Below are 54,666 nucleotides of genomic sequence, written 5' to 3'. Positions count from 1 at the left end.
GCGCGCGCTCGCGGTTGCTGCCCGCGACCATGCGGTATTCGTACAGCCGGCATTCGAGCGCGCCGTTGAACAGCGGCGTGCGCCGGCTCGCCTTGAGCCCGATCAGCTTGGGCAGCGCGGTGTCGGCGGTGAACAGGTAGCAGCGCCAGCCGCCCCAGCGCTGCTTGAGCGCATCGCCCAGCTTCGGGTAGAAGGCCGCCAGTTCCTCGGCCTCGCCGATGCGCACCCCGTAGGGCGGATTGGCCACCATCACCCCTTCCGCCGCCGGCGGCGTACGCTCGAGCACGTCGGCACGGTCGAGGCGCACGCAGTCGGCAAGGCCCGCGGCGTCCAGGTTCAGGCGGCTGCGCCGCACCCATTCGCCGACGATGTCGGAGCCGAAGATCTGCAGCACGCGCGCCGGCTTGCGCCGCTGCTCGGCCGCCCGCCGCAGCGCCGCCCAGCTCGCACGGTCGTGGATGCGCAGGCGCTCGAAGGCGAAGCCGCGCCCCAGCCCGGGCGCGATGTCGAGCGCCATCTGCGCGGCCTCGATCAGGAAGGTGCCGCTGCCGCACATCGGATCGACCAGGGCCTCGCCCGGCTGCCAGCCGGTCAGGCGCAGGATGCCGGCGGCCAGGTTCTCCTTCAGCGGCGCCTCCACCGCGGCCGGCTTGTAGCCGCGCTTGTACAGCGGCTCGCCGGAGGTGTCGATGTACAGCGTCGCGATGTCGGCGGTCAGGAACAGGTGGATGCGCACCGCCGGGTTGGCGGTATCCACGCTTGGGCGCCGCCCGGCGACGGTGCGGAAGTGGTCGCACACCGCATCCTTGACCCGCAGCGTGATGAATTCCAGGCTCTTCAGCGGCGACTTCTGCGCGGTGACGTAGATGCGGATGGTGTCGTCGGCGGTGAACCACTTCGCCCAGGTCACGCTGTAGGCCAGCTTGTAGATGTCGACCTCGGCCCGATAGCGTCCCTGCGCCACCCGCCACATCACCCGGGTGGCGAGCCGGCTCTCCAGGTTCGCGCGCTGGCACGCCGCCCAGTCGCCCTGCCACCCCACCCCGCCGTGCACCGCCTGCGCAGCGCGCGCACCGAGCGCGGTGAGTTCGTCGGCAAGCAGGCTTTCCAGTCCGCGCGGACAGGGAGAAAAGAAGGTTTCGGCCATCGCGGGCTCCGGACAGGGGACAAGGCGGCATTGTAGCGCCCGCCGGCGGGCCGGCCGCAGTGCGGACATCGCCTGGGGGACGCACCTGCCTCATCGGGAAAAACACGGCCCTGCAGCGCGCATCGCACTGCAGGGCCAAATGCACCCGGACCGAAGGGAGAGGAGTGGATCCGGGCGGGGGAAGCAGGCGGCAGCGGCCTCAGGGACGCCCGGACTTGCCCGCCTTGATGTCGTGGTACCACTGCTCGTGGTGCTCGCGCGCCCAGGTCTCGTCGACGTAGCCGGTCTTCATCGCCTCGTAGGCGCCTTCGGCGCCGAGCGTGCCCATGTAGATGTGGCCGAAGGCCAGCGCCAGCATCAGGAGCGCGCCGATGGCATGGACGATGTTCGCGGTCTGCATGTCGGTGCGCGTCCACTCGCCCAGGTTCGGGAAGTCCATGATCAGGCCGGAGATCGCCACCGTGAGGCCGAGGAAGGTGACGCCGAACCAGAACCAGGTCTTCTCGCCGAAATTGAAGCGCCCGGAGGGCACGTGACTGCCGTCGAGCAGGCCGCCGGCGCGGCGGATCCACTCCGCGTCGATCGGCCGCCAGACGTTGTCGCGCAGGAAGGCGAAGAACATCAGCACCACGAAGATCCCGAACAGCGGACCGACGTAGTTGTGCACCAGCTTGCCGGCGTTGAGCAGCAGGCCCAGGCCATCGTGGCCGATCAGCGGCAGCAGCACGTGCTTGCCGAACAGGATCGCCAGCCCGGTGACCGCGAGCAGCAGGAAGCTGATCGCCGTACCCCAGTGCACGAAGCGCTCGAAGCCCGAGAAGCGCAGCATCTTGCGCCCGGTCTTGGCGCCGTGCAGCTTCATCGTGCCCCTGACCAGCCAGAACAGCAGGATGGCCGAAGGCACCAGGATCAGCAGCCAGCCGCCGTAGAGCGTGACCGGGCCGTTGCGCAGCTGGCGCCAGGTGTTGCCTTCGCTCTGGATCAGCACGCCGGCCTCGGGGCTGCGCGAAAGGGTGAAGTGTTCCTCACCCGAGCGCACTGCCCGCCACACCGGTGCGTTGTTGAGCGGACGCTCGACCTGGCGCTGGGCCTGGTCCGCCGCGCTGCTGCCGGGCGGCGGCTCGGCCGCCTGCAGCGGCAGCGCCGCCGCCCACAGCATGAGCGCGAGCAGCAGCACGGCCAGCCAGCCGCCGTGCCGCACCCGCATCGCTTGTGTCGTCATGGCGCTCTCCTCACTGGATGCGGTTGTACTCGTTCTGGCCGCGGGAACGCTCCTTGAGCGCCTTCTCCCAGGCCGCGCGGTCGCCCTTGAACCCGTCGCCTTCCCAGGGGCGGGTGTCGGTCTTGCCGCGGTACTGGCCCTGCTCGTATACCGTGACCTGCGGCACCTCGCTGCACGCCGACAGGCCGAGCACCGCCGCGCCCGCCAGGACCGCGAGCGCGCGTGGGTTCAGGATCCTCGTGCTCATGACTGGCCCTCCCGCTTGCGTTCCTGCTTGCGTTCCTGCTTGTGCTCGCCGCCACCGTAGGCGGCATCCCAGCCCCACACCTCGGCGCCGCCGCCGCGACGCAGCACGCGCTCGCGGAAGATGTTCGCGACCACGTCGGCATCGCCGGCGATCAGCGCCTTGGTCGAGCACATCTCGGCGCACAGCGGCAGCTTGCCGTCGGCGAGGCGGTTGGAGCCGTACTTCTCGTACTCGGCGGCCGAACCGGTCTCCTCGGGGCCGCCGGCGCAGAAAGTGCACTTGTCCATCTTGCCGCGCGCGCCGAAGGCCGCCGGGCCGTTGGGGAACTGCGGCGCGCCGAACGGACAGGCGTAGAAGCAGTAACCGCAGCCGATGCACTTGTCCTTGTCATGGAGCACCACACCGTCTTCGGTCTTGTAGAAGCAGTCGGTCGGGCACACCGCCATGCACGGCGCGTCCGAGCAGTGCATGCAGGCGACCGAGATCGAGCGCTCGCCCGGCACGCCGTCGTTCATCGTCACCACCCGGCGGCGGTTCACGCCCCAGGGCACCTCGTGCTCGTTCTTGCACGCGGTGACGCAGCCGTTGCACTCGATGCAGCGCTCGGCGTCACACAGGAATTTCATGCGTCCCATCGTCTATTCTCCTCGCCCTCAGGCCTTGCTCACGCGGCACAGGGTGGTCTTGGTTTCCTGCATCATGGTCACCGAGTCGTAGCCGTAGGTGGTGGCGGTGTTGACCGCCTCGCCGCGCACGACCGGCGCCGCGCCCTCGGGGTAGTACTTCAGCATGTCCTCGCCCTGCCACCAGCCGGAGAAGTGGAAGGGCAGGAACACCGTGCCCGGCGCCACGCGCTGGGTGACCTGGGCGCGCACCTTGAGGCGGGCCTTGGTGGGCGACTCGACCCAGATGTACTCGCCGTTGCGGAAGCCGGCGTCGTTGGCGTCCTTGGGGTTCACCTCGGCGAACATCTCCTGCTGCAGTTCGGCCAGCCAGGGGTTGGAGCGGGTTTCCTCGCCACCGCCCTCGTACTCGACCAGGCGGCCGGAGGTCATCACCAGCGGGTAGTCCTTGGAGATGTCCTTCACCTTCTCCTGCATCGACTTGTACAGGGTGGGCAGGCGCCAGAACTTCATCTTGTCGTCGTGGGTCGGGTACTTGGCGACCAGGTCCGGACGCGGCGAGTAGATCGGCTCGCGGTGCTGCGGGACGGGGTCGGGGAAGTTCCACACCACCGCGCGCGCCTTGGCGTTGCCGAAGGGGTGGCAGCCGTGGTTGACCATGGCGACGCGAATGATCCCGCCCGAGGGGTCGGTCTTCCAGTTCTTGCCCTCGGCCGCGGCCTTCTCGGCCTCGGTGAGCTCGTCCCACCAGCCCAGCTTCTTCAGCAGCACGTGGTCGAACTCGGGGTAGCCCATCTGCAGGTCGGCGCCCTTGGAGGCCGAGCCTTCGCCGGCGAGCAGCGACACGCCGTCCTTCTCGACGCCGAAGTTGGCGCGGAAGTTGCCGCCGCCGTCCATGACGTGCTTGGAAGTGTCGTAGAGGTTGGGCGTGCCCGGGTGCTTCATCTCGGGCGTGCCATAGCACGGCCACGGCAGGCCGAAGTATTCGCCGTCGCAGGGACCACCCACCGCCTTCAGCGTCTTCACGTCGAAGGTGTGCATGTTCTTCATGTGCAGCTTGAGGCGCTCGGGCGACTGCCCGGTGTAGCCGATGGTCCACGTGCCGCGGTTGATCTCGCGCAGCGTGTCCTCGATGCTCGGTTCGTCCCAGCCCTGGGCATCCTTCTCCACCTTGATGTTCTTCACGAACTGCTCGGCCCAGCCGAACTTCTTGGCGAAGGCGTACATGATGGTGTGGTCGGGCTTGGACTCGAACAGCGGCTCGATGACCTTCTCGCGCCACTGCAGCGAGCGGTTCGAGGCGGTCGCGGAGCCGACGGTCTCGAACTGGGTGCAGGCCGGCAACAGGTAGACGCCGTCCTTGCGGACCATGGCCGCCATCGCCGCGGTCGCCGACGGATAGGGATCGATCACCACCAGCGTGTCGAGCTTCTTCATCGCCTCGACCATCTCGGCGCCGCGGGTCTGCGAGTTGGGGGCATGGCCCCAGTACACCACCGCGCGCAGGTTGCCGGCGGGCTGGTCGATGAGGTCCTTGTTCTCCAGCACGCCGTCGATCCAGCGCGACACGGTGATGCCGGACTTCTCCATCAGCTCCTGCGAGGCGTAGCGGCCCTTCACCCACTCGTAGTCCACGCCCCACACATTGCACCAGTGCTTCCACGAGCCGGTCGCCAGGCCGTAGTAGCCGGGAAGCGAGTCGGGGTTGGGACCGATGTCGGTCGCGCCCTGCACGTTGTCGTGGCCGCGGAAGATGTTGGCGCCACCGCCCGCCTTGCCGATGTTGCCGAGCGCGAGTTGAAGGATGCAGGAGGCGCGCACCATGGCGTTGCCGATCGAGTGCTGGGTCTGGCCCATGCACCAGACGATGGTGCTCGGGCGGTTCTCGGCCATGGTGCGCGCGGCCAGCAGCATCTGGTCCTCGGGCACGCCGCAGGCCTCCTCGACCTTGTCCGGCGTCCACTTGGCGAGCACCTCCTCGCGGATCTTGTCCATGCCGAAGACGCGGTCGTCGATGTACTGCTTGTCTTCCCAGCCGTTCTGGAAGATGTGGTACAGCAGGCCGAACAGGAAGGGCACGTCGGTGCCCGAACGGATGCGGATGTACTGGTTGGCCTTGGCCGCGGTGCGGGTGAAGCGCGGATCGACGACGATCATCTTCGCGCCGTTTTCCTTGGCGTGCAGGATGTGCAGCAACGACACCGGGTGCGCCTCGGCCGCATTCGAGCCGATGAACAGCATCGCCTTGGCGTTCTGCATGTCGTTGTAGGAGTTCGTCATCGCGCCGTAACCCCAGGTGTTCGCCACGCCCGCCACGGTGGTGGAGTGGCAGATGCGCGCCTGGTGGTCGCAGTTGTTGGTGCCCCAGAATGAGACGAACTTGCGCAGCAGGTAGGCCTGCTCGTTGTTGTGCTTGGAGGAGCCGATCCAGTACACCGCGTCGGCGCCGGACTCCTCGCGGATCTTCAGCAGGCGGTCGCCGACCTCGTTCAGCGCCTCTTCCCACGAGATCTTCTGGTACTTGCCGTCGACCAGCTTCATCGGGTACTTCAGGCGGTATTCGCCGTGGCCGTGCTCGCGCAGGGCCGCGCCCTTGGCGCAGTGCGAACCGAGGTTGATCGGCGAGTCGAACACCGGCTCCTGGTGCACCCACACGCCGTTGCGCACGATCGCGTCGCTGGCACAACCCACCGAACAGTGGGTGCAGACGGTGCGGCGCACCTCGGCCTTGCCCTCGGCGCGCGAGGCGCCTGCGGGCGCGGCGGCATCGGCGGCGCCGATGAAGTTGTAGGGCAGCTGGGTGGCGAGCACGCCGGCGCCCACGCCCAGGCCGGAGCGCTTGAGGAAGGCGCGGCGGTCCATGGTCTGGCCGAGCTGGCGGGCGGCGGCGCCGCGCAGGCGACGCGCGCCGGTGGCGGCGGTCGCGGATTTCCTGGTCAACATCCTCGCGTCCTCCTCAGATCCGCGTCGTGCGGTAGTAATTGCGCATGTGCGCGCTGACGCCCTGGTCGGCGGCCTCGCGGCGCGCGTCCTCGACCACCTTGGCGGTCACCGGCGTGGCTTGCGCCGCGGTCGCGGCCAGTGCGGCAGCGCCGGCGGCACTGCCGGCACCGATCGCGGCCAGGAAGTTGCGGCGCGACAGCTTGGTGTTTTCGTCCTTCATCCTCGCTCTCCCCTCATTCGCAGCGCAGGCACCCGCCCGCTCCGCATCGTTTCGATCACGTCGGCGCTCAGCGCGCCTCCGCCTCCAGCATGTCGAACGCCTGGCGCTCGATGTCCATGAAGGCCGCCAGCAGGCCGCCGACCCTCGCGTAGAAGTCCGCCCCCGGTGCCGCCGCCAGCGCGCCGGCGAACTGCGCGTACCAGGGCGCAAGATGACGGCCGAAGAACTGCCGCTGGCGCGCCAGCCCGGCCTCGTCAGGCCCGGTCAGCACCAGATGGCGCATGACCTCGGCGAGCGCGGCGATGTGGTCCTCGGTCTCGGTGACGCCCGGGCGGCGACCCAGGCCGAGCTCGGCGAGATCGTCGCGCAGGTCGGCGAGCGGCTCTTCCTGCAGGAAACCGGTCAGGTACCAGGAGCCGTTGCACATCACCTCGGGCTTGCCCACCGACACGAACAGCGCATCGAACTCGTCGACCACCGCCTGCAGCGGCATCGCCCGCGTCGCGACGCCGAGCGCCGCCCAGGCGCGCGGCAGGTCGCCCTGATCGCCGCCGAGGGTCTGCCCGGCCTGCGCGAGCGCCGCCAGCAGCGCGGCATCGGGCGCGGCGTGGAACAGGCGCGCGATCAGCGCGTAGTGCTCGGCGCGCGCGCGGTCCTCGTCCGACCAGGTCGGCTGCGGCTGGATGGAGATTGCTTCGCTCATTCGCTCAGGTCCCAGGCATTCACGGCGGATCCGGCCTTCATCATGTCGATCACCCGGCAGTCGGCGCACATGCGCAGGCGCGCACGCTCGGCCTCGCCGGCGAACATCGAGTGGCCGGACAGGCGGGCGATCATGGATTCGATCAGCGGCGCGGCCCCCATGGCCGTGCCACAGGACACGCAATGGAAGATGTCGGCCTCGCGCAGCGTGCGTGCGCGGCGGGCACCTTCCTTGCCGTACTCGCCGGGCAGCAGGCGCGGCTCGAGCGTGATCGCGGACTCCGGACAGGAGGCCTCGCACAGCCCGCACTGCAGGCAGTTCTTCTCGACGAACTCGAGACGGTAGGCGTCGCTGGCGGCACGCAGAGCGCCGGCCGGACAGGCGCCGGTACAGGACATGCAGAGGGTGCAGGCATCGGAGGCGATCACCTGGCCGAAGGGCGCGCCGGGTTTGAGCGCGATCGCCGCCGGCAGCCCGGCGGGCGTGGCGGCCGCGGGCGCGTGGGCGACCAGGTGGCGCAGCGCGAAGTCCAGCGTCTCGCGCTTCTTCGCCAGCAGCTGGAAGCGCGCCGGCTCGGCGACGCCGGTCGCCGGCACCCAGTCGTGGAGCGCGGTTTCGAGCGTCCGCCAGTCCTCGGCATCGGCCTCGATCACGCGCAGGTGCTCGCCGACGTAGCCGAGTGCCCCGAGGATGGTCTGGCCGTGGCCGGCCTGGGCCTTCAACGGCGCGGCGTCATGGCTGCCGGCGGCGAGCACCGCCACCTGGCATGCGCCGAGCGCGAGGCTGCCAAGCATCAGGTCCAGCCCGACCGCATCCGCGCTCCACACCTCGACCGGGATCACCCGCGCCGGCAGGCCACGGCCGCGGCGCGCCAGGCGGGCGATGGTCGCGGTGCCGGCCTCGGCGGAATGGAACAGCACGCAGGCGTCGGTGCCGCCGGCGCGGGCATACTCGGCGAGCAGGGTCTTCACGCGCTGGCCGAGCTCCGGGACGCGCGGAAACTGGAAGGACAGCGCGCCCGAGGGGCACACCGTGCTGCAGGTGCCGCAGCCCTTGCACAGGTAGGGGTCGACCGCGATCACATCGCCGCTGGAGCGGATCGCTTCGGTGGAACAGGCCTCGATGCAGTTCGTGCACCCGCTCTTCTTCGCCCGGCTGTGCGCGCACAGCCCGGCCTCGAAGGCGACGTAGCGCGGCTTCTCGAACTCGCCGACGAACTCGCCCAGCGCCTGCACCGCGAGCGCCTGCTCGAAGGGATCGCGTCCCGGCGCGGCGTAGCCGTCGGGCAGTTCGACGCGGTGCAGCAGCGGCTCGGCCGAGAGGTCCAGCACGAGGTCGAAGCGCTCGCGGCGCGCAGCGTCGGCGCGCGCGAAATCGATCGCGCCGATCTCGCCACAGGCGGCGACGCAGGCGCGGTGGCTGCGACAGGCGTCGACGTCGACCTGCAGGTCCCAGCCGATCGCGCCCTCGGGACAGGCCTTGACGCAGGCGTTGCAGCGCACGCACGACTCGAGGTCGATCGGGTTCTCCTGCGTCCATTCGAGGTCGAAGGCGCCGAGGTGGCCGGAAAGCCTCACCGGCCGGCCCGACCACACCGGATACGCATTGACCGCCGGCAGCTCGACATCCGGCGTGCGGGCGGTGATCAGCACCGCCGGCTCGAAGCTGCCGGCCAGGCGCTCCGCCCAGCCCAGCGCCGCGCCCGCCTCGCCGACGATCAGCAGGCTGCGCCCGGCGCTCATCTGCACCGCGGGCACCGGCTCGGGGTCGGCCAGCGTGGTCGCGGCGGCGATCAGCGCGGCGAGCTTGGGCGTCGCGACGGCCGACTCCGCCGACCAGCCGGCGTTCTCGCGCAGGTTGAAGAAGCGGATGCGTTCGCCGGCGCCCTGCGCCTCGGCGAGCTCGCCGAACAGTGCGCTTTCCTGCGTACAGGCGACATGCACGGTCTGCCCGCGGGCGAGCGCGGCTTCGAGTGCCGGCAGCTCGGCCCCGCACAGGGCGTGATGGCAGATCGCCGGCGCCAGGCGCTCGGCGTCGAGCGCGAAGCTGCGATTGCAGTCGCAGAGATGAACCCGGGAACTCGGCTTGAGGCTGTCGGACATGTTTCCTTCCATCGATCAACTTAAGCAAAGCAGTTCATAGGCCAGCACTTAAAGAAGCAGACGCCGCCCAAGCCCGCCAAAAACCGCCGAACATGAAAGAACATCGGACGGACGGGACAATTTGTCCCTCAGGGCGCTTTTTGTCGCGACCGGATCGGCGCGCATCCGGCGGAAGCGGTGGCAACGGACAGCACATCGTCTCCGCCCTGCATCGCACCGCCCGTACGGCGACGGTCGTCCTTCCCTTGCACGCACGCCCCGCTCGCTCCGGCAGCAGGTTCGGAGGCGTCGTCGGTCGCAGCTGCACCCGGCCCGTGCCATGGTTCGCGGCCCGCCGCGGTCGGCCCCGGGCCGTGTTCATCCGCAAGCTCCGCGCCACGCCCGGCGCCAGGCTCCTTAGCCGGCTCGTCCGCCGGCCGGGCGTCTGCACCTACGCCCCCCGGCGCATCGGGCATGGCCCCCTCGTCCCCTGCCGGTCGCGCGCCCGCGGCCTGTCCGGCGGACGAACCCGCCACCTCCGCATCGACCTCCGGCTCGTTCGCCATCAGCCACTCGCGCGCGTGCTGGAGCTTGGCCATGGCCTCGGGCGGGATCGGGTCGGGCAGCGAATAGTCGTCGATATAGACGTCGAGCCCGTCCATGCGGTTGAAATGGGGGTCGGCGAACAGCTTGTGCAGGGCCTTGCGCCGCAACGCCTCGCTCACCTCCTCCTTCAGGAAGGCGGTGAAGTCGGAATCGAGCGTCAGGGCCTCGACCGGCGGCAATTGCGCCTCGGCGGCGGGCGTCCCGGCATCGCGCTCCGCCGGGGCCGGCTCCGCCGCGGCGGAAACCGAGGCGGCGGCGACGCCGTGCCCGACCACGGTCGTCGGCAGCGGACCCGACGCGGGCGCATCGGCCAGCAGCGTCTTGCCGGCGCCAGCCAGCTTGCGCCGCGACCAGCGCCCCAGAAAACCACCGCTCATGTGCGCCTCCGGTCCAGGCCGAGGGGATCGTTGCGCCTGACCTTCTTCTTCGGCTCGGGCTTGTAGTGCGTATTGACGAAGTCGCCCACCCAGTCGGCGATCTCGCGCGGCATCGCGACGCCATCGACCTGCTCGCCCGAATCCAGCCAGCGCGCCGCCTCGCCGTAGCTCACCGACACCGCCGCCGGCCGCGGCAGCTCCTCGTCCATGCGCCACATCACGAACACCTTGGGGATGGGTGCGGTGACGTTGGCGAAGTAGTTCTCGGCCTCGTCGCGGAACAGTTCGAGCACGAAGCCGCCCATGCGCCACTGACTGCGCTCGGCCTCGTCCACGATGCGGCGCGGCGCGGGATCGGGGTCGTCGAAGGCCGGCACCACCCCGACCGCCTCCCAGGCGGCGTCGACCCAGGGATTGTTCAGGCGGCGGCGCTCCATGATCACCGCGATCGGAAATTCTTTCATCGTGCTGTCCCGGGAAAGGCATGCCTATGTCGTCTACAGCATACGTGCGCCACCCATCCGCGCGCGAGACCGTGAAAACCCCCAGGGGCCCTCGTGCGCGGTCCCGCAGCCACGAACGCCCCCCGGGCGCGAGGCCGCAAGTCCGTGCGCAACAGGACTTGCGGCTACAATCGAGCGCTCACGCATCCCCAGCCCCGCCGCGATGATCCCTCCCCGCCGTCCCCTGCTCAGCCAGGCCAGCCGCCCGCTCACGGTCGAGATCCCCGCCCTCGATGAGAATGGCGACACCGTGCCGACCTCGATCGCCGGCGAGCACCCGCTCACGCTCTACGTCGACAAGCGCGAGATCGTCACCCTGATGACGCTGGGCGCGGCGCCCGAGGCGCTGACCATCGGCTGGCTGCGCAACCAGCGCCTGGTCAGAAGCCTGGACGAGATCGCGTCGGTGCAGGTCGACTGGGAGGTCGACGCGGTCTCGGTCACCACCCGCGACGGCCTGCGCGACGCCGACGAGAAGCTCGGCAGCCGCACCGTCACCACCGGCTGCGGCCAGGGCACGGTGTTCGGCGGGCTGATGGACGAGATCGACCAGATCCGCCTGCCGCACGATCGCCTGCTCAGGCAATCCACGCTGTACGCGCTGATGGGCGCGGTGCGCCAGCACGAATCGATCTACAAGCAGGCGGGCGCGGTGCACGGCTGCGCGCTCGCGCAGGCCACGCCCGGGGGCTGCGCGATCCTGATGTTCTTCGAGGACGTCGGCCGCCACAACGCGGTGGACGCGATCGCCGGCCAGATGTGGCTGGACGGGCTGGACGGCGCCGACAAGATCTTCTACACCACCGGCCGCCTGACCTCGGAGATGGTGATCAAGACCGCGCAGATGGGCATCCCCTTCCTGGTGTCGCGCTCCGGGCTGACCCACATGGGCTGGCAGATCGCCCACAAGATCGGGCTGACCATGGTCGGACGGGCACAGGGCAAGCACTACCTGCTGTTCTCCGGCGCCGACCGCTTCGTGCGCGACTGAACCCCAGGATCCGGCACAAGACATGAACGCACACACCTCATCCCGCCCCGCCGCGCAACGCATCACCGGCGTGCTGCTCGCCGGCGGCCAGGGCAGCCGCATGGGCGGCGTCGACAAGGGCCTGGTCGAACTCGCCGGCCGGCCGATGGCGGCGCACGCGCTGGCGCGCCTCGCCCCCCAGGTCGACGAGCTGATCATCAACGCCAACCAGAACCTCGAGGCCTGGCAGGCCTTCGGCTACCCGGTGTTCGGCGACGACATCGGCGGCTTCGCCGGCCCGCTCGCCGGACTGCATGCGGCGCTGGTGCGCGCGCAGCATCCGCTGGTGGTCACCGCGCCCTGCGACTCCCCCTTCCTGCCCGCCGACCTGGTCGAACGCCTGGCCGCGGCGCTGCACGCCGCCGACGCCCAGCTTGCGGTGGCGAAGACCTTCGACCAGCCGCATCCGGTGTTCTGCCTGTGCCGGCGCGACGTCGCCGGGCACCTCGGCGCCTTCCTCGCCGGCGGTGGCCGCAAGATCGACCGCTGGTACGGCACGCTGAAGGTGGTCGAGGTCGGCTTCGACGACGAGGAGGCCGCCTTCCGCAACATCAACACCCGCGACGAACTGGCCGCGGCGGCGAAGGACCTGCCACGACCGAATCATGGCTGAGACGCCCGCCGCCTGCCTGACCGCGCGCGAGGCCGCCGCCTTCCTGCACCTGAACGAGAAGAAGCTCTACGAGCTCGCCAACAGCCGCGAGCTTCCGGCCGCGCGCGTCGGCGGCAAGTGGCTGTTCCCGCGCGCCCTGCTCGAGGAATGGCTGCTGGAGCAGGCCCACGGCGGCGCCCTCACCGACCGCCTGCTGATCACCGGCAGCGACGATCCGCTGCTGGCGGCGACCACCGCGGCGCTCGCCGAACAGCTCGGGGGCGACGGCCTGGTCGCCTACAGCCCCACCGGCACGATGACCGGCCTGGAGCTGCTCGCCCGCCGGCGCGCGAACGTGTGTGCGCTGCACTGGGGCGGGGTCGAGCACAGCGCCCAGCAGCACGCCCTGCTGCTGCGCCGCTTCGCCGCCAGCCGGCAATGGGCGCTGGTGCGCCTGTCGCTGCGCGAACAGGGCGTCATCCTGCGCCGCGGCCTGGAGGTGGATGGCATCGAGACGCTCGCGGCCTTCGACTACCGCTGGGCGATGCGCCAGGCGGGCGCGGGCTCGCGTCACTTCCTCGAATCCGCACTCGCCAGCCGCGGCTTTGCGGCGGCCGACTGCAGCGTGGTGGCCGAGGCCCGCAGCGAACGCGAGGCCGCCGCCCTGGTCGCGCGCGAGGATGCCGACTGCGCACCGGGCACGCGCGCAGCCGCCGCGGAGTTCGGCCTCGGCTTCCTGTCACTGGGCTGGGAGGCCTTCGATCTCGCCCTGCCGCGCGAGATCCTGTTCCGCCGCCTGTTCCAGGCCCTGCTCACCACCCACGGCGATGCGCGCTCGCAGACGCTGGCACGCCGCCTGGGCGGCTACGACCTGTCGCCGCAGGGCCGCATCCTCGGCATGGACTGAGCAGGCGTCAGCGGCCGATCGAGACAGCCCCTCAGTGCAGCTTGACGTGGGGTTCGGTGCGGCGCGTGATCATGCGCGCCAGGGTGTCGAGCGTCACCTTCACCCAGCCGTGCAGGGCGAGTTCGTGCATCTTGTACAGCGAGGCGTACATCATGCGTGCGAACCAGCCCTCGATGAACAGGTCGCCCTTGGTGAGCCCGCCCATCATGTTCCCCACCGTGCTGAACTCGCCGAGCGAGACCAGCGAACCGAAGTCGCGGTAGCGGTAGTCCTGCACCGGCTTGCCGGCGATGCGGCGCTGGATCTGCCTGAACAGGTGCGAGGCCTGCTGGTGGGCGGCCTGCGCGCGCGGCGGTACGAAGCCGTTCTTCTCCGGCCACGGGCAGGCGGCGCAGTCGCCCAGCGCGAAGATGTCGTCGTCGGCCGTGGCCTGCAGCGTCTGCCGCACCATGAGCTGGTTGATGCGGTTGGTCTCCAGGCCGTCCAGCTCGGCGAGGAAGTCCGCGCCCTTCACCCCCGCCGCCCACACCACCAGCTCCGCCGGCAGCACGCGGCCGTCGGCCAGGCGCACGCCGTCGGCGAGCACTTCCGCGACCTTGGCGTCGGTGTGCACCTCCACGCCCAGCTTGCGCAGCAGGCGCTCGGTCGAGTTCGACAGGCGCTCCGGCAGCGCCGGCAGCACGCGCGGCGCGGCCTCGATCAGGGCGAGCCTGATGTCCTTGTCGGGATCGAGACGGTCCAGGCCGTAGGCCACCACCTCGCGGGTCGTGTGGTGCAGCTCGGCGGCGAGCTCGACCCCGGTGGCGCCGGCGCCGATGATCGCCACGTGCAGCTGCTCGGGGCGCAGCGGGGTGCGTTGGGCGTGGGCGCGCACGCAGGCGTTGACCATGCGCACGTGGAAGCGGCGCGCGTCGGCCACCGTCTCCAGCTTCAGCGCGTGCTCGCGCACGCCGGGGGTGCCGAAGTCGTTGCTCTGGCTGCCCACCGCGATCACCAGCGTGTCGTAGGGGAAGGAGCGCGCCGGTGTGACCTCCCTGCCGTCCTCATCGACGAAAGGCGCGACATGGACCTCGCGCGCGCGGCGGTCGAGTCCGGTCATGCGCCCGATGCGGAAGCGGAAGCCATGCCAGTGCGCCTGCGCCAGGTAGGGCACCTCGTGATCGCCGATGTCCATGCTGCCGGCGGCGATCTCGTGCAGCTTGGGCTTCCAGATGTGGGTGCGCTTGCTGTCGATGAGCGTGACTTCGGCCTTGCCGCGGCGACCGAACTTGCGCCCCAGGCGGGTGGCCAGCTCCAGGCCGCCGGCGCCGCCACCGACGATGACGATCCGGTGCGGTCCTGCATCCATGCGCGTATTCATCGACCCCTCTCTATTCGAGATTGTTTAAAAATATCGAGAATACTAGCAAACACAGTGAAACAACCCCGGCTCGGGTCGCATGAATGCAACACTGCCCCCGCGCAGCCGTCCGACTCAGTGCCCGAGATAGGCGACGATGAAGTCCGCGACCTGTGCCGGGTCGTTGATGTCGAGCCGCGGCAGGGACGTGGCGAGCGTGGTATCGGTGGCGATGGCGATGATGTGCGGGTCGTCCGGGTGCAGCAGCGGCGCGGTCACCACCGCGCGATGGACCTCGATCTTGGGGATCGGCGCGCGCTTGAAGCCCTCGACCAGCACGATGTCGCAGGGCGCCAGATGGGCGAGCAGCTCGTCCAGCGTAGCCTCGGGCGCGCCGCGCAGTTCGCGGGTCAGCGACCAGCGCTGGGCGGAGCTGACCAGCACCTCGCCGCATCCCGCCTGGCGGTGGCGCCAGGAGTCCTTGCCGGCGTGGTCGATGTCGAAGCTGTGGTGCGCATGCTTGACCAGCGACACCGCCAGGCCGCGCGCGCTCAGCACGCCGATCACCTGCTCCACCAGCGTCGTCTTCCCACTGCCGGACCAGCCGGCGAAACCCATCACTTTCATGTCGCGTTCGCTTCCCGTGATTCGTCGCCGCATCCGTTCGCGGCCCTGTCGTTGCGATAGTCCGGCTCGGCCAGCAGGCTGACCGCGAAGGCGGCGCCGCGGCCCGGCGCACTGTCGACCTCGATGCGTCCGCCGTAGCGTCCGACCAGGGTGTGGCTGATCGACAGCCCGAGCCCGGTGCCCTGCCGTTTCTTGGTGGTGAAGAAAGGGTCGAAGAGGCGCGCCATGTCCTCGGCGCGGATGCCTGTGCCGGTGTCGCGCACGGTGATGCGCACGCCGCGCGCATCCTGTTGCGGATCGCGATCGGCGGTCTCCAGCGTCAGCGTGCCGCCGGCGGGCATGGCCTGCACCGCATTGACGATCAGGTTGATCAGCACCTGCTGCAGTTCCGGCAGGTTGATATGCACCCGGCCGCGCGCCTCCAGCTTCTGCACCACCTTCACCCCGGCGCGCGTCAGGTGCTGGCGGGTCAGCACCAGGCAGTCGGCGAGCGCGGCATTCACGTCCACGTCCTCGACGTAGCCGACGAACTCGCCCGGGCGGGCGAACTGCAGCAGCTTTGTGACGATCAGGCGGATGCGCCCGACCTGCTCGTGGATCAGGCGGATCTCGTTTGCCACCGGCTGCGCCGCCGGGCCGAGCTCCTCGCGCAGCAGGTCGAGGTTGCCCTGGATCACCGCGGTCGGGTTGCTGATCTCGTGCGCCACGCCGGCGGTGAGCTCGCCGATCGCGGCCAGCTTCTCGCTCATCACCAGGCGGCGCTGGGCGGCGTGCAGTTCCTCGTTGGCGGCGGCGAGATCGGCGGTGCGCTCGGCGACCTTGCGGTCGAGCGAGGCGTTGAGCGCCTGCAGCTCGGCGCGGCGCGCCGCCTGGTCGTCGAGCAGGCGGTCGAAGGCGGTGGCGAGCCGGCCGAGCTCGTCGCGGCTGGCGACGTCGCCGACCCGCGCGCGCTCGTCACCGGCGTCTATGCCGCCGATGGTGGCGTGCATGCGCTCGATCGGGCGGAAGATGCCGCGCGCCCAGTGCAGGGTCAGCAGCGCGCCGGCCACGCTGACCAGCAGCGACACCGCGGCCACGATCAGCAGCGCCATCTGCTTGGCGGCGCGGAAGGGCGCCTCGAGGAAGCCGACGTAGAGCATGCCGACGCGCTCGCCGCGGCTGTCGACCACCGGTTCGTAGGCCGACACGTACCAGTCATTGACGACGAAGGCGCGCTCGAGCCAGGTGCGGCCGTGGCTGAGGACGTGCTCCCGCACCTCGGCCGAGGCACGCGTGCCGAGCGCGCGCGCGCCCTCGAACAGGCGCACATTGGTGGCGATGCGCACGTCGTCGATGAACAGGGTCGCGGTGCCCTCGCTGCCCGCGGGCAGGCTGCCGCTGCGGTAGACGATGTCGTTGAGGGTATCGACGAAGCCGAGGTTGCCGTTGAGCAGCACGCCGCCCTCGAGCACGCCGACCAGTTCGCCGCGCGCATCGAGCACCGGGGCGGCGGCCTGCACGACCAGGCCGCGGTTTTCCTCGGGGCGCGGATCCGGCGCGGCGCGCTCGGTGCGCACCAGCGCCAGGCGGGCGCGCTCGCGCAGGGTGGGGGAGATCGCCTCCAGGTCGGCGGCATCGAAGCGCTCGATCGCGCTCCCCGCGTCGGCCTGCAGCGCGCGCGCCACCACCGGCCAGGCGGCGCGGTCGGCGCCCGCCGTCATGCCGGTCGAGGCGCGCAGCACGCGGCCTTCGGTATCGAGCAGGTTCAGGAAATCCAGCCCCAGCATCTGCCGGCGCGCGGCCAGCAGTGCGTCCAGATCCTCCGGCGCAGCGCGCGCCTGGGCCAGCGCCTGCGAGCCGGCGAGCCCGTCGATGCCATGGCCGACCCCCTCGATCACGCGCTCGAAATAGCCGTGCGCGGTCGCCAGGTCGCTGCCGACCCGCGACACCATCAGGCGGTGGTAATAGGCCTCGCCCCAGTACCACAGCAGGCCCATGATGATCGGGAAGCCGAGCATCAGCGGCGCCAGCACCAGGCCGAGCAGCTTCGCCCGCACCGAACGGCGCAGGCGCTCGGCGAACGCGTGCGGCAGGCGCATCAGCACCTGCGGGTCTCCCGCCGCGGCCGGCGGCCGCGGTCGCGCGTCGCCATGCCGCTCAGGCCCTGCGATCGACGCGGCCGACGTCGTCCGCTTCCGCGGCGGCCCATTCGGCGAACTTGCGTTCCAGGGTCTTGCGCGACACGCCCAGCCGGCGCGCGGCCTCGGTCTTGTTGCCGGCGCAGTCCCCGACCACGCGCTCGATGTGGCGGCGCTCGACCTCGGCCAGGCTCAGCGCCAGCTCGCCGGGGAGCGGCACAACCTCGGCCGCGGGCGCGCCCGGCGGCGTGTTCGAGAAGCAGCCGAGGATCATCGAGCGCTCGACGTAGTTGCGCAGTTCGCGCACGTTGCCCGGCCAGGCATAGGCCTGCAGCCGGCTGACGACCTCGTGCGACAGCGGCAGCGGCGCGACCCCGAGCTGCACCGCGAGCTGCTGCATGAAGTGGCGCATCAGGTCGGGGATGTCCTCGCTGCGGCTGCGCAGCGGCGGCAGGCTCAGGTCGACCACCGCCAGCCGGTAGTAGAGGTCCTCGCGGAAGCGCCCCGCCTTGACCTCGGCGGCGAGGTTGCGGTTGGAGGCGGCGATGATGCGCACATCCACCGGCACCTCGCGCTCGGAGCCCACCGGGCGCAGCTTGCGCTCCTCGAGCACGCGCAGCAGCCGCGTCTGCAGCGCCAGCGGCAGTTCGCTGATCTCGTCGAGAAACAGCGTGCCGCCATGGGCGTAGTAGAACAGGCCGTTGCGGCTCTCGGTCGCGCCGGTGAAGGCACCCTTGACGTGGCCGAAGAGCTCGCTCTCGATCAGCTCGGCGGCGATCGCCGCGCAGTTGAGCGGCACGAAGGGGCGCTGCGCGCGCGGGCTGGTCTGGTGCAGGGCGCGCGCGACCACCTCCTTGCCGGTGCCGGATTCGCCGAGCAGCAGCACCGTGCTCGGCATCTGCCCGATGCGACGCACCATCGCGCGCAGCTGCTCCATCGCCGGCGAATGCCCGACCAGGCCGATCGGGTCTGCGGCCAGCCCGGCGAGCTCGCGGCGCAGGACGAAGTTCTCGCGTGCCAGGCGGGCACGCTCGAAGCAGCGCTTGATCGAATTGAGGATCTGGTCGACGCGGAAGGGCTTGAGGATGAAGTCGGACGCGCCACCGCGCAGCGCGTCGATCGCGGTCTCCATGTCGGCGAAGGCGGTGACCAGGATCACGTCGCCCATGTAGCCATGCTCGCGCAGTTCGTGCAGCCACTCGATGCCCGACTTGCCGGGCAGCGCGATGTCGAGGATCAGCAGGTCGAAATGCAGCCGTGCCATCAGCGCCGCGGCGTGCTCGGCATCGGCCGCGGACTGCACCATGCCGCAGCGGCGGGCGAGCGTGCGCTCGAGGAAGTTGCGCATGCCCTCCTCGTCATCGACCACCAGCACCGAATGCGCCTGCCAGTTGTACTCGGCCAGATCCACCGTCATGACTCCGCCCTGCGCACCCGCCTGGCCGGCCACCTTGCGTCCGCCGACGCCGTTGGCGGCGGCGTCCGCCGTCTCGTGCAGCATCCTGTCCCCTCCCCTCACCGCCTCGTTCATCCTTCCTGTCCGCCCGTGCTCAGAACGGCTTCAGCACGACCAGGAACACCACGACGAAGAGCACCAGGACCGGGATCTCGTTGAAATAGCGATACCAGACGTGGCTGCGCGTGTTGCGCCCGGCGGCGAACTCGCGCATCAGGCGGCCGCAATAAAGGTGGTAGCCGATCAGGCCGACCACCAGCAGCGTCTTCACATGCAGCCAGCCCCCGGCGAAGCCGTAGCCGAACCACAGCCACAGGCCGAGCGCGACGGCGAGGATGCCGAGCGGCGTCATGAAGCGGTAAAGCTTCATTTCCATCATCGCCAGGCGCTCGCGGGTGGCGGCATCCTCGACCATGGCGTGGTTCACGAACAGGCGCGGCAGGTAGAACAGGCCGGCGAACCAGCTCACGACGAACACGATGTGCAGGGACTTCAGGTACAGCATGCGGAATCTCGCTCCGGTTTGGACATGAACAGTGGGATGGGGTGTGCGCCGGATTCAGCGCGCGGTGGCGGCACGCAGGCCGTCCGCGACCGTCGGATAGCGCAGGCGCAGGCGCAGTTCCCGCTTCAGCCGCCGATTGTCGAGGCGGCGCGACTCGCCCATGAAGGACAGCGTCAGCGGCGACAGCCGGGTGGCGATCTCGGCGCGACTCAGGCGCGGCGGCCGCGGCAGCGCGAAGGCGTCGGCCACCGCGTCGAAGTAGTCGCCCATCTTCATGCCCGAGTCGTCGCTGGCGTTGTAGGCGCGCGCGGCCGGGGCGCGGAACAGCGCCAGGCAGGCGATGCGGGCGAGGTCGTCGGCATGGATGTGGTTGGTATGCACGTCATCGTCCGCGCACAGCACCGGGTCGCCGCGCTGCAGGCGGTCGAGCGGCAGGCGGTCGGCGGCGTATATGCCGGGGGCACGGAGCAGCGCCACCCGCACCCCGCTGCGCCGGCAGAAGGCGCGCAGGCGGCGCTCGGCATCGACCCGGCGCCGGCCGCGCGCGGTCTGCGCATTGCACGGCCGGGTCTCGTCCACGCGCGCACTGCCGCAGTCGCCGTAAACCCCTGTCGTGCTTATGTATATCACGCCGTGTGGTAGACTTTTGCCGCTTCCCAGGGCGGCCAGCAGGCGCCTCGTCCGCGGGTCGCCCTCTCCGCTCGCCGGCGGCGGCGCGAAATGCAGCACCGCATCGGCCACGCCGGCCAGCCGCCGCAGGCTGCGGCGGTCGTCGAGATCGCCCACCAGCGGCACCGCGCCGGCGGCGCGCAAGGCGGCAGCGGACTCGGCGTGGCGCGCCAGGGCATAGACGCGGAAGCGCCGGGTGAGCCAGGGCAGGGCACGCAGGGCGACGTCGCCGCTACCGACGATCAGGATTCGTTTCATAAATTCATTATCTCACGCACCATGACGCATCGGATTTCACTTCGCCCCGGCGACCACCACTTCGAAGCCGCCGACGACCAGACCGTCCTCGAGGCCGCGCTCGCCGCCGGCCTGATGCTGCCGCACAGCTGCCGCGACGGCGCCTGCGGCGCGTGCAAGGGCAAGGTGCTGGAAGGCGTGGTGGACCAGGGACCTCATTCCGCGGGCGCACTGAGCGATGCCGAGCGCGCCGAGGGCTACGCGCTGTTCTGCTGCGCCAAGCCGCTGAGCGACCTGGTGGTGCAGGCGCGCAACGTCACCCGCGCCGGCGACATCCCGGTCAAGAAGCTGCCCGCGCGCGTGCAGAAGCTGCAGCGTCTGGCCGACGACGTCATGCTCATCGACCTCAAGCTGCCGGCGAGCGAGAACTTCCAGTTTCGCGCCGGCCAGTATGTCGACATCCTGCTCGCCGACGGTCAGCGGCGCAGCTTCTCGATCGCCAACGCCCCGCACGATGGTGGCCACCTCGAGCTGCACGTGCGCCGCATCGACGGCGGCCGCTTCACCGGCCACGTGTTCGAGACCATGAAGGAAAAGGAGATCCTGCGCTTCGAAGGCCCGCACGGCGCCTTCTGGCTGCGCGAGGACTCGGCGCGGCCGATCGTGATGGTCGCCGGCGGCACCGGCTTCGCGCCGATCAAGGGCATCGTCGAGCACGCCATCCAGATCGGCCTGACCCGGCCGATCACCCTGTACTGGGGCGCGCGCACCCGCGCCGGGCTGTACATGGACGCGCTCGCCCGCTCCTGGGAAACGGCCCTGCCCGGCTTCCGCTACGTGCCGGTGCTGTCCGACGAGGTCTGGGAGGGCCGCCAGGGCCTGGTGCATCAGGCGGTGCTGGACGACTTCGCCGATCTTTCCGGCCACGAGGTCTATGCCTGCGGCGCGCCGGTGATGGTCGACGTCGCGCGCAGCAGCTTCTGCGCCAGCCGTGGCCTGTCCGAGGACGCCTTCTTCGCCGACGCCTTCACCTTCGCCCAGCCGACGAGCTGAGCCCAGCGCACGATGACCCAGACCACCCTGCTGACGCGCGAGCCGGTCGTCAACAAGAACGACGCGATCACCGCCAACCGCCTGATCGCCCACGGCCCCGACGTCGGCGCGGTGGCGGAGGCGCTCGCCAGCCAGGCCGACGTGTGGCCCACGCGGACCCCGGTCTTCGTCAGCCTCGGCCGCCTGGTGCCGACGCCCGAGCTGCTGGCGTGGTCGATCCCGGCCAACACCGCGATCGAGATCCCGGCACAGACCCTCGTCCATCGCCGTACCCAGGCGCTGATCGCGCAGCTGCGCGCTGCCGGTGTCGGCATGTGCCTGACCTGGTTCCAGCCCGGCATGCCGCTGCCGGCCGGCCACGACTGGCGCTTCGTGCTCATCGACGCGCGCCACAGCGGGGCGCCCAGCACATCGCCCGGCCTCAGCCTGGCCTGGGGCCTGTCCGATGCGGCCGCGTTCCGCAGCGCGGTCGACGCGGGCTTCGACGGCGCCTCGGGCTGGTTCTTCCTGAACGGCAAGCCGTCGGCGAGGACGCTCTCGCCCGGCCATGCGCACATCGCCCGCCTGCTCAAGCTGGTACGCAGCAACGGCGACATCCGCGACATCGAGGCCGTGCTCAAGCAGGACGTGGCCCTGTGCTACAAGCTGCTGCGCTACGTCAACTCCGGCAGTTTCGGCCTGATGTGCGAGATCCACTCCTTCCGCCATGCGGTCAGCATCCTCGGCTACGACGCCCTCAACAAGTGGCTGTCGCTGCTGCTGGTCGAGGCCGGCCGGGAGCCGGGCGCGCCGGCGCTGACGCAGACGGCGATCGTGCGCGGCCGCTTCATGGAAGAGATCGGCGCGAGCTACTTCGCGCCCAGCGAACGCGACAACCTGTTCATCACCGGCGCCTTCTCGCTGCTGCACACCCTGCTCGGCACCTCGATGCAGGCCCTGCTCGACGAGATGCACCTGCCGGCCAACGTCAGCGAGGCGCTGCTTTACGGCCAGGGCGAATTCGCGCCCTTCCTGCGCCTCGCGCAGTGCTGCGAACAGTTCGACGCCAAGGCCCTGAGCGCGGCAGCCACCGCGCTGCATCTGCCGTTCGAGCAGGTGAACCGGGCCCAGCTCGTCGCCCTCGGCTTCGCCGACAGCCTCCACGCCTGAAGCCGGCCGGAGGCGCGACAGCGCGCGTTGCGGACCTCCGAGGTTTTGCACGGCATATGCCACACCGGTCACGGTCCGGCGCGAAAGGCGCGACTAGAATGGCCCGGCCTTCATTCCTCGTGTGCCGCCCGCATGCCGACGCCCACCTTCAGTGCCTTCGAACTCCAGCCCCTGCCGGACGGCGCCTCCGCCATCCTGCATGTGCTGGCCGCGCAGGGACCGGACTGGTCGGCAATCGCACGCATCGCCGCGCGCGACCCCGCACTCAGCCTCGGCTTGCTGGTGGCCGACCCGCTCGCGCCCGGCGAACTCGAGAAGGGGCTCGACAGCGCCTTTCAACGCCGCCTCGAACGCATCGGCCCCGACCTGCTGCGCGCCTGGCTGCTCGCCATCGGCCATGTCGGCGAAGCGCGCGACGAGCCGGCGGACAAGGCCCTGCTGCGCGCCGAATGTGCCCTCCGCCTCGCCATCGAGGCCGACTATCCCCGCCCCGATGAGGCCTACCTTGCCGGGCTGTGGCGCGACCTGGTGCGCTCGACCGGCTGGAACGGCGGCGTGCGCCCCCCGATCACCGCGCTCGTCGCCGCCTGCGGGCTGCCGCCCAGCCTCGCCGACGCACTGGAGACGGGCGGACTGACCGACGAGCGCCTGGCCGCTGCCCACCCCCTGCTCGCCCTGACCGAGGCGGCAGACCGGCTCGCCACCACCGACTGGCAGCAGCATGTGGCGCGCGCCGCGCGCCTGAGCGGTCTGGAAGCGAGCACCGTGCTGAGCCTGCGCAGCGCGGCCGGCGACATCGTGTCGGATCGCAGCGACCTGCCGCCGGCGCCGGCCGCCCCGCTCGCCCGCCCCGCGCTGCGCCTGGCCGAGGATCCCTACCGCTGCGCCGGGGTTCTGGGGCTGCTGACCGCCGCCTTCGTCGACCTCGACGGCTCGGCGATCGGCGAGCGCCTGGCGATCGCCGGGCCACTGTTCGGCCTGCACACGCCATCGGTGCTGCTCGGCAGCAGCGAGGACGGCCGCCTGCAGCCCCTGCTCACCCCCGAGCCCGACAGCGTCGGCAGCCTGATCGCCGAGCTGCGGCTGCGCGTCGACGACGAGGCGAGCTGCATCGCCCTCAGCGCCCGCAGCCAGCATCCGACCTCGTTCTATGTCGATGCGGGCGGCCCCGGGCGCAGCATGGCCGACTGGCAGATCGCGCGCTGGCTGGGGCACACCGGTTTCCACGTGCTGCCGCTGGCCGCGGCCGAGGAGCTCGCGGTCGCCCTCGTCGGCGCCGCATCGGCGCAGGCCCTCGACGGCGAGCGCAGCTGGCGTTACGCCGCGCTGCTCGGCGCCGCCGCACGTGCGCTGCGCACCTACAACCGCCAGCGCAACGAGATCACCGCACGCGAGGCCGTTCTGCGCCAACGCTTCCGCGACCATGTGCGCAAGATCGTGCACGAGGCCACCAACCCACTGGCCGTGCTCAAGAGCCGGACCGGGATGCTGGCGCAGGAACGCGAGGACGACATGCTGCTGCAGGACGAGATGAGCCTGCTCGGCACCGAACTCGACCGCATCGACACGCTGCTGCGCGGCGCCGCCAACCTGCCGGTCGAGACCGGCGACGTCCGCCACTGCCGCGTGCCCGAGCTGTTGCTCGACATGCGCGTGCTGTATGGAGACGCGCTGTTCGCCAGCCGCGGCATCCAGCTCGAGCTGCGCACCGCGCGCGACGTACCGCCGGCGGCGATCCCTGCGTCCGCGCTCAAGCAGGTGCTGCTCAACCTGTTCCGCAACGCCTCCGAAGCCCTGCAACCCGGCCAGCGCCTGGTGGTGTCGGTGTTCCCGCAGGTCAATGTCGACGGGCGCAACTGCATCGAGATCCGCTTCGTCGACAACGGCCCCGGCCTGCCCCCGGAACGCGCCCACGATCCCCTGTCGGCCGCCCCCAGCACCAAGGGCGACGGACACCAGGGCCTGGGCCTGAGCGTGGTGCGCGAAATCCTCGCCCAGTGGGATTCGACCCTGCTGTGCCGGACCCAGAAAGCCACAGGCACGAGCTTCCAGATCTTCATCCCGCTGGAACAACGGGCCTGAGTGTTGCATCATGTAACGAGACAGAATTCCGACAATTCTCACTCCCCGGGGAGCCATGGTCACGCCGACCGAGCACGCATTCCGGCCTCAGATCCAAGGAGCGGCCGGCACCGAAGCCGCCAGCTTCCGCATCCTGATCGTCGACGATGATCCGTCCCTGCGCCGCACCTTTCCCCACGTGCTCGCACGTCCAGGGCGCATCTTCGACGAGTGCGGCACGATCGGCGAAGCGATCCGATGCCTCGAGCACGAGCACTATGCGCTGATCCTGCTCGACTACCGGCTGCCCGACGCCACCGGCCTCGCCCTGCTCGACTGGCTGGTCGACCACAATCGGGACGAGGCGGTGATCATCATCAGCGGCGAGGACGCGATCGATGCCGCGATCGGGGCCCTGCGCCGCGGCGCCGACGACTACGTGCGCAAGCCCTACCACGTCGCGCAGCTGCAGCGCGCGGTGGACGGCGCCCTGCACAAGGGCGCGCTGGAGAAGGCGAACAGGCTGATGAGCCAGCGCCTCAAGGCGTCCGAGCGCCTGCACCGCTACCTGGTCGAGAGCTCGCCCGACCTCATCTTCACGCTCGACAGTGCCGGCCGCTTCACCTACCTGAATCCGCGCGTCAAGGCCCTGCTCGGCTTCGACCGCAGCACGCTGATGCGCCAGCCCTTCGCCACGCTGGTACTGCCCGAGGACCGCAAGCGCATCGACAACCTGCTCAGCCAGCCCGGCAACCTGCCCGGCGAGAGCTTCAACGTCGAACTGCGCCTGCGCCGCAACCGGCTCAAGCCGGACGGCGAGGCCGAGAGCATCACGGTGTCGCTGACCGGCATCCCGATGAACACGCAGGAGGACGACCGCCGCATGGTCGGCCTGTACGGTGTGGCGCGCGACATCTCCGAGCGCAAGCGGGCCGAGGAGATCATTTCCTTCCAGGCCTATCACGACCAGCTCACCCATCTGCCCAACCGCGTGCTGTTCAAGGACCGCCTCGAACTGGCCATCGCCCAGGCGCAGCGCCGCAATGGCACGCTGGCAGTGATGTTCATCGACGTCGACCGCTTCAAGCTGGTCAACGACACCTTCGGCCACGCCGAGGGCGACGCCCTGCTGCGCGCCATCGCCGCGCGCCTGTCGGCCACCCTGCGCCGTGGCGACACCCTCGCCCGCCTGGGCGGCGACGAATTCACCGTGCTGCTACCCGACATCACCCGCCCGGAGGATGCGGAGGTGATCGCGCGCAAGGTGCTCGAAGCCATCAGCCCGCCCATCGGCCTGAGCAAGGGCCAGTTCCGCGCCACGGTCAGCGTCGGCATCGCGCTCTTCCCGCGCGACGGCGGCAGCGCCGAGGAACTGACGCGGCACGCCGACGTCGCCATGTACCAGGTCAAACGCTCGGGCAAGAACGCCTACCGCTTCTTCGACCCCGACCTCAACACCCGCCACCGCGACCGCATCGCGCTCGAGAACGACCTGCGCAACGCGCTGGTGCGCAACGAATTCGAGCTCCATTACCAGCCGCAGGTCAGCGTGGTGCAGCGCCGCATCGTCGGCCTCGAGGCCCTGCTGCGCTGGCAGCATCCGGTGCTCGGCCCGATCTCGCCCGCGACCTTCGTGCAGGTGGCCGAGGAGGTCGGACTGATCGGCGAAATCAGCGCCTGGGTGCTGGAGCAGGCCTGCGCCCAGGTCGCGGAGTGGCGCCGGGCCGGGATCGAGGCCCCGCGCATGTCGATCAACCTGTCGGCGCACGACTTCCATCGCAGCAACATCGTCGCCAGCATCACCGAGTGCCTGGAACGTCATGCGCTCAGACCCGGCCAGTTCGAGATCGAGATCACCGAAAGCATCATGATGAACGACACCGCCGGCGTCACCGCCAAGCTGCACGAGCTGCGCGCGAGCGGCATCAGTGTCGCGATCGACGACTTCGGCACCGGTTACTCGGCGCTCGCCTACCTGCAGAAATTCCCGGTCAGCACGCTGAAGATCGACCGCAGCTTCGTGCGCGACCTCGAGGGGCCGATGACGAACCCGATCATCGCCGCGATCACCGGCATCGCGCGCGGCTTCGAGCTCGAGCTCGTGGCCGAAGGGGTGGAGAGCGAGGAACAGGCGCGGGCGCTGCGCGCACTCGGTTGCGACGTCATGCAGGGCTACCTGTTCGCCCGCCCGTCCCGCGCAGCCGACGCATCGGCATGGCTGCAATGCCCCGACCGCCTGTTCGAGGCGCTCGAATCCCGCGTCCCGCTCGAGCGCCTGGCGGGACTGGCGAACTAGCGGAACACCGGGCAGCAAAAAGGCCGGCGCAGGGGCCGGCCTTTTCCTGGTTCGGGCACCGCTGCTGCGGGCCCGGTCCTGCGCGTCACTTCTGGGACAGGATCCACTCGACCAGCGCCTTGGCGTCGGCGTCGTTCACCTGGGCGTTGGGAGGCATCGGAACCTTGCCCCACACGCCCACGCCGCCCTTCTGGACCTTGGTCGCGAGGGTGGCGACGGCATCGGCCTGACCGGCGTACTTGGCGGCGACTTCCTTGTAGGACGGGCCGACCAGCTTCTTGTCCACCGCGTGACAGGCCAGGCAGTTCTTGGCCTTGGCCAGCGCCTCGGACGCGAACGCGGGCGAAGCGGAGAGGAGACCTGCAGCAACGGCAGCAGCAACGAGAGCCTTCATATGCAATACCTCATGTTGTTGGTAGTTACCGCGCGAATCTTAGCCCAGTGCCGGCGCCGTGCCTATCGACAGAACAGCATGTTGCACATTTGTCGCACTATCCGCCCCCGATCGACCTACTGCCGAACCTCCATCGCCTCGTCCGGTCGCAGGCCGGCGTGGCTGGCACGGAACGGGTTGATGTCGAGGCCGCCGCGCCGGGTGTAGCGCGCCCACACCGCCAGCTCCCGGGGCCGGCAGTGCGCCATGATGTCGCTGAACACGCGCTCCACGCACTGCTCGTGGAACTCGTTGTGGGCGCGGAAGCTCACCACGTAGCGCAGCAGCCCTTCGCGGTCGATCGCCGGCCCGCGGTAGCGCACCACCAGCATGCCCCAGTCGGGCTGGCCGGTGACCAGGCAGTTCGATTTGAGCAGGTGGGAGTAAAGCGTCTCCTCGACCTCGGCGCCTTGCGCGCGCAGCGCCTCCGGCGCAGGCTGGTAGGTGTCGATGGCGATCTCCAGGTCGTCCACGCACTCGCCCTGCGGATAGCCGGAGCTGCGCTGCGGTCGCGCGCCGAGCGGCACCAGCACGACGTCGACCGCAGCCCCGGCGGCCGCCGAGAGGTCGCCCGCGATGCGCGCGCGCACCTCGTCCGCGCTGCCCATGCGCTGCTGGTTGAAGGAATTCAGGTAGAGCTTGAGCGACTTGGACTCGATCAGCCGTGGCGAATCCGCCGGCACGCGGAACTCACCGAGCGCGACCACCGGCTTGCCACGGGGATCGAGCCAGGAAATCTCGTAGGCGTTCCACAGGTCCTCGCCGACGAAAGGCAGGGCGTCGGCGCGGATCCCGAGCTCGTCGCGCTTGAGCTGGCGCGCGATCGGGAACAGCAGCTCGGGCGCGTAGGTGTCGCGGTAGGCGACCGCCTGGCCGAGCAGGGAATCTTCGGCGCCGTGGCGGCGCGGGGTGTCAGCGTTCATGCGTAGCGGTCCGGCAGGACTTCAGATGCGCCCGGGGGCGAACAGGGCCGCCAGGTCGAGGTGCGCCTCCACCGCGTCGGCCAGGCGGTCGAGGTCGGCTTCGCGGCGGGCGGCGAGGTCGACGCTCGGCGCTTCTCCCGCCAGCCCGGCCCAGGCGAGCAGCGCGGACAAGGCGGCGGGCGCGTCGAACAGGCCGTGGACATAGCTGCCGAGGATCTGTTCATCCGCGGACACCGCGCCATCGGGCCGGCTCGCGGTCGGCCCGCCCTCGTCCATGAGCCACGCCGCCGGCCGCTGCAGCGCCGGACCGGTCGTCACGCCCATGTGGATCTCGTAGCCGGCGAGCGCAGGTCCGCCCTCGCCTGCAGCTTCGGACCGGGCGCACGGCGACAGGTTCGCCAGCCGCCCGCGCACGTTGCGCAGCTGCTTGTGGGGCGCCAGCTCGGTGCGCAGCTCGAGCAGGCCGAGGCCGGCCATGGTCGCGGGCGCACCTTCCAGGCCCAGCGGGTCGGCGAGCTCGCGGCCGAGCATCTGGAAGCCACCGCAGATTCCGACCACCTTGCCGCCATAGCGCAGGTGGCGGCGGATCGCCTCCTCCCAGCCCTGCGCGCGCAGCCAGGCGAGGTCGGCCTGCACGCTCTTGGAGCCGGGCAGCACGATCAGGTCGGCGGGCGGGATCGCCTGCCCCGGGCCTACCCAGCGGAAATCCACCTGCGGATGCAGGCGCAGCGGGTCGAGGTCGGTGTGGTTGGAGATGCGCGGATAGACCGGCGCGATCACGCGCAGCGCGGCCTCGCCCGCACGCACGTCGGCGGCGCTGTCGGCGAGCGCATCCTCGGCGTCGAGAAAGAGACCGTGCAGGTAGGGCAGCACGCCGAACACCGGGCGCCCGGTGCGCTCCTCCAGCCAGTCCAGTCCGGACTGCAGCAGGCCCATGTCGCCGCGGAAGCGGTTGATCACGAAGCCCTTTACGCGCGCCTGCTCCGAGGGCGACAGCAGCTCCAGGGTGCCGACGAGGTGGGCGAACACGCCGCCGCGGTCGATGTCGGCGACCAGCACCACCGGCACGTCGGCGGCCTCCGCGAAGCCCATGTTGGCGATGTCGCGGTCGCGCAGGTTGATCTCGGCGGGGCTGCCCGCACCCTCGACCAGCACCGCATCGTAGGCGCTGCACAGGCGGTCCCAGCTCTGCATCACCGCGGCCATCGCGGTGGGCTTGTAGGCGTGGTAGTCGCGCGCCGACAGGCTGGCGACCGCGCGGCCGTGGATGATGACCTGGGCGCCGATGTCGGTGGAGGGCTTGAGCAGCACCGGGTTGAAGTCGGTGTGCGGGGCGACGCCCGCGGCCAGCGCCTGCAGCGCCTGGGCGCGGCCGATCTCGCCGCCGTCGGCGGTGACGGCGGAGTTGAGCGCCATGTTCTGCGGCTTGAACGGCGCCACCCGCAGACCGCGCCGGCGCAGCACGCGGGCCAGGCCGGCGACCAGGGTGCTCTTGCCGGCATCGGAGGTGGTGCCCTGCACCATCAGCGTGATCGGGGGGGACATGGCGTAGAATCCTTCGCTTTCTGCGGTAAGGCGCGGGATTATCGCCGATTCGGCCCCTTGTCGTGGGCACGCCCGGCTTGCCCCCCATGCTCGCGCCTCTCGGTACGGTGCGCACCGTTCAGGGTTCGCGGGGCCTCGGACCTCGAAGGCGCTTGGACTTGCGACTGCGTTCGCTGCCGGGGGTGACGCGCCCGAGTTTCTTTTTTGTCGACTGTTTCGATGTCCTCTTCACTCCTGCTCGTTCTCGCTCTCAAGATGGCCGCCGGCCTGCTCGCCGATCGCGTGTTCGGAGAAGTCCGCCGCTTCCACCCGCTGGTCGGCTTCGGGCGCTGGGCGGGGTGGGTGGAGCGCGGCTGCCGGCGGCTGTTCTCCGCCTCGGACGCGAACACCCCCAGGCTTGCAGGCGTGCTGGCTTGGGCGCTTGCGGTGCTGCCCTGGGTCGCTGCGGCGCTGTGGCTGCGTGGCGCGCACCCGCAGGCGCACTGGCTGGTCGATGTCGGGCTGCTGTATCTGGCGCTCGGCGGACGCAGCCTCGCCGAGCATGCGCAGGCCATCGCCGCGCCGCTGGCTGCCGGCGACCTCGACGGCGCGCGTGAACGCGTGGGCTGGATCGTCAGCCGCGACACGTCGGCGCTGGGTGCGGAAGGCGTGGCCAAGGCGGCGACCGAGTCGGTGCTGGAGAACGGCAACGACGCGGTGTTCGGTGCGCTGTTCTGGTTCCTGGTGGCGGGCGGCGCGGGGGCGCTGCTGTTCCGGCTGGCGAACACGCTGGACGCGATGTGGGGTTACCGCACGCCGCGCTACCTGCGTTTCGGCTGGGCGGCGGCGCGCATCGACGACGTGCTGAACTTCCTGCCGGCGCGCCTCACCGCGCTCACCTATGCGGTGCTCGGCCATACCCGGCGGGCGCTGGCATGCTGGCGCCGCCAGGCGCCGGGCTGGGACAGCCCGAACGCCGGCCCGGTGATGGCGGCGGGCGCGGGCGCGCTCGGCGTGCGCCTGGGCGGTGCGGCGATCTACCACGGCCGCGAGGAAGTACGACCGCCGCTCGGCGAGGGGCGCGCACCGGACGTGGCCAGCATCCGCCGCGCGCTGGTGCTGGTTCGCCATGGTGCGTGGCTGTGGCTGGCGACGACGTTCGCGGCCGCCGGCGGCATCACCATGCTGGCCGGAGCCGGCGGTGCTTGAGCACGGCGGCCGCCTGCGCCGCGCCGCCGAGACCTACCGCATCCCGGTGTCCGACTGGGTGGACCTGTCGACCGGCATCAATCCGCACGGCTATCCGGTGCCGCCGGTGCCGGCCGAGGCCTGGCTGCGCCTACCAGAGGACGACGACGGGCTGGAAGCCGCCGCCGCGGAGTATTACGGCAGCGCCGAACTGCTCCCGGTCGCCGGCTCGCAGCCGGCGATCCAGGCCCTGCCGGCGGTCCTGCGCGGCGAGCGGGTGAGCCTGCTCGCGCCCGGCTATGCCGAGCATGCGCACGCCTGGCGGGAGCGCCGGCCGCGCGCGCTTGCCGCCGCGGAGATCGATGCCGCGGTGGCGGACAGCGACATCGTGGTGCTGGTGCAGCCGAACAACCCGACCGGCGTGCATTTCGGCCGCGAGCGCCTGCTCGACTGGCATTCCCGCCTCGCCGCACGCGGCGGCTGGCTGGTGGTGGACGAGGCCTTCATCGACACCACACCCGCCGCAAGCCTGGTGCCCTCTGCCGGTGCCGGCGGCCTGGTGGTGCTGCGCTCGGTGGGCAAGTTCTTCGGCCTCGCCGGCGCGCGGGTCGGCTTCGTGTTCGCACCGGCCGGCGTGCGGGCGGCGCTCGCCGAGCACCTCGGCCCGTGGACGCTTTCCGGGCCGGCACGCTGGGCAGCGCGCCACGCGCTCGCCAATCGCGCATGGCAGGCGCGGGCACGCAGCTCGCTGCTCGCCGCGGGCACCCGCCTGCAGGCACTGCTCGCGACGCACGGCTTGCAGGCCCGGGGACCGGCGCTGTTCAAGCTCGTCGAGTCGAGCGATGCGGCGCGCCTGCACGCGGCCTTCGCCCGCCGCGGCATCCTGCTCCGGCTGTTCGAGTCTCCGCACGCCCTGCGCTTCGGCCTGCCCGCGGACGAGGCGGCCTGGCAGCGGCTCGCCGCGGCGCTGAAGGCCTGCCTGTAGGCCCCCCATCGACGCTGGCGTCGCGAACGGGCTTGCCGCACGCGCATTGCGCGGGTAAAAGCAGGCGCTCCACCCCAACGATCGACCGCAATGGCCCACGCACTCTCCACCACCGTCACCCGCGGGTTCACCTCCACGCTCGCCGCCCTGCTGTTCGGCGCCGCGCTACCGGCCAGCGCACAGATCGAACTGACCGACGATGCCGGCCAGCGCATCGTGCTCGAACAGCCCGCGCGCCGCATCGTCAGCCTGGCGCCACACGTGACCGAGAACCTGTTCGCGGCCGGGGCGGGCGACCGCGTGGTCGGCGTCGTCGCCTACAGCGACTACCCGGAGGCCGCCCGCGCCCTGCCCCAGGTCGGCGGCTACACCCAGATCGACCTCGAGGCCGTCGTCGCCCTGCGTCCCGACCTTGTCGTCGGCTGGCGCAGCGGCAACCGCGAAGCGCATCTCGACCGCCTGCGGGCACTGGGCATCCCGGTGTACCTGAACGAACCGCGCAACCTCGACGACGTGGCGCGCAGCCTGGAACAATTCGGCCGCCTCGCCGGCAGCGAGGCGGCCGCCAGGGCCGCCGCCACGACCTTCCGCAACCGCCATGCGGCGCTCGCGGCGCGCTACGCCGGCCGGCCCAGGGTGCGCACCTTCTACCAGATCTGGGATCGCCCGCTGATGACGATCAACGACGAACACCTGATCGCCGACGTGATCCGCCTGTGTGGCGGCAGCAACGTGTTCGCCGGCCTGTCGCAGCTGACGCCGACGATCGGCGTGGAGGCGGTGCTGGCGGCCGGACCCGAGGCGATCGTCGCCAGCGGCATGGGCGAGGCGCGGCCGGAATGGCTGGACCAGTGGGCACGCTGGCCGCAGCTCGAGGCCACCCGCCGCGACAACCTGTTCTTCATCCCGCCCGACCTGATCCAGCGCCACACGCCGCGCATCCTGGACGGCGCCGAGCGCCTGTGCGAACAGCTGGAGACGGCGCGCGCGCGCAGCACTGCACCGGGGTCCGCTGCACCTGCGCGCTGAACGCCGGCTCCTGCGCCTGCCCCGGGCAGATCGGCAGCACGTCGAGTCGATCGGTTTTCGTTAATATTCTGCAAGACGGAAAACGATACAGGAGACAGCCATGCCCAGGTCCGCACCGCTTCCTCACGCCGCCCCCGGCCTTTCCCGCCGGCGCCTGCTCAAGCTCGGGCTCGGCGCCGCCGCGCTCGCCGGCATCGGCAGCCAGTGGGCGCCACTGAGTGCCTTCGCCAGGGAAGTCGACGACTTCATCCGCGGCCCGGCCGTGCCCGACATCGCGCCCACGCGGCTGTCGGAGCACGTCTGGATGATCTGGTCCAAGGACGGTTTCCCGACCCCCGAGAACCAGGGGATGATGAGCAACATCACCTTCGTCGTGACCCGCGAGGGCGTGGTGATGCTGGACCCGGGCGGCTCGGTGCAGATCGGCGAGATGGCGCTGCGCATGATCCGCACGGTCACCGACAAGCCGGTGGTGGCGATCTTCAACACGCATTACCACGGCGATCACTGGCTGGCCAACCACGCCTTCGAGGACGCCTTCGGCAAGGACCTGCCGATCTACGCCCACCCGGTCACCAGGAAGGAGATCGCGGGCGTTCAGGGCAGCATGTGGCACAGCCTGATGGAACGGTGGACGAACCAGGCCACCGCCGGCACCCGCATCGTCGCCCCCAACCGCGAGACGAACCACGGCGAGCGCTTCGGCTTCGGCGACGTAAGCCTGCGCATCCACCACTACGGCCTCGCCCACACCCCGGGCGACATCTGCATCGAGGTCGTGGAGGACCAGCTCACCCATGTCGGCGACGTCGCCATGGACCGCCGCATCGCCAACATGGACGACGGCTCCTACGTCGGCACCTTCCGCTTCTACGACGAGCTGGAGAAGAACGCCCCGTCGAAGATCTGGGTGCCCGGCCACGGCCACCCGAGCGCGGACGTGCTGAACTGGAACCGCGAGCTGTTCGCGGGCATCTACGAGAACTGCGTGCGCGCGGTCGAGGACGGCGCCGACATGGCGGCGGCGCGCGAGCGCGTGCTCGCCGACCCCCGGGTGGCGAGCCGAGCGGCCGACACCGCGGGCTTCGATTCGAACATCGGCAAGTACGTCAGCCTGGCCTACCTGGAGGCGGAGCGGGAAGCCTTCTGACCGCGCCGCCGCGGTCGGCACCACCGCTCAGGACAGCCCGTGTTCGTCGTCGGGGATCACCATCGGATGACGGCGGACGCGCGCGCCCTCCCACCACACGCGGTCGAAGATCCAGGCCAGGCTGGGGAGCAGGCCGGCGAAGAAGTGATGGGCTGCGGACGATGCGTCCGGCGGCAGCGCGGCCGCCGACACCCGCAGCGCGCGCAGGCGGCGCTTGAGCGAGGGGTGGGCGTAGCCGGACTGGGCCTCGCTGACGAGCACGGCGGGATCGGCGGCGACGGTCTCGTGCGAGAAGCCGGCAGCGAACCCATGCCCCATCTCGCGGAAGGGCCGCACCGCGGAGCCCTCGTCCGCCGAGCGCAGGGCGTGCACCCGCGGCCAGTAATCGTGCTCCAGGAAGTGCGTCTTGCGGCTCAGCTCCACCAGGGTCGCGCCGAGCAGGGTCGGCCCCACCAGCCTGGCTGCGATCGCGTCCGCCTCCAGCTCCTCGATCCGCGCCAGGCGCAGCATGTCGTGGCAGAAGCGGTCGGCATGCCGGCCGAGCCCGGGCAGACCGGCGGGCATCGCCTCGAGCAGGGCGTCGAGTGCGCGCACCCACATCGCGCGCAGGAAGGCCGCCCACCCCCACCAGCCGCGCCTTTGCGCGACGACATGGCCGAGCTCGTGGGCAAGCACCGCGGCAAACTGCGCCGGCGACAGGCAATGCACCAGCGGCAGGCCGATCAGCAGCTCGGTGCGCATGGCGCCGGGCAGCACGAAGCCGGGGCGCTGGACCACGGCCGCATTGACCTGGTCGGTGATGCGGACATGCGCGACGGACTCGACACCGGCGCGCCAGGCGAGATCGTCCAGCAGACGGAAGAAGTCCTCCGCCGCAGGCCGCGGCAGACGGATCCCTTCCGGTCGCGGTCCGGCCTGCAACAGCGCCTTCAGGCCGCCGAGCGCGAGCGCAAGGCTGCTCAGGCAGGCGCACACCCACCACGCGGTCCGCAGCGGCTCGCCGTCGTCGATCGCGTTCCACGCCGCGACCAGGCACACCATCCCTGCCGCCGCCAGCACCAGCGTCGCGCCCAGCAACAGCAGCAGCCCCGCGAGCGACACCAGCGCGAGCCGGCGGGCAAGCCGGGCGCGCAGGCGGATGACGCTGCTACGGGGTTCGAAGTCGTGCATCGAATCGCTCACTGAAACAACGAGGCGCGGAAAGTGTAACAAAACCTTCAAAAATGCGTACCGCATAAAGCCCGCGATCCGTGACCTACGCCTCACCTCGGGTCGGGCCGAAAGGTCTCGCTTATCGGGGGCGAAGCGCTTATAGTGCCGATTCGCTGCGGTGCACCAGTCGTTCGCAGCGACTCCTGAAACGATTCCTGCGGCCGCACACCTGCATCTTGCCGGCCCGGATCTCTTCCCGCAGCCCGGATTGGTGCCGCTCGAACGCGGCGGGCTCGCGCCGGACCATCGAATGAATCCCGAAGTGACCTTCGCCAGCCTCGAGCTGGCAGCCCCCATCCTGCGCGCAATCGGCGAGGCTGGCTACACCCACCCCACGCCCATCCAGGCCCAGGCCATTCCCCAGGTGCTGACCGGCCGCGACCTGCTCGCCGCGGCACAGACCGGTACCGGCAAGACCGCCGGCTTCACGCTGCCCCTGCTGCACCTGCTGGCCGCGACCCACGCCCATCCGCACCCGGCCGGCCGCCCGCGCTGCCTGATCCTGACCCCGACGCGCGAACTCGCCGCCCAGGTCGAGGAGTCGGTGCAGACCTACGGCAAGCATCTGCCGCTCACCTCGCTGGTGATGTTCGGCGGCGTCAACATCAACCCGCAGATCGCGGCGCTGAAGAAGCGGGTCGACATCCTGGTCGCCACCCCGGGCCGCCTGCTCGACCACGTCGGCCAGCGCACGCTCGATCTTTCGGGCGTCGAGTTCCTGGTCCTGGACGAAGCCGACCGCATGCTCGACATGGGCTTCATCCGCGACATCCGCAAGGTGCTCGCGCTGCTGCCGAAGAAGCGCCAGAACCTGCTGTTCTCGGCCACCTTCTCCGACGAGATCCGCGAGCTCGCGCACGGCCTGCTGCGCGATCCGGCCACGGTCGAGGTCGCGCCGCGCAACACCACCGCCGAGCGCGTCGACCAGGCGGTCTACATGGTCGGCCAGAAGCAGAAGCGCGAACTGCTCGCGCACCTGATCAAGGAGAAGCAGTGGTTCCAGGCGCTGGTGTTCACCCGCACCAAGCACGGCGCCAACAAGCTCGCCGAGTACCTGACGAAGCACGGCATCGAATCGGCCGCCATCCACGGCAACAAGAGCCAGGCCGCACGCACGCGCGCGCTGGCGCAGTTCAAGGACGGCTCGCTGCCGGTGCTGGTGGCGACCGACATCGCCGCACGCGGCCTGGACATCGACCAGCTGCCGCAGGTGGTCAACTTCGAGCTGCCCAACGTGCCCGAGGACTATGTGCACCGCATCGGCCGCACCGGCCGCGCGGGCGCCGCGGGCCACGCGATCTCGCTGGTCGACAACGAGGAGATCAAGCTGCTGACCGCGATCGAGCGCGTGATCAAGCGCCGCATCGAGCGCGCGGTGGCCGAGGATTTCGTGCCCAGCGCCGGAGCCGAAGCCGCGCACGACGCCGACCACCAGCGTCCGCCCATGCCGCGTCGCGGCGGTGGACGCCAGGGCCAGGCGCGGCCGCAGGCGGCGCCGGCGGGCGCACGCAGCGGCGATCGCCCGGCGGGTGGCGGACGCGGCACCGCTCCGGCCAAGCCGGGCGGTCGCAGTCCGCAGCGGGCGCACGGCGAGGCCGAGGTCAAGCGTCCCGCGCAAGGGCAGCAGCGCCGCCCCGCGCCGCGCGCCGCCCTGTTCGCGGCCAAGCCGGGCAACGGCGAACGCTGAACCCCGGCATTCCGCCGCCGGACAAGCGCGAGGGGCGCGCAACGCGCCCCAGCGTGGCGGAGGAAACCCGCAGCTTCCACGGCAGCTCCGCCCCGCCCCCCTGAGGCGGAGCGGACGCGATCACTTCATGTCGGCGATCGACTCGAAGCCCGTGCCGCTGACCTTGAAGAAGGCATAGGTGCCCGGCACGTCGCCCGCGGCATCGAACTCGTGGTCGCCGCCGGCGCCCTTGTAGTCGATGTCCTTGCCTTCGGCGATCAGCTGCTTGGCCTTGGCCCACTCGCCGGCCAGGATCGGCTCGCCCGGCGCGCTCGCCACCGCACGCAGCGACTCGGCCAGCCTGGCCTTGTCGCCGCCGGCCTTCTCGATCGCCAGCGCGGCGAGGAAGGCGGCGTCGTACGAGGTGGTGGCGAACACCGCGTCGACGTTCTCGCCCGCAGCCTTGAAGGCCTTGTTGAAGTTGTCGAGCGCGGCCGAGGCTTCGCCGACCGGCGCGGAGACGAAGAAGCCGCCGAGGTTCTGCGCGCCGATGGCCTTCACCAGGCCTTCGGACTTCATGCCGTCGGCGCCGACGAAGGTCTTGAAGAAGCCGTTCTCCAGCGACTGGCGCAGCAGGGTCAGGCCGGTGCCGTCGCCGTAGTCGAAGAGCACCAGCGTGTCGGCGCCGCCGCGGGCGAGCGTGGCCAGTTCTGAGCGGTAGGAGGCCTTGCCTTCCTCGTGGCCCGAGTAGCCCGCGATCGTGCCGCCATTGCCCTCGAACTCGGCCTTGAAGGATTCCGCCAGCCCCTTGCCGTAGTCGTTGTTCAGGTAGGCCACCGCCACCTTGTCGATGCCGCGCGCCTTGAGCGTGCGCGCCAGTGCCCTGCCCTGGTAGTCGTCGGACGGCAGGGTGCGGAAGACGAGGTCCTTGTCCTGAAGCTTGGTGATCTCGGGCGAGGTGCCCGAGGGAGTGATCATCAGCACGCCGGCGGGGATGGTGACCGAGTTCGCCGAGGCCAGCACCGCGCCCGAGCACGCCGGGCCGACCACCGCGATCACGCGGTCGATATTGACCGCCTTGGTGGCGACGTCGGTGGCGGCCTGCGGATTGCAGGCGCTGTCGCCGAGCACGACCTCGAGCTTGCCGCCCTCGAGGATGCCGCCCTGCTCGTTGACATGGGCGACGGCCAGCTTCGACGCCGCCGCCATCGGCGGCGCGAGCGCCGCGATCGGGCCCGAGATGGCCGACATCAGCCCGATCTTGACGTTCTGCGCGTGGGCCGGCGCGGCGACGACCGCGGCGCCGATCACGGCACCGACCAGACCTGCGATTGTTCTTTTCTTCACCTTGTCACCTCCTGAACGTGCCTGAGCACCTGATGGTTGAATCGGGCCGCAGAGCGGGCCCTTGCCAAATCCTTGCCGTCCTCGGCCCGCGCGTTCAGCGCTGCGGCGGCGCCCCGGGCTGGCGCTCGGGCAGGATGCCCCCGGGACGGAAGCGCAGCACCAGTTGCAGGGTCAGGCCGATGATGAACACGCGGGCGTACTTGGCCTGCACCGCGACCTCGGTCGGCAGGCGGTCGGTGAGCAGCTCCGACACCGACCAGATGATCCAGATCACCGCCGCGCCGAGGATGGCGCCGCGGTTGTTCCCCGAACCGCCGAGGATCAGCATGATCCAGATCAGGAAGGTGGCGATCATCGGGTCGATGGCCTCGGGGGTGATCGAGCGGTTGAAATGCACGAACAGCGCACCCGCCAGCCCCATCAGCGCCGAGCCGAACACGAAGGCCTGCAGCCGCCGCGCCTCGACCTGCTTGCCCATGGCTGCGGCGGCGAGCTCGTTGTCGCGGATCGCGCGCATCATGCGGCCCCAGGGCGCCTTCACCTGGCGCTCTACGAGCAGGTAGGCGACCAGCACCAGGGTGGCGACGATCGCCAGATAGGCGATCTGCGAGGGCATGTAGTCCAGGTCGCCGAAGGGGCGCGGCACGCCGGTCACGCCGCGCACGCCGCCGGTGAGCCAGCCTTCGGTGCGGATCACCAGGCGGATGATCTCGGCGATGCCGATGGTGGCGATCGCCAGGTAGTCGGAGCGGAAGCGCAGGCAGATCTTGCCGATCGGCCACGCGATCGCCGCCGCCGCGACCATCGCCGCCGCCCAGCCGAGCAGCAGCGGCAGCTCGTATCCGCCCAGCCGCCCCGTCGCGGGCAGGCTGGTGAGGATGGCCGAGGTGTAGGCGCCGACCGCGAAGAAGCCCGCGATGCCAGCGTTGAACAGGCCGGTGAAGCCCCACTGGATGTTCAGCCCGAGCGCGAGCAGCGCATAGATGCCGATCAGGATGGCCATGAAGACCGCGTAGTTGGCGAGTCCGAGCAGATCCATCAGAGCACCTTGCCGTTGAGCAGGCCGCGCGGGCGGACGAGCAGGATCAGCAGCAGCAGCACGAAGGCGGTCGCCGCCTTGTACTGCGCCGGCAGGATGAAGATCGACATCTCCTCGGCCACGCCCACGATCAGCCCGCCGAGCACCGCGCCCTCGACCCTTCCGACCCCGCCGAGAATGGCGGCGGCGAACATCGGCAGCAGCACCTGCCAGCCCATCATCGAATGCAGCTCGTTGTTGATGCCGAGCATGAAGCCCGAGGCCGCGCACAGCGCGCCCACGATCGCCCAGGTGAGCATGGTGACCTTGCGGTTGTCCACCCCCGAAAGCCGGGCGAGGTCGGGGTTGTCCGACATCGCGCGCATCGCCTTGCCCCAGCGCGAGTGGCGCAGGAACATCGTCAGCCCGATCACGATCAGGATCACCGCGCCCAGCGTGTACAGCTCGCGTGTGCGCAGCAGGATGCCGAAATAGTCGTCCGGACGCACGATGCCGGTGGCGTAGGTGCGGGGATCGACGCCGAACACCACCTGCACCACCGCGCGCAGCATCAGCGCGACGCCGAGCGAGGCCATCACGGTCATGATCTTGGGCCGCGCCTTGAGGTAGTCGTAGAACAGCTTGTCGACGACGATCGCCACCACTGCCACCGCCACCATCGCGACCGGCAGCGCCGCCCACGGCGTGAGGCCGGCGGTGACCAACGCGAGCGCGACGAAGGCGCCGAGGGTGGCCATGTCGCCATGGGCGAAATGGGCGAAGCGCAGGATGCCGAACACCAGCGTGATCCCGATCGCGCCCACCGCGTAGATCGAGCCGAGCACGATGCCCGGCACGAGATGGAAGTTGAGGAATTCCATGAAGCTCATGAGCGCCGCACTCCCTCAGCCGCCGAGGAACATTTCGGCCACCTCGCGATCGGCGAGCAGGGCCTGGCCCGTACCCTCGTGGCGGTTGGCGCCGGTGGCGAGCACGTAGCCGCGGTCGCAGAAGGCGAGCGCCTGCTTGGCGTGCTGCTCGACGAGCAGGATGGAGACACCGGCGTCGCGCACGTCGCGGGTGATCTGGAAGATCTGTTCCATGTATTTGGGCGACAGGCCGGCGGTGGGTTCGTCGAGCAGCAGCAGCTTGGGGTCGAGCATCAGCGCGCGCCCCATCGCCACCATCTGGCGCTGGCCGCCGGAGAGGTCGCCGGCGAGGTTGCGGCGCTTGGCCTTGAGGTCGGGGAAGAACCCGTAGACGCGGTCGTAGGCGGCGGAGAGGTCGCCGCGGCGCAGGAAGGCGCCCGTCTCGAAGTTCTCATGCACGGTCATCTCGCGGAACACGTTGTCGACCTGCGGCACGTAGCAGATGCCGCGCTGCACGATGCGGTCGGGCGCCCAGCCGGTGATGTCCTCGCCGTCGAACACGATGCGGCCGCCGCGGATGGCAAGCAGGCCGAACACCGACTTCATCGCGGTGGATTTGCCCGCGCCGTTGGGGCCGACGATGACCACGATCTCGCGCTCGCCCACCGTCATCGACACCCCGTGCAGGATGTCGGCATCGCCATAGCCGCCGCGCACCGCCTGCAGGTCGAGCAGCGCCATCACAAATCCTCCCGGCCCAGTTCCTGCTCGCGCAGTGCCTCGACCCTGGGGTCGTGCTCGGCAGCCTCGCGCTCGATCGCGGCCGGGGTCTCGCCGAGGTAGGCCTCGAGCACGCGCGCATCCGAGCGCACGGTGTGGAAATCGCCCTGGATCAGCACCTTGCCCTCGGCCATGCACACCACCGGGTCGCACAGCTTCTCGATCATCTCCATGTCGTGTTCGATGAGGATGAAGGTGTAGCCGCGCTCGCGGTTGAGGATCAGGATCTTCTCCTCCAGCTTGCGCAGCAGCGTGCGGTTGACGCCGGCGGCGGGTTCGTCGAGCAGCACCAGCCTAGCGTCGGTCATCATCGTGCGGCCGAGCTCGAGCAGCTTCTTCTGCCCGCCGGAGAGGTTGCCGGCGCGCTCGTCGGCGACGTGGGTCAGCTCCAGGAAGGCGAGGGTGGCGTCGGCCTTCTCGCGCACCGCCTCCTCGGCGGCGCGCACCTTGCCGGCGGCGAACCAGTTGGCGAACAGGTTCTCACCCGGCTGCTGCGGGGGCACCATCATCAGGTTCTCGCGCGCGCTGAGGCTGTGGAACTCGTGCGGGATCTGGAAGGTGCGCACCAGGCCCTTGTGGAAGCGCGCGTCGGTGGGCAGCGCGGTAATGTCCTCGCCGAGAAAGCGGATCGTGCCCGCGGTGGGCTGCAGGGCACCGGCGATCAGGTTGAAGAGGGTGGTCTTGCCCGCGCCGTTGGGGCCGATGAGGCCGAGGATCTCGCCCTTGTCGACCTTCAGGCTGCAGCCATCCACGGCGCGAAAACCACCGAAGGCCTTGACGAGTCCATCCACTTCGAGCATCGCGTCGGGATCCCTTGCAACGGACAGGGCCGGCAAGGCCGGCGCAGGATCGCCCCCTTCGGCATCGGCACGACGCGGGCGGGGCGGAAGTCGGGAAGCTGAAACAGGAGCCACGTTAGCGGAAGCGCCACGGGGGAAACATCAGGGCCAACCACTACGGCACGCGCGCCCGTCCTGCACGAGCGGATCGGTTGTTCAGAATATAATCCTGCACCCAACAAGAAGGAGACAGGCGATGAAGCACATCACCCCGACCGAGGCCTACGAGCTGCTGCAGTCCACCCCCGACGCCCTGCTGATCGACGTACGCAGCGAGATCGAGTACCTCTTCGTCGGCCATCCGGTCGGCGCCATCCACGTGTCGTGGAACGACGGCCCGGACTGGGAGGTGAACCCGAACTTCGTCGGCGAGGTGAAGAAGCTCGCCGGCAACGGCGGCCATCGCCCGCTGGTGCTGATCTGCCGCTCGGGCAACCGCTCCGAGCTCGCCGGCAATGCACTGCTCGAGGCCGGCTTCACCACCGTGTACAACGTCATGTACGGTTTCGAGGGCGAGCTCGACGCCCATCACCACCGCAACTCGGTCAGCGGCTGGCGCCACGACGGCCTGCCCTGGGAGCAGTGCTGAACCCCGGCGCGTGCGCCTTCAGCGCCGCGCCGGGGGCAGGCGCGTCCACAGCAACCAGGCGAGCAGGCCGGCAGTGGCGAACATCGCCATGCCGCCCGCCAGGCTGAGGGGGCTGCCCCACAGCAGCGGCGCGGTCAGACCGGCGGTCAGCGCATTGAGGCCGATCTGCAGGAAGCTCTGGCAGCTCGAGGCCATGCCGCGCCGGGTCGGGAACAGCTCGAGCGCGAGCAGGCTCATCGCCGGCATCGCGATCGACATGCCGCAGGCGAACAGGCCGATCGGCAGCACCGACTGCGGCACCCCCGCCGGCAGCAGCCCCGACACCCCCAGGTTGAGCGCGAGCGCGAGGAACATCAGCGCGAAGCCGGTCGCCACCGTGCGCACCTGCGACCAGCGCCCCGCCACCCGCTCGGACAGCACCGAGCCGAGCATCATGCCGGTGACCGCGGGGCCGAACAGCCAGATGAAGCCGCCGCTGCCGAGGCCGAGGTGCTCGATGATGAACACCGGCGCCGAAAGCACGTACACGAAGAAGCCGTTGAAGTTGAGCGCGATCGCCACTGCCAGCAACATGAAGGCCGGATGGGAGAACACGCTCGCGTAGCCGCGCAGCAGGTTCAGCGGGTGCAGCGGCTGGCGCGCCTCGGCATCCAGCGTCTCGGGCAGGAAGCGCCATACCATCCAGCTCAGGAAGGCGCCGAAAGCCGCCAGGAACACGAAGATCGAGCGCCATCCTGCGAGCGCGAGCAGGCCGGCGCCGACCATCGGCGCCAGCGCCGGGGCGAGCGCGAAGATCAGCATTACCCGCGACATCAGGCGCTGCGCCTGCGGCCCCTCGTGCAGGTCGCGCACCACCGCGCGGCCGACGACCACCCCGGCGCCGCCGCTCACCCCCTGCAGCGCCCGTCCCACCCACAGCCACTCGATGCTCGGCGCCAGCGCGCAGATCAGCGAGGCGAGCGCGAACAGCGCGGTGAGTGCGAGCAGCACGCGACGGCGGCCGAAGCGGTCGGCGAGCGCACCGTGCCACAGCACCATCAGCGCCAGCGCCGCCATGTAGACGGTGAGCGTCTGCTGGACCTCGAGCCGGGTGGCGCCGAGCGCGGCGGCGATGTGCGGAAACGCGGGCAGGTAGGCATCGATCGCGAACGGACCGATGGCGGAGAGCATCGCCAGCATGAAGGCGAGGCGATCGCGTGAGGGTGTCCTGGTCATCTGGGCCTTGTCGGCTGTGTGCCGCGGCCAAGCCCGCACCCCGCGAGGCGGCGGCTCAGCCGCGGTCGAGGGTGCGGCGATACTGGATGGCCTCGGCGATGTGCGCCGCGGCGGGGCGCCCGGCGCCGGCCAGGTCGGCCAGCGTGCGCGCCACTCGGAGCACGCGATGATACGCCCTCGCCGACAGCTTCAGCCGCTGCATGGCCTGGCGCAGCAGGGTTTCGCCGCCCGCATCGGGCAGGCAGTGGCGCTCGACCTCGCCCGCGGGCAGCTCGGCGTTGGTGCAGCCCTGGCGTGCGAGCTGCACCGCACGCGCGGCCTGCACCCGCTCCCGCACCACCGCCGAGGCCTCGCCCGCCGGCGCCTGCACCAGGGCTTCGGGGGAGAGCGCCGGAACCTCGACCACCAGGTCGATGCGGTCGAGCAGCGGCCCCGACAGGCGGGCGCGGTAGCGCGCGATCTGGTCGGGCGTGCACCGGCAGGCGCGCAGCGGATCGCCATGGTGGCCGCAGGGGCAGGGATTCATCGCCGCGACGAGCTGGAAGCGCGCGGGGAATTCCGCCCGCCGGCGCGCGCGCGACACGGTGATGGTGCCGGTCTCCAGCGGCTCGCGCAGGGACTCGAGCACGCGACGGTCGAATTCGGGCAGTTCGTCGAGGAACAGCACGCCGCGGTGCGCCAGCGAGATCTCGCCGGGCCGGGGTACCGCGCCGCCGCCCACCAGCGCGGCCGCCGAAGCCGAGTGGTGCGGCGCGCGGAATGGGCGCCGCCCCCAGGCGCGCAGGTCGAAACCGCCCTCGATCGAGGCCACCGCCGCGGCCTCGATCGCCTCCTCCTCGCTCATCGGCGGCAGCACGCCCGGCAGGCGCTGCGCCAGCATCGACTTGCCGGTACCCGGCGACCCGAAGAGCAGCAGCGAATGCCCTGCAGCGGCGGCGACCTCCAGCGCGCGCCGCGCCTGCAGTTGCCCGCGCACGTCGGCGAGGTCGGGGACGCCCGCCTCCGGCGCGGGTGGCGGGCCGGCCTCGGCCAGCGGTTCGAGCGCGGTGTGGCCGTTCAGATGCGCGCACACCGCGAGCAGGCTGGCGGCCGGCAGCGCCTGCGCCCGCCGCGCCAGCGCCGCCTCGGCCGCATTGCCCTGCGGAAAGACCAGGCCGCGCCCGCCCCGCGTCGCCGCCAGGGCCGCAGCCAGCACCCCGCGTACCGGGCGCAGGTCGCCGGTCAGCGACAGCTCGCCGCAGAACTCCAGCCCGTCGATGCGCGCCATCGCCACCTGGCCGGACGCGGCCAGGATGCCGACCGCGATCGCGAGGTCGAAGCGCCCGCCCTCCTTGGGCAGGTCGGCGGGGGCGAGATTGACCGTGATCCGGCGCTGGGGAAACTCGAACTGCGAGGACTGGATCGCCGCCCGCACGCGGTCGCGCGCCTCGCGCACCTCGGTGTCGGGCAGGCCGACCAGGCTGAAGGCCGGCAGGCCGTTGGCAAGATGGACTTCGACGGTGACCTCGGGCGCAGCCAGCCCTTCCAGCGCACGGGCGCGCACGAGCGCGAGCGACATGGGTATCTCCAGACCGGACGGAGCGCCAGTCTAGCGGAGACACCGTGCATGACAAAGAACTTATTCGATCAGCATCGACGCGCGCCGATGCCGGTCAGCGCGGCGGACGCGCGCGGCCTTCGTCCGCGCCGGAACTCAGGCCTTGTCGCCCTGCGCCAGCCTGGCCTCGAGCTCGGCGACGCGGGCCTCGAGCTCGGCGAGCTTCTGGCGGGCATGGGCGAGCACCTCGCGCTGGACCTCGAATTCCTCGCGGGTGACCAGGTCGAGCTTGCCGAAGGCGCTGCCGAGCATGGCCTTGGCGTTCTTTTCGATGTCGCGCACCGGGCTGTTGGCCGCGAGTTCGGAAAGCTTGGCGCCGATTTCGTCGAGGAAGCGGGGAGTGCTCATGATCGCCTGCAGGAAGATGTGAAAACGGCGCGAAGTCTAGCACGCGGGGGCCGCCGCACCGGAATCGCCCTCCGCCGGGCATGCCATGCACCATGACGGTGCATGGGACCCCGGTTTCGTCCATGGCTTCGCTTGCGCAGCGCAGCATCCCTCCTCACGAAAGGCCGGAAACCCGCAGCACACAAGGCATCCGAAAAGCTGGCACACGATCTGCTAAGGGATTGTCGTCAGACATTCCGACCCCCTTCCCAAGGAGCAGACCATGACCAAGACCTCGATCACCGCCACGCTTGCCGCCCTTCTCGCCGCCCTGCCCTTTTCCGGCAGCGTCCACGCCGAGGACAGCCCCTTCTCCGCCAACGTCGGCCTCGTCTCCGACTACGCCTATCGCGGCTGGAGCCAGACCGACGAGCGCCCGGCGCTGCAGGGCGGTTTCGACTACGCCCATGAAAGCGGGCTCTACGCCGGCGTGTGGGGCTCGAACGTGTCCTGGCTGTCCGACGGCAACAGCGAGGTCAGCAACAGCCTCGAGCTCGACCTCTACGGCGGCTACAAGGGCACGGTCGGCGCCATCGGCTACGACGTCGGTCTGCTGCAGTACTACTACCCGGGCAGCTATCCCAAGCCCTACAACAGCCCGAACACGCTGGAAGGCTATCTCGGCCTGTCGTGGGAATTCCTGTCCTTCAAGTACTCGTACGCCTTCACCGACCTGTTCGGCTACGACAAGTCGGACGGCAGCCAGTACTACGACCTGGGCGCGGCGGTGGATGTCGGCTACGGCATCACCCTGTCCGCCCACGTCGGCTACAGCGACATCAAGGGCCAGGACGACTACACCGACTGGAAGCTCGGCCTCGCCAAGGAATACGGCGGCTTCAACTTCGGCCTGCACTACGTCGACACCGACGTGGACAACGCCGACCTCGCCGACGAGCGCGTGATCCTGTCGGTCAGCAAGTCCTTCTGACGCGCCCCCAGAGAACCGGAGAAAACCATGAAATTCATCGCCGCCATCATCAAGCCCTTCAAGCTCGACGAGGTCCGCGAGGCGCTCTCGGCCATCGGCGTGCAGGGCATCACCGTCACCGAGGTCAAGGGCTTCGGCCGCCAGAAGGGCCACACCGAGCTCTACCGCGGCGCCGAGTACGTCGTCGATTTCCTGCCCAAGGTGAAGGTCGAGGCCGCCATCCCCGACGACATCCTCGACCAGGCGATCGAGGCCATCGAGAAGTCCGCCGCCACCGGCAAGATCGGCGACGGCAAGATCTTCGTCTTCGAGCTGGAACAGGCCATCCGCATCCGCACCGGCGAGACCGGCACGGACGCGCTGTAAGGGAGCACCGGAAAATGAAAAAACTCTTCGCACTCCTGCCCGCGGTCGCCGTCGGTGGCGCGCTCGCCGGCGCATCGGGCGGCGCCTTCGCCCAGGAAGCGGCTGCCGCGGCGGTCGAGGTCAACAAGGGCGATGTGGCCTGGATCATGACCGCCACCCTGCTCGTGCTGATGATGGCCCTGCCCGGCCTGGCACTGTTCTACGGCGGCCTGGTGCGCGCCAAGAACATGCTGTCGGTGCTGATGCAGGTGATGACCGTGTTCTCGCTGAACGCGCTGCTGTTCGCCATCTACGGCTACAGCCTGGCCTTCACCGAGGCGAGTCCCTTCATCGGCTCGCTCGACAAGGTCTTCCTGTCCGGGGTGACGATCGAATCGCTCGCCGACACCTTCACCGAGACCGTGAAGCTGCCCGAGTTCGCCTTCATCGCCTTCCAGGCCACCTTCGCCGGCATCACCGGTGCGCTGATCGTCGGCGCCTTCGCCGAGCGCATGAAGTTCTCGGCGGTGCTGATCTTCTCGGTGATCTGGTTCACGCTGTGCTACCTGCCGATCTGCCACATGGTGTGGGGCCCGGGCGGCTACCTGCTGGAGGACGGCGCGCTCGACTTCGCCGGCGGCACGGTGGTGCACATCAACGCCGGCATCGCCGGCCTGGTGGGCGCCTACATGGTGGGCAAGCGCATCGGCTACGGTCGCGAATCGCTGGCGCCGCACAGCCTGACCCTGACCATGGTCGGCGCCTCGCTGCTGTGGGTGGGCTGGTTCGGCTTCAACGCCGGCTCCAACCTCGAGGCCACCTCTGGCGCCGCGCTCGCCTTCATCAACACCCTGGTCGCCACGGCCGCCGCGGTGCTGGCCTGGTCGCTGGGCGAGGCGCTGCTCAAGGGCAAGCCCTCGATGCTGGGTGCGGCCTCGGGTGCGGTCGCCGGCCTGGTGGCGATCACCCCGGCCTGCGGCTCGGTGGGCCCGATGGGCGCGATCGTGATCGGCACGCTGTCCGGCTTCATCTGCATCTGGGGCGTCAATGGGCTCAAGCACATGCTGGGTGCGGACGACGCGCTCGACGTGTTCGGCGTGCATGGCGTGGGCGGCATCGTCGGCGCGATCCTGACCGGCGTGTTCGCGGCCCCCGGCCTGGGCGGCACCGGCGCCGAGGACTTCTCGATCGCCTCGCAGGTGTGGATCCAGACCTGGAGCGTGATCGTGACCATCGTGTGGTCGGCCGTGGTCGCCTTCGTCGCCTACAAGGTCGCGGACCTGCTGGTCGGCCTGCGCGTGGCCGAAGAGGACGAGCGCCAGGGCCTCGACACCACCGCGCACGGCGAGACCGCCTACCGCTACTGAGCGTCCCTCGCCGGGGTCCGCCTCGGACCCCGAGCTTGCACGGCGCCCTTCGGGGCGCCGTTTTTACGTGGACGCGCCGGCGCGGCAATGCACCGCCAGCCACACCGCATCCTGCGACACCGATTCGACGCGATGCCGTCGGCGCGCCGGGATGCCGACCCAGTCCCCCGCCGTCAGCGCCATCGTCTCGCCGTCGGCGAACGCCAGCACGGCCTCGCCGCGCAGCAGCGCCACCCATTCGTCCTCGTCCTGGTCGTACCATTCGCCGGGCGGGGTGGCGTGGCCGTGCGAGACGATGCGCTCGACGCGGCAGCCGGGGTTGGCGAACAGGGTCTGGAAGATCTCACTGCCGGCGGGCGGCGGCAGGTCGGCGAGCAGGTTCGCGGCGGGCCGGGCGGCCGGGCGATCGCCGGCCGCAGCGTCATCGATCGGGCTCATCGGGCACTCACGACACGATGTAGGCCGCCGAAGCGGTGGCCAGCAGCTTGCCCTCGACGTCGAGGAAGCTCATCCGCGTCGACGCCACCCGCGAGCCCAGGCGCAGCACCTCGGCCTCGAGCAGGAAGCGCTCGCCGATGCCGGGACGCAGGTAGTCGACGCGCAGGTCGATGGTGCCGAGCTTGCCGAAGCGGTGCAGGCGCTGGAAGGGTGGCTCGTCGAGGTGGCGGGCGCCGATCGCCGCCATCACCGCGAGGCCGCCCATCGCGTCGAGGCAGGCGGAAATCACGCCGCCGTGGATGCGGTCATGCACGAAGTGGCCGACCAGCTCATGGCGCATGTCGAGGTGGCCATGCACGCGCTCGCCGCCGATGTCGTCGATCTTCAGGCCGAGCAGCGCATTGAAGGGGATCCTGTGCTCGAACAGCTCGCGCACGCCGGCGATGAACTCCGGCTCGAACTGCACCGGGCCCTGCGCCGGATCGGGGTGTCGGGTCATGTCGTCGTTCTCCCTTGCTGGAATGTTCGCGTGCGGCGGCGGGACGACCGCCCCTGCCCGTGCCGACGCACATGGTAACCATGCCCTCGCCCCGATTGGGGCGGTGCGGGACGGACCGCGGGCGGGCCGGGGGCCGGCGGATTGGTACACTGGGGCCTCGTCATCCCACGGAAGCCGCCATGCTCCTCGACTGGCAGATCCACGACCATTACGGACTCGCCCTGCTCGCCGTCCTCGGCACCCTCGTCGCCGTGCTGCTGCTCCAGTGGCTGATCCAGCGCTCGCCGTGGGCGGCGCGCCTGCAATCGCTGCAGGGCGTGGCGCCGCCCTTCATCAACATCGTCGGCGTGCTGTTCGGCCTCACCCTCGCATTCCTGGCCAACGACACCTGGAGCGCGCACGATCGCGCGATGAATGCGGTGTACCGCGAGGCCGACGCGCTGCGCAGCATCGCCGCCCTCGCCGACACCCTGCCCGCGCCCTTGCGCGAGCGGGTGCGCGGCGCGGTGGCCAACTACGCGCGCGGCAGCGCCGGGGAATGGTCGCAGCTCGCCCGCCGCGCCGAGAATCCGGAGGTGCCGGCCCGCGCCGACACGCTGCTGACGCTGCTGGCCGCGAGGGAGGTCGAGGACGGCGCCGGGCGCAACGCCCAGGCGCTGATGCTGAGCAAGGCCAGCGAGGCGCGTGCCGACCGCGACCTGCGCGTCGCACTCAGCCAGACCCATGTGAATCCGCTGAAGTGGCTGGGCATGGCCTTCCTCGGCTTCCTGACCCTGGTGTCGTGCGCTGCGGTGCATATCGAGCGTCCGCGTGCGGCCTTCGTCGCGGTGCTGCTGTTCGCGCTCGCGGCCGCGCCCACCGCGGCCATCGTGCTGGTCCAGGGCAATCCCTTCCAGCAGCCGAGCTCGGTCAGCCCGGCGCCGATCGAGGCGGTGGCGGCCCGCCTGCGCTGAGATTGAACGACACGGCGCAGGCAGGCGCGGCCCAGGTCAGCGGAACACCACCGTCTTGTTGCCGTGCACCAGCACGCGGTCCTCGAGGTGGTAGCGCAGGCCGCGGGCGAGCACGGTCTTCTCGATGTCCTTGCCGTAGCGCACCATGTCCTCGACCGCGTCGGAGTGGTCGATGCGGATCACGTCCTGCTCGATGATCGGGCCCTGGTCGAGGTCGGCGGTGACGTAGTGGCAGGTGGCGCCGATCAGCTTGACGCCCTTGGCATAGGCCTGGTGGTAGGGCCTGGCGCCGACGAAGCTGGGCAGGAAGCTGTGGTGGATGTTGATGATGCGGCCCGGATAGGCGGCACACAGCGCCGGCGACAGGATCTGCATGTAGCGCGCCAGCACCATGGTGTCGCCGCGCACTTCCTCGAAGATGCGCCGCACCTCGGCGTAGGCGCTGGCCTTGTTGTCGGCGCCGACCGGCACGTGGTGGAAGGGGATGCCGTGCCACTCGACGAAGCCGCGGAAGGTGTCGTGGTTGGAGATCACGCACGGGATCTCGATGTCGAGCTCCTTCGACTGCCAGCGCGCGAGCAGGTCGTACAGGCAGTGCTCCTGCTTGCTCACCAGCACGACCACGCGCTTCTTGACCGCGGAGTCGGTGATCTTCCAGTCCATCTCCAGCTCCTCGGCGAGCGGACGGAATCTTTCACGGAACTCGGCGAGGTGGAAGGGCAGCGAATCGGCCCTGATCTCGATGCGCATGAAGTAGCGGCCGACTTCGCCCGCCTCGAGCGGCGGCTCGGCGTGCAGCGAGGTCTCGAGGATCCAGCCCGCGTGCTCGGCGATGAAGCCGGAGACCTTGGCGACGATGCCGACGCGGTCGGGGCAGGAGGCGGACAGGGTGTAGAAGCGTTCGCGATGCATGAGGGGGTACTGCCGATGTTCGTTGGAGAGGCCGAGCCTCCTGGGGGGCGGCGAGCGCAGCGAGCGGGGGCCGTGCAACTCGCCGAACGGCTTGTGCCGGAGTCAGGCGACTTTGGCAAAAGCCTTGTCGATCTCGGCACGCAGGCTTGCGTAGTCGCGCACCACCGGGAACTGCGGGAACTCGCGCACCACGTTCTCGGGCGGATGGAACAGGATGCCGCCGTGGGCCTCGCCCAGCATCGCGGTGTCGTTGTAGGAATCGCCCGCGGCCACGACCTTGAAGTTGAGTTCCTTGAAGCGCTTGACCGCCTCGCGCTTCTGGTCGGGCATGCGCAGGTGGTAGTTCACCAGGATGCCCTCGGCGTTGGCCTCCAGGCTGTGGCAGAACAGGGTCGGCAGGCCGAGCTGCTTCATCAGCGGCTTGGCGAACTCGTAGAAGGTGTCGGACAGGATCACCACCTGGTAGGCGTCGCGCAATTCGTCGAGGAATTCGCGCGCGCCCTCCATCGGCCCCATGCTGGCGATGACCTCCTGGATGTCGGGCAGGCCGAGCTTCTTCTGCGCCAGGATGTCCAGGCGGTACTTCATCAGGGTGTCGTAGTTCGGCTCGTCGCGGGTGGTGCGGCGCAGCTCCGGGATGCCGGTGCGCTCGGCGAATTCGATCCAGATTTCGGGGACCAGCACACCTTCGAGGTCGAGACAGACGATACGCACCGCGAGCTCCTGAGGGCAGATTCGGAAAGCCGCGATTCTAGCAGCCCACGGCCGGCCGGACGGGGTCGCGGCGAGGACGGCGCGGTGATGCGCGCGTACCGGGGCCGGTCCGTACACGCGCCGGACCCGATGCTCTGCGCCCGGATCACTCGACCGGAATCGCCTCCAGCGCCTCGTGCAGCTCCAGCCAGCGCAGCTCGGCCTCCTCGATGCGCTCGGCGAGCTCGGCCTGGCGCTTGTTGAGCGCCGGCACCTCGCCCGCCTGCGGCCCGGTGTACAGCGCCGGGTCGGCGAGCTTCGCGTCGATCTCGCCCTTCTCCTTGTTCCACGCCGCCAGGCGCTTGTCGATCTGCTCGATCTCCTTCACCAGCGGCCGGCGGGCGGCCAGGCGCGCCTGGCGGTCGGCGGCGGCCTGGGCACGATCGGCCTTGCGTGCGGCCTTGTCCGCCACCTGGTCGGGGCAGGCCGCGGCGGCCGCGACTTCGGCGCGCCGGCTGGCGAGCCAGTCGCGGTAGTCGTCGAGGTCGCCGTCGAAGGGCTGGATGCGCCCGCCGTCGACCAGCAGGAAGCGGTCGCAGGTGGCGCGCAGCAGCGCGCGGTCGTGCGACACCAGCACCATCGCGCCCTCGTAGTCCTGCAGCGCCATGGTCAGCGCGTGGCGCATCTCGAGGTCGAGGTGGTTGGTGGGCTCGTCGAGCAGCAGGAGGTTGGGGCGCTGCCAGATCAGCAGCGCCAGCGCCAGGCGCGACTTCTCGCCGCCCGAGAACGGGCCGCAGGGGGTGGTCGCCGGGGTGGAGGTGCCGCCCACGCCGTCGCCGCGGAAGTCGAAGCCGCCGAGATAGTCGCGCAGCTCCTGCTCGCGCGTCTGCGGGTCGAGGCGGACCATGTGCTGCAGCGCGGACTCGTCCGGGCGCAGGGTTTCCAGCTGGTGCTGGGCGAAGTAGCCGGTGGCCAGGCCCTTGCCTTCCAGGCGGCGGCCGCTGGCCAGCTGCAGCTCGTGCGCGAGCAGCTTGATCAGCGTCGACTTGCCGGCGCCGTTGCGCCCGAGCAGGCCGACGCGCTCGCCCGGGCGCAGGGTCAGCGTGATGCGTTCCAGCACCGTCTTGTCGCCGTAGCCCACCGCACCGTCCTCGATCTGCAGCAGCGGATCGGGCGCCGGCGGCGCGTCGCGGAAGGCGAAGCTGAAGGGCGTGTCGACGTGCGCCGCGGCGATGCGCTCCATGCGCTCGAGCGCCTTGATCCGGCTCTGCGCCTGGCGCGCCTTGGTGGCCTTGGCGCGGAAGCGGCGGATGTAGTCTTCCATGTGCGCGATGTCGCGCTGCTGCTTGTCGAACATCGCCTGCTGCTGCAACAGGCGCTCGCCGCGCTGGCGCTCGAAGTCGGAATAGCCGCCGGTGTATAGGCCGAGCTTCTGCTGCTCGATGTGGGCGATGTGGGTCACGCAGGCGTCGAGGAACTCGCGGTCGTGCGAGATCAGCAGCAAGGTGCCGCGGTAGTCGCGCAGCCAGGCCTCGAGCCAGATCACCGCGTCGAGATCGAGGTGGTTGGTGGGCTCGTCGAGCAGCAGCAGGTCGGAACGGCACATCAGCGCCTGCGCCAGGTTCAGGCGCATCCGCCAGCCGCCCGAGAAGTCCGAGACCGGGCGTTCGATGTCGGCGGGCAGGAAGCCGAGACCGTCGAGCAGCGCCGCCGCGCGCGCGCGCGCCGCATAGCCACCGATCTCGTGCAGGCGGGCGTGGAGCTCTCCGATATGCGAGCCGTCGTGGGCCGCCTCGGCCGCGGCCAGCTCGGCCTCGATGCGGCGCAGCTCGGCGTCGCCGTCGAGCACGTAGTCGATCGCCGGCTGCGGCAGGCCGGGGGTCTCCTGCGCGACGTGGGCGATCACCCAGCCGGGCGGCATGTCGAGGTCGCCCTGATCGGGGTGGAGCTGGTCGCGCAGCATGGCGAAGAGGCTGGACTTGCCGCTGCCGTTGGCGCCGGTGAGGCCTACCTTCCAGCCGGGATGGATCTGCAGCGTGGCGGCCTCGATGAGGACCTTGGCGCCGCGTGCGAGGCGCAGATTGCGAAGACTGATCACGAACGGATACACGGCCTCGGGGCCGCGGACGGTTGCAAAGGCGCTATTCTACGCGCCAGCCCGATCGAAGCCGGAACGCAGGTTCCGGAAACCCGAATCCAGAAAGCGCTCGCATGATCCGTCTCCGCCCGCCGTCTTCAGCCATTGCACGCCGTTCCGTCGCAGCCGGCCTGTTCGCTGCCCTGCTCGCCACCGCCGCCCTGCCCGCCCACGCCCAGACGCCGGACGAGGCCGCCCGCGCCGCCGAGCGCGCCCGCGCCGCGGCGCTCGAAGCCGAGGGCAAGGCCCTGCGCGCCGAGGCCGAAGCCACCTACCAGGCCACCGTGCCCGGCTGCTACGAGCGCTTCCTGGTCAACCGCTGCATCGACCAGGCCAAGAAGCAGCGCCTGGAGACGATCCAGCGCGCCCGCGCCGTGGAAGCCGAGGCCCGCCGCATCACGCTCGCCGAGCGCCAGCGCGTGGCGACCGAAGCCGGCGCCCGCGCCGCCGCGCCGCTGACACCGGCCGCACCCGGCGCGCTGCCGGCCATGCCGGCGACGACGGCCCCCGCCCCCGGCGCGGACACCCGCATCGTGCCCGCCCCCGAAGCCGAGCGCATCCGCGCCGAGCGCGAAGCCGCCAGCCGCGCGGCCGAAGCCGAGGCCGCACGCGCCCGTGCCGCGGCCGACGCGGAACGCGCCGCCGAACGCCGCGCGGCCGAGGAAGCCGCCGCGCGCCGCGCGCAGCAGGCCGCCGAAGACCGCGCGCGCTACGAGGAGCGCATCCGCAAGTACGAGGAAGAGCAGGCGCAGAAGAAGAAGTAGCGCAGGCTCAGCCCGCCACGCCTACGGGCAGGCCGGGCTGCTTCGCCCACGCGAGCGCATCGTCGAGGCGGTCGTTGCCCCAGAACAGCTCCTCGCCGACACGGAAGCTCGGCGCGCCGAACAGCCCGAGTTCGGCCGCGCGTTCGGTCTGGCTGCGCAGCGCGAG

The 54,666-nt window shown here is 70.5% G+C and carries 52 protein-coding genes (2 of these 52 only partly in view); 18 read left to right on the top strand and 34 right to left on the bottom strand.

Annotated features, from left to right (window positions below):
- The 10 genes from CKCBHOJB_RS02470 to CKCBHOJB_RS02425 form a co-directional block, all read right to left on the bottom strand.
- Positions 1-1,147, bottom strand: partial view of a THUMP domain-containing protein gene (locus CKCBHOJB_RS02470; RefSeq protein WP_281050459.1) — the 5' portion only. The gene continues 17 nt to the left of window position 1, outside the view; the window shows 1,147 of its 1,164 coding nt (coding positions 1-1,147); the start codon lies at positions 1,145-1,147; its stop codon lies beyond the left edge, outside the window.
- Between the two features lie 199 nt (positions 1,148-1,346).
- Positions 1,347-2,369 (bottom strand): formate dehydrogenase subunit gamma, encoded by a 1,023-nt coding sequence (locus tag CKCBHOJB_RS02465; protein ID WP_281050458.1) that lies wholly within the window; start codon positions 2,367-2,369, stop codon positions 1,347-1,349.
- 10 nt (positions 2,370-2,379) lie between these two features.
- The gene (locus CKCBHOJB_RS02460) at positions 2,380-2,616 is read right to left on the bottom strand and encodes a hypothetical protein (RefSeq protein WP_281050457.1); all 237 of its coding nucleotides are present in this window, start codon (positions 2,614-2,616) and stop codon (positions 2,380-2,382) included.
- A complete protein-coding gene (gene fdh3B, locus CKCBHOJB_RS02455) occupies positions 2,613-3,251 on the bottom strand; it encodes a formate dehydrogenase FDH3 subunit beta (protein ID WP_281050456.1) in 639 nt (212 codons plus the stop codon). Before fdh3B ends, CKCBHOJB_RS02460 begins: the two co-directional genes overlap by 4 nt.
- Before the next feature lie 18 nt (positions 3,252-3,269).
- Positions 3,270-6,182 (bottom strand): formate dehydrogenase subunit alpha, encoded by a 2,913-nt coding sequence (locus CKCBHOJB_RS02450; protein WP_281050455.1) that lies wholly within the window; start codon positions 6,180-6,182, stop codon positions 3,270-3,272.
- Between the two features lie 13 nt (positions 6,183-6,195).
- A complete protein-coding gene (locus CKCBHOJB_RS02445) occupies positions 6,196-6,402 on the bottom strand; it encodes a hypothetical protein (protein ID WP_281050454.1) in 207 nt (68 codons plus the stop codon).
- Positions 6,403-6,469: 67 nt separating this feature from the next.
- The gene (locus CKCBHOJB_RS02440; protein WP_281050453.1) at positions 6,470-7,105 is read right to left on the bottom strand and encodes a molecular chaperone TorD family protein; all 636 of its coding nucleotides are present in this window, start codon (positions 7,103-7,105) and stop codon (positions 6,470-6,472) included.
- Complete coding sequence (locus tag CKCBHOJB_RS02435; RefSeq protein WP_281050452.1) at positions 7,102-9,207, bottom strand: 4Fe-4S binding protein; 2,106 nt, start codon at positions 9,205-9,207, stop codon at positions 7,102-7,104. The genes CKCBHOJB_RS02440 and CKCBHOJB_RS02435 overlap by 4 nt, the downstream gene beginning before the upstream one ends.
- 128 nt (positions 9,208-9,335) lie before the next feature.
- Entirely contained in the window at positions 9,336-10,169 is an 834-nt protein-coding gene (locus CKCBHOJB_RS02430; protein ID WP_281050451.1) for a DUF3306 domain-containing protein, read from the bottom strand.
- Complete coding sequence (locus CKCBHOJB_RS02425) at positions 10,166-10,633, bottom strand: DUF3305 domain-containing protein (protein WP_281050450.1); 468 nt, start codon at positions 10,631-10,633, stop codon at positions 10,166-10,168. Before CKCBHOJB_RS02425 ends, CKCBHOJB_RS02430 begins: the two co-directional genes overlap by 4 nt.
- A gap of 202 nt (positions 10,634-10,835) precedes the next feature.
- Here CKCBHOJB_RS02425 and CKCBHOJB_RS02420 point away from each other — a divergent pair, with 202 nt between their 5' ends.
- The 3 genes from CKCBHOJB_RS02420 to CKCBHOJB_RS02410 are packed head-to-tail and all read left to right on the top strand — an operon-like array spanning position 10,836 to position 13,201.
- Entirely contained in the window at positions 10,836-11,663 is an 828-nt protein-coding gene (locus tag CKCBHOJB_RS02420) for a formate dehydrogenase accessory sulfurtransferase FdhD (RefSeq protein ID WP_281050449.1), read from the top strand.
- Between the two features lie 22 nt (positions 11,664-11,685).
- Entirely contained in the window at positions 11,686-12,315 is a 630-nt protein-coding gene (mobA, locus tag CKCBHOJB_RS02415) for a molybdenum cofactor guanylyltransferase MobA (RefSeq protein ID WP_281050448.1), read from the top strand.
- Positions 12,308-13,201 (top strand): helix-turn-helix transcriptional regulator, encoded by an 894-nt coding sequence (locus tag CKCBHOJB_RS02410; RefSeq protein ID WP_281050447.1) that lies wholly within the window; start codon positions 12,308-12,310, stop codon positions 13,199-13,201. The genes mobA and CKCBHOJB_RS02410 overlap by 8 nt, the downstream gene beginning before the upstream one ends.
- 31 nt (positions 13,202-13,232) lie before the next feature.
- On the opposite strand, the gene CKCBHOJB_RS02405 is transcribed toward CKCBHOJB_RS02410, so the two are convergent.
- The 6 genes from CKCBHOJB_RS02405 to CKCBHOJB_RS02380 all read right to left on the bottom strand — a co-directional run bounded on the left by CKCBHOJB_RS02405 (position 13,233) and on the right by CKCBHOJB_RS02380 (position 20,172).
- The gene (locus CKCBHOJB_RS02405; RefSeq protein WP_281050446.1) at positions 13,233-14,561 is read right to left on the bottom strand and encodes an NAD(P)/FAD-dependent oxidoreductase; all 1,329 of its coding nucleotides are present in this window, start codon (positions 14,559-14,561) and stop codon (positions 13,233-13,235) included.
- 114 nt (positions 14,562-14,675) lie between these two features.
- A complete protein-coding gene (gene mobB / locus CKCBHOJB_RS02400) occupies positions 14,676-15,167 on the bottom strand; it encodes a molybdopterin-guanine dinucleotide biosynthesis protein B (RefSeq protein WP_281050445.1) in 492 nt (163 codons plus the stop codon).
- On the bottom strand, positions 15,164-17,245 hold the full coding sequence (locus CKCBHOJB_RS02395; protein WP_281050444.1) for a cache domain-containing protein: 2,082 nt from the start codon (positions 17,243-17,245) through the stop codon (positions 15,164-15,166). The genes mobB and CKCBHOJB_RS02395 overlap by 4 nt, the downstream gene beginning before the upstream one ends.
- Positions 17,246-17,303: 58 nt before the next feature.
- Positions 17,304-18,701 carry a sigma-54 dependent transcriptional regulator gene (locus tag CKCBHOJB_RS02390; RefSeq protein WP_281051734.1) on the bottom strand — a complete coding sequence of 466 codons (1,398 nt, stop codon included), beginning with the start codon at positions 18,699-18,701 and terminating at the stop codon, positions 17,304-17,306.
- A gap of 133 nt (positions 18,702-18,834) precedes the next feature.
- Positions 18,835-19,245, bottom strand: a complete 411-nt coding sequence (locus CKCBHOJB_RS02385; protein ID WP_281050443.1) for a CopD family protein — start codon at positions 19,243-19,245, stop codon at positions 18,835-18,837.
- A gap of 54 nt (positions 19,246-19,299) precedes the next feature.
- Positions 19,300-20,172, bottom strand: a complete 873-nt coding sequence (locus CKCBHOJB_RS02380) for an NAD-dependent epimerase/dehydratase family protein (RefSeq protein WP_281050442.1) — start codon at positions 20,170-20,172, stop codon at positions 19,300-19,302.
- 21 nt (positions 20,173-20,193) lie between these two features.
- Between CKCBHOJB_RS02380 and CKCBHOJB_RS02375 the strand changes: the two genes are divergently transcribed.
- From CKCBHOJB_RS02375 to CKCBHOJB_RS02360, 4 genes are all read left to right on the top strand, one after another.
- The gene (locus tag CKCBHOJB_RS02375; RefSeq protein ID WP_281050441.1) at positions 20,194-21,204 is read left to right on the top strand and encodes a CDP-6-deoxy-delta-3,4-glucoseen reductase; all 1,011 of its coding nucleotides are present in this window, start codon (positions 20,194-20,196) and stop codon (positions 21,202-21,204) included.
- 12 nt (positions 21,205-21,216) lie between these two features.
- A complete protein-coding gene (locus tag CKCBHOJB_RS02370; protein WP_281050440.1) occupies positions 21,217-22,353 on the top strand; it encodes an HDOD domain-containing protein in 1,137 nt (378 codons plus the stop codon).
- A gap of 132 nt (positions 22,354-22,485) precedes the next feature.
- Positions 22,486-24,435, top strand: coding sequence for an ATP-binding protein (locus tag CKCBHOJB_RS02365; protein ID WP_281050439.1), 1,950 nt, complete (start codon positions 22,486-22,488; stop codon positions 24,433-24,435).
- A 55-nt stretch (positions 24,436-24,490) separates the two neighbouring features.
- Complete coding sequence (locus CKCBHOJB_RS02360; RefSeq protein ID WP_281050438.1) at positions 24,491-26,710, top strand: EAL domain-containing protein; 2,220 nt, start codon at positions 24,491-24,493, stop codon at positions 26,708-26,710.
- Positions 26,711-26,795: 85 nt separating this feature from the next.
- On the opposite strand, the gene CKCBHOJB_RS02355 is transcribed toward CKCBHOJB_RS02360, so the two are convergent.
- The 3 genes from CKCBHOJB_RS02355 to CKCBHOJB_RS02345 form a co-directional block, all read right to left on the bottom strand.
- On the bottom strand, positions 26,796-27,104 hold the full coding sequence (locus CKCBHOJB_RS02355; protein ID WP_281050437.1) for a c-type cytochrome: 309 nt from the start codon (positions 27,102-27,104) through the stop codon (positions 26,796-26,798).
- A 116-nt stretch (positions 27,105-27,220) separates the two neighbouring features.
- Positions 27,221-28,066, bottom strand: coding sequence for an NADPH-dependent 7-cyano-7-deazaguanine reductase QueF (gene queF, locus CKCBHOJB_RS02350; protein ID WP_281050436.1), 846 nt, complete (start codon positions 28,064-28,066; stop codon positions 27,221-27,223).
- A 21-nt stretch (positions 28,067-28,087) separates the two neighbouring features.
- The gene (locus tag CKCBHOJB_RS02345) at positions 28,088-29,611 is read right to left on the bottom strand and encodes a cobyric acid synthase (protein WP_281050435.1); all 1,524 of its coding nucleotides are present in this window, start codon (positions 29,609-29,611) and stop codon (positions 28,088-28,090) included.
- Positions 29,612-29,830: 219 nt separating this feature from the next.
- Between CKCBHOJB_RS02345 and cbiB the strand changes: the two genes are divergently transcribed.
- The 4 genes from cbiB to CKCBHOJB_RS02325 all read left to right on the top strand — a co-directional run bounded on the left by cbiB (position 29,831) and on the right by CKCBHOJB_RS02325 (position 33,942).
- A complete protein-coding gene (cbiB, locus tag CKCBHOJB_RS02340; RefSeq protein ID WP_281050434.1) occupies positions 29,831-30,799 on the top strand; it encodes an adenosylcobinamide-phosphate synthase CbiB in 969 nt (322 codons plus the stop codon).
- Positions 30,792-31,763 carry a threonine-phosphate decarboxylase CobD gene (gene cobD / locus CKCBHOJB_RS02335; RefSeq protein WP_281050433.1) on the top strand — a complete coding sequence of 324 codons (972 nt, stop codon included), beginning with the start codon at positions 30,792-30,794 and terminating at the stop codon, positions 31,761-31,763. Before cbiB ends, cobD begins: the two co-directional genes overlap by 8 nt.
- Before the next feature lie 90 nt (positions 31,764-31,853).
- Positions 31,854-32,792: a cobalamin-binding protein gene (locus CKCBHOJB_RS02330; protein WP_281050432.1), complete on the top strand. Its 939-nt coding sequence runs from the start codon at positions 31,854-31,856 to the stop codon at positions 32,790-32,792.
- Between the two features lie 100 nt (positions 32,793-32,892).
- On the top strand, positions 32,893-33,942 hold the full coding sequence (locus CKCBHOJB_RS02325) for an MBL fold metallo-hydrolase (protein ID WP_281050431.1): 1,050 nt from the start codon (positions 32,893-32,895) through the stop codon (positions 33,940-33,942).
- 27 nt (positions 33,943-33,969) lie between these two features.
- On the opposite strand, the gene CKCBHOJB_RS02320 is transcribed toward CKCBHOJB_RS02325, so the two are convergent.
- Positions 33,970-35,112 (bottom strand): M48 family metallopeptidase, encoded by a 1,143-nt coding sequence (locus tag CKCBHOJB_RS02320; protein ID WP_281050430.1) that lies wholly within the window; start codon positions 35,110-35,112, stop codon positions 33,970-33,972.
- A gap of 292 nt (positions 35,113-35,404) precedes the next feature.
- Here CKCBHOJB_RS02320 and CKCBHOJB_RS02315 point away from each other — a divergent pair, with 292 nt between their 5' ends.
- Complete coding sequence (locus tag CKCBHOJB_RS02315) at positions 35,405-36,841, top strand: DEAD/DEAH box helicase (RefSeq protein ID WP_281050429.1); 1,437 nt, start codon at positions 35,405-35,407, stop codon at positions 36,839-36,841.
- Positions 36,842-36,961: 120 nt separating this feature from the next.
- On the opposite strand, the gene CKCBHOJB_RS02310 is transcribed toward CKCBHOJB_RS02315, so the two are convergent.
- The 5 genes from CKCBHOJB_RS02310 to CKCBHOJB_RS02290 all read right to left on the bottom strand — a co-directional run bounded on the left by CKCBHOJB_RS02310 (position 36,962) and on the right by CKCBHOJB_RS02290 (position 41,634).
- On the bottom strand, positions 36,962-38,167 hold the full coding sequence (locus tag CKCBHOJB_RS02310; protein WP_281050428.1) for an ABC transporter substrate-binding protein: 1,206 nt from the start codon (positions 38,165-38,167) through the stop codon (positions 36,962-36,964).
- A 94-nt stretch (positions 38,168-38,261) separates the two neighbouring features.
- Positions 38,262-39,206: a branched-chain amino acid ABC transporter permease gene (locus CKCBHOJB_RS02305; protein ID WP_281050427.1), complete on the bottom strand. Its 945-nt coding sequence runs from the start codon at positions 39,204-39,206 to the stop codon at positions 38,262-38,264.
- Positions 39,206-40,075 (bottom strand): branched-chain amino acid ABC transporter permease, encoded by an 870-nt coding sequence (locus CKCBHOJB_RS02300; RefSeq protein WP_281050426.1) that lies wholly within the window; start codon positions 40,073-40,075, stop codon positions 39,206-39,208. The genes CKCBHOJB_RS02305 and CKCBHOJB_RS02300 overlap by 1 nt, the downstream gene beginning before the upstream one ends.
- A gap of 15 nt (positions 40,076-40,090) precedes the next feature.
- On the bottom strand, positions 40,091-40,795 hold the full coding sequence (locus tag CKCBHOJB_RS02295) for an ABC transporter ATP-binding protein (protein WP_281050425.1): 705 nt from the start codon (positions 40,793-40,795) through the stop codon (positions 40,091-40,093).
- Positions 40,795-41,634 (bottom strand): ABC transporter ATP-binding protein, encoded by an 840-nt coding sequence (locus CKCBHOJB_RS02290; protein ID WP_281050424.1) that lies wholly within the window; start codon positions 41,632-41,634, stop codon positions 40,795-40,797. Before CKCBHOJB_RS02290 ends, CKCBHOJB_RS02295 begins: the two co-directional genes overlap by 1 nt.
- 235 nt (positions 41,635-41,869) lie before the next feature.
- Between CKCBHOJB_RS02290 and CKCBHOJB_RS02285 the strand changes: the two genes are divergently transcribed.
- On the top strand, positions 41,870-42,262 hold the full coding sequence (locus tag CKCBHOJB_RS02285) for a rhodanese-like domain-containing protein (RefSeq protein WP_281050423.1): 393 nt from the start codon (positions 41,870-41,872) through the stop codon (positions 42,260-42,262).
- Positions 42,263-42,280: 18 nt separating this feature from the next.
- Here CKCBHOJB_RS02285 and CKCBHOJB_RS02280 read toward each other — a convergent pair whose 3' ends face one another.
- From CKCBHOJB_RS02280 to CKCBHOJB_RS02270, 3 genes are all read right to left on the bottom strand, one after another.
- The gene (locus CKCBHOJB_RS02280) at positions 42,281-43,477 is read right to left on the bottom strand and encodes a multidrug effflux MFS transporter (RefSeq protein WP_281050422.1); all 1,197 of its coding nucleotides are present in this window, start codon (positions 43,475-43,477) and stop codon (positions 42,281-42,283) included.
- Positions 43,478-43,532: 55 nt separating this feature from the next.
- Positions 43,533-45,035: a YifB family Mg chelatase-like AAA ATPase gene (locus tag CKCBHOJB_RS02275; protein ID WP_281050421.1), complete on the bottom strand. Its 1,503-nt coding sequence runs from the start codon at positions 45,033-45,035 to the stop codon at positions 43,533-43,535.
- A 135-nt stretch (positions 45,036-45,170) separates the two neighbouring features.
- Entirely contained in the window at positions 45,171-45,422 is a 252-nt protein-coding gene (locus tag CKCBHOJB_RS02270) for an accessory factor UbiK family protein (protein WP_281050420.1), read from the bottom strand.
- 262 nt (positions 45,423-45,684) lie between these two features.
- On the opposite strand from CKCBHOJB_RS02270, the gene CKCBHOJB_RS02265 reads away from it, so the two are divergent.
- The 3 genes from CKCBHOJB_RS02265 to amt are packed head-to-tail and all read left to right on the top strand — an operon-like array spanning position 45,685 to position 48,104.
- Positions 45,685-46,392 (top strand): TorF family putative porin, encoded by a 708-nt coding sequence (locus tag CKCBHOJB_RS02265; RefSeq protein ID WP_281050419.1) that lies wholly within the window; start codon positions 45,685-45,687, stop codon positions 46,390-46,392.
- A 27-nt stretch (positions 46,393-46,419) separates the two neighbouring features.
- Positions 46,420-46,758 carry a P-II family nitrogen regulator gene (gene glnK / locus CKCBHOJB_RS02260; protein WP_281050418.1) on the top strand — a complete coding sequence of 113 codons (339 nt, stop codon included), beginning with the start codon at positions 46,420-46,422 and terminating at the stop codon, positions 46,756-46,758.
- Positions 46,759-46,772: 14 nt separating this feature from the next.
- Entirely contained in the window at positions 46,773-48,104 is a 1,332-nt protein-coding gene (amt, locus tag CKCBHOJB_RS02255) for an ammonium transporter (RefSeq protein WP_281050417.1), read from the top strand.
- Between the two features lie 63 nt (positions 48,105-48,167).
- On the opposite strand, the gene CKCBHOJB_RS02250 is transcribed toward amt, so the two are convergent.
- A complete protein-coding gene (locus tag CKCBHOJB_RS02250) occupies positions 48,168-48,542 on the bottom strand; it encodes a cupin domain-containing protein (protein ID WP_281050416.1) in 375 nt (124 codons plus the stop codon).
- A gap of 7 nt (positions 48,543-48,549) precedes the next feature.
- Positions 48,550-49,041 carry a thioesterase family protein gene (locus tag CKCBHOJB_RS02245; protein WP_281050415.1) on the bottom strand — a complete coding sequence of 164 codons (492 nt, stop codon included), beginning with the start codon at positions 49,039-49,041 and terminating at the stop codon, positions 48,550-48,552.
- A gap of 179 nt (positions 49,042-49,220) precedes the next feature.
- On the opposite strand from CKCBHOJB_RS02245, the gene CKCBHOJB_RS02240 reads away from it, so the two are divergent.
- Positions 49,221-49,994 carry a DUF4239 domain-containing protein gene (locus CKCBHOJB_RS02240; protein ID WP_281050414.1) on the top strand — a complete coding sequence of 258 codons (774 nt, stop codon included), beginning with the start codon at positions 49,221-49,223 and terminating at the stop codon, positions 49,992-49,994.
- Between the two features lie 36 nt (positions 49,995-50,030).
- Here the strand turns inward: CKCBHOJB_RS02240 and purU are convergent, their stop codons facing one another.
- The 3 genes from purU to CKCBHOJB_RS02225 all read right to left on the bottom strand — a co-directional run bounded on the left by purU (position 50,031) and on the right by CKCBHOJB_RS02225 (position 53,697).
- The gene (purU, locus tag CKCBHOJB_RS02235; RefSeq protein ID WP_281050413.1) at positions 50,031-50,906 is read right to left on the bottom strand and encodes a formyltetrahydrofolate deformylase; all 876 of its coding nucleotides are present in this window, start codon (positions 50,904-50,906) and stop codon (positions 50,031-50,033) included.
- 102 nt (positions 50,907-51,008) lie between these two features.
- Entirely contained in the window at positions 51,009-51,620 is a 612-nt protein-coding gene (gene thrH, locus CKCBHOJB_RS02230) for a bifunctional phosphoserine phosphatase/homoserine phosphotransferase ThrH (RefSeq protein ID WP_281050412.1), read from the bottom strand.
- 145 nt (positions 51,621-51,765) lie between these two features.
- A complete protein-coding gene (locus CKCBHOJB_RS02225; RefSeq protein ID WP_281050411.1) occupies positions 51,766-53,697 on the bottom strand; it encodes an ATP-binding cassette domain-containing protein in 1,932 nt (643 codons plus the stop codon).
- Between the two features lie 113 nt (positions 53,698-53,810).
- On the opposite strand from CKCBHOJB_RS02225, the gene CKCBHOJB_RS02220 reads away from it, so the two are divergent.
- Positions 53,811-54,500, top strand: a complete 690-nt coding sequence (locus CKCBHOJB_RS02220) for a hypothetical protein (RefSeq protein ID WP_281050410.1) — start codon at positions 53,811-53,813, stop codon at positions 54,498-54,500.
- A 7-nt stretch (positions 54,501-54,507) separates the two neighbouring features.
- Here the strand turns inward: CKCBHOJB_RS02220 and CKCBHOJB_RS02215 are convergent, their stop codons facing one another.
- Positions 54,508-54,666, bottom strand: partial view of a 2-hydroxychromene-2-carboxylate isomerase gene (locus CKCBHOJB_RS02215; RefSeq protein WP_281050409.1) — the 3' portion only. The gene runs 465 nt beyond the window's last position; 159 of the gene's 624 nt are visible here — the last part of the coding sequence; the start codon falls outside the window, past its right edge — the gene reads right to left on this strand; its stop codon occupies positions 54,508-54,510.

The organism is Thauera sp. GDN1 (assembly GCF_029223545.1).
Lineage (GTDB): Bacteria > Pseudomonadota > Gammaproteobacteria > Burkholderiales > Rhodocyclaceae > Thauera.
This window is presented reverse-complemented; position numbering and strand designations above follow the sequence as displayed.

What these genes read in the sequence shown, in the direction of transcription:
- CKCBHOJB_RS02270 (WP_281050420.1), bottom strand. Translation starts at nt 45,422, where the DNA reads ATGAGCACTCCCCGCTTCCTCGACGAAATCGGCGCCAAGCTTTCCGAA.
- CKCBHOJB_RS02240 (WP_281050414.1), top strand. Translation starts at nt 49,221, where the DNA reads ATGCTCCTCGACTGGCAGATCCACGACCATTACGGACTCGCCCTGCTC.
- CKCBHOJB_RS02250 (WP_281050416.1), bottom strand. Translation starts at nt 48,542, where the DNA reads ATGAGCCCGATCGATGACGCTGCGGCCGGCGATCGCCCGGCCGCCCGG.
- CKCBHOJB_RS02405 (WP_281050446.1), bottom strand. Translation starts at nt 14,561, where the DNA reads ATGAATACGCGCATGGATGCAGGACCGCACCGGATCGTCATCGTCGGT.
- CKCBHOJB_RS02300 (WP_281050426.1), bottom strand. Translation starts at nt 40,075, where the DNA reads ATGAGCTTCATGGAATTCCTCAACTTCCATCTCGTGCCGGGCATCGTG.
- CKCBHOJB_RS02425 (WP_281050450.1), bottom strand. Translation starts at nt 10,633, where the DNA reads ATGAAAGAATTTCCGATCGCGGTGATCATGGAGCGCCGCCGCCTGAAC.
- CKCBHOJB_RS02275 (WP_281050421.1), bottom strand. Translation starts at nt 45,035, where the DNA reads ATGTCGCTCGCGCTCGTGCGCGCCCGTGCGCTGGAAGGGCTGGCTGCG.
- CKCBHOJB_RS02365 (WP_281050439.1), top strand. Translation starts at nt 22,486, where the DNA reads ATGCCGACGCCCACCTTCAGTGCCTTCGAACTCCAGCCCCTGCCGGAC.
- CKCBHOJB_RS02330 (WP_281050432.1), top strand. Translation starts at nt 31,854, where the DNA reads ATGGCCCACGCACTCTCCACCACCGTCACCCGCGGGTTCACCTCCACG.
- CKCBHOJB_RS02245 (WP_281050415.1), bottom strand. Translation starts at nt 49,041, where the DNA reads ATGACCCGACACCCCGATCCGGCGCAGGGCCCGGTGCAGTTCGAGCCG.
- mobA (WP_281050448.1), top strand. Translation starts at nt 11,686, where the DNA reads ATGAACGCACACACCTCATCCCGCCCCGCCGCGCAACGCATCACCGGC.
- queF (WP_281050436.1), bottom strand. Translation starts at nt 28,066, where the DNA reads ATGAACGCTGACACCCCGCGCCGCCACGGCGCCGAAGATTCCCTGCTC.
- CKCBHOJB_RS02370 (WP_281050440.1), top strand. Translation starts at nt 21,217, where the DNA reads ATGACCCAGACCACCCTGCTGACGCGCGAGCCGGTCGTCAACAAGAAC.
- CKCBHOJB_RS02265 (WP_281050419.1), top strand. Translation starts at nt 45,685, where the DNA reads ATGACCAAGACCTCGATCACCGCCACGCTTGCCGCCCTTCTCGCCGCC.
- CKCBHOJB_RS02465 (WP_281050458.1), bottom strand. Translation starts at nt 2,369, where the DNA reads ATGACGACACAAGCGATGCGGGTGCGGCACGGCGGCTGGCTGGCCGTG.
- glnK (WP_281050418.1), top strand. Translation starts at nt 46,420, where the DNA reads ATGAAATTCATCGCCGCCATCATCAAGCCCTTCAAGCTCGACGAGGTC.
- CKCBHOJB_RS02360 (WP_281050438.1), top strand. Translation starts at nt 24,491, where the DNA reads ATGGTCACGCCGACCGAGCACGCATTCCGGCCTCAGATCCAAGGAGCG.
- CKCBHOJB_RS02430 (WP_281050451.1), bottom strand. Translation starts at nt 10,169, where the DNA reads ATGAGCGGTGGTTTTCTGGGGCGCTGGTCGCGGCGCAAGCTGGCTGGC.
- CKCBHOJB_RS02410 (WP_281050447.1), top strand. Translation starts at nt 12,308, where the DNA reads ATGGCTGAGACGCCCGCCGCCTGCCTGACCGCGCGCGAGGCCGCCGCC.
- CKCBHOJB_RS02285 (WP_281050423.1), top strand. Translation starts at nt 41,870, where the DNA reads ATGAAGCACATCACCCCGACCGAGGCCTACGAGCTGCTGCAGTCCACC.
- CKCBHOJB_RS02280 (WP_281050422.1), bottom strand. Translation starts at nt 43,477, where the DNA reads ATGACCAGGACACCCTCACGCGATCGCCTCGCCTTCATGCTGGCGATG.
- CKCBHOJB_RS02390 (WP_281051734.1), bottom strand. Translation starts at nt 18,701, where the DNA reads ATGACGGTGGATCTGGCCGAGTACAACTGGCAGGCGCATTCGGTGCTG.
- CKCBHOJB_RS02435 (WP_281050452.1), bottom strand. Translation starts at nt 9,207, where the DNA reads ATGTCCGACAGCCTCAAGCCGAGTTCCCGGGTTCATCTCTGCGACTGC.
- CKCBHOJB_RS02290 (WP_281050424.1), bottom strand. Translation starts at nt 41,634, where the DNA reads ATGCTCGAAGTGGATGGACTCGTCAAGGCCTTCGGTGGTTTTCGCGCC.
- CKCBHOJB_RS02295 (WP_281050425.1), bottom strand. Translation starts at nt 40,795, where the DNA reads ATGGCGCTGCTCGACCTGCAGGCGGTGCGCGGCGGCTATGGCGATGCC.
- CKCBHOJB_RS02420 (WP_281050449.1), top strand. Translation starts at nt 10,836, where the DNA reads ATGATCCCTCCCCGCCGTCCCCTGCTCAGCCAGGCCAGCCGCCCGCTC.
- amt (WP_281050417.1), top strand. Translation starts at nt 46,773, where the DNA reads ATGAAAAAACTCTTCGCACTCCTGCCCGCGGTCGCCGTCGGTGGCGCG.
- CKCBHOJB_RS02450 (WP_281050455.1), bottom strand. Translation starts at nt 6,182, where the DNA reads ATGTTGACCAGGAAATCCGCGACCGCCGCCACCGGCGCGCGTCGCCTG.
- CKCBHOJB_RS02320 (WP_281050430.1), bottom strand. Translation starts at nt 35,112, where the DNA reads ATGCACGACTTCGAACCCCGTAGCAGCGTCATCCGCCTGCGCGCCCGG.
- CKCBHOJB_RS02355 (WP_281050437.1), bottom strand. Translation starts at nt 27,104, where the DNA reads ATGAAGGCTCTCGTTGCTGCTGCCGTTGCTGCAGGTCTCCTCTCCGCT.
- CKCBHOJB_RS02440 (WP_281050453.1), bottom strand. Translation starts at nt 7,105, where the DNA reads ATGAGCGAAGCAATCTCCATCCAGCCGCAGCCGACCTGGTCGGACGAG.
- CKCBHOJB_RS02315 (WP_281050429.1), top strand. Translation starts at nt 35,405, where the DNA reads ATGAATCCCGAAGTGACCTTCGCCAGCCTCGAGCTGGCAGCCCCCATC.
- CKCBHOJB_RS02385 (WP_281050443.1), bottom strand. Translation starts at nt 19,245, where the DNA reads ATGCTGTACCTGAAGTCCCTGCACATCGTGTTCGTCGTGAGCTGGTTC.
- cbiB (WP_281050434.1), top strand. Translation starts at nt 29,831, where the DNA reads ATGTCCTCTTCACTCCTGCTCGTTCTCGCTCTCAAGATGGCCGCCGGC.
- mobB (WP_281050445.1), bottom strand. Translation starts at nt 15,167, where the DNA reads ATGAAAGTGATGGGTTTCGCCGGCTGGTCCGGCAGTGGGAAGACGACG.
- CKCBHOJB_RS02460 (WP_281050457.1), bottom strand. Translation starts at nt 2,616, where the DNA reads ATGAGCACGAGGATCCTGAACCCACGCGCGCTCGCGGTCCTGGCGGGC.
- CKCBHOJB_RS02395 (WP_281050444.1), bottom strand. Translation starts at nt 17,245, where the DNA reads ATGCGCCTGCCGCACGCGTTCGCCGAGCGCCTGCGCCGTTCGGTGCGG.
- CKCBHOJB_RS02375 (WP_281050441.1), top strand. Translation starts at nt 20,194, where the DNA reads ATGACGCATCGGATTTCACTTCGCCCCGGCGACCACCACTTCGAAGCC.
- fdh3B (WP_281050456.1), bottom strand. Translation starts at nt 3,251, where the DNA reads ATGGGACGCATGAAATTCCTGTGTGACGCCGAGCGCTGCATCGAGTGC.
- CKCBHOJB_RS02445 (WP_281050454.1), bottom strand. Translation starts at nt 6,402, where the DNA reads ATGAAGGACGAAAACACCAAGCTGTCGCGCCGCAACTTCCTGGCCGCG.
- CKCBHOJB_RS02325 (WP_281050431.1), top strand. Translation starts at nt 32,893, where the DNA reads ATGCCCAGGTCCGCACCGCTTCCTCACGCCGCCCCCGGCCTTTCCCGC.
- purU (WP_281050413.1), bottom strand. Translation starts at nt 50,906, where the DNA reads ATGCATCGCGAACGCTTCTACACCCTGTCCGCCTCCTGCCCCGACCGC.
- CKCBHOJB_RS02380 (WP_281050442.1), bottom strand. Translation starts at nt 20,172, where the DNA reads ATGAAACGAATCCTGATCGTCGGTAGCGGCGACGTCGCCCTGCGTGCC.
- CKCBHOJB_RS02345 (WP_281050435.1), bottom strand. Translation starts at nt 29,611, where the DNA reads ATGTCCCCCCCGATCACGCTGATGGTGCAGGGCACCACCTCCGATGCC.
- CKCBHOJB_RS02220 (WP_281050410.1), top strand. Translation starts at nt 53,811, where the DNA reads ATGATCCGTCTCCGCCCGCCGTCTTCAGCCATTGCACGCCGTTCCGTC.
- CKCBHOJB_RS02305 (WP_281050427.1), bottom strand. Translation starts at nt 39,206, where the DNA reads ATGGATCTGCTCGGACTCGCCAACTACGCGGTCTTCATGGCCATCCTG.